Source organism: Gracilibacillus halophilus YIM-C55.5 (genome assembly GCF_000359605.1).
Taxonomy (GTDB): Bacteria; Bacillota; Bacilli; order Bacillales; family Amphibacillaceae; genus Gracilibacillus; species Gracilibacillus halophilus.
Window position 1 is genome coordinate 1 of sequence record NZ_APML01000004.1, and the last position, 57,671, is coordinate 57,671.

Sequence of the window (57,671 nt, forward strand, 5' to 3'; positions counted from 1 at the left end):
CCTCTTGCGGAAGAGGGTTAACCTAACTTATTACATTTTACCTTTTTTTCGCTTAAACTTCCATCATTTCTTGTTCTTTTTCTTTCGTTAACTGGTCAATTTTATCAATATGCGCATCTGTTTCTTTTTGGACATCATCTTGAAATGCACGAAGATCATCCTCGGTTAAATCTCCATTTTTTTCGTCTTTTTTCAATTGATCATTGGTTTCACGACGAATATTACGGATTTGAACTTTTGACTCTTCGGCATACTTTCCAATTAACTTTACAAGTTCTTTCCGTCTTTCTTCCGTTAAAGCCGGAATATTAATACGGATCACATTACCATCACTAGAAGGAGATAAACCTAAATCTGCTTTTTGAATGGCCTTTTCAATGTTTGAGATGGATGATTTGTCAAATGGTGTAATAACGAGCAAACGAGCTTCTGGTGCTGAAATCGTTGATAACTGATTTAATGGCGTCATGGCACCATAATATTCGACCGTTACATTATCTAATATCGCTGGATTTGCTCTTCCAGCTCGTACAGTGGAAAGGTTCTTTGAATAAGCTTTCACCGCTTGATCCATTTTTTCACGTGTTTCCTTCACTAATTGTTCTGACATTATTGGTTCCCCCTTATGATTGTTCCAATATTTTCACCTACAACAGCTTTTTTAATATTTCCTTCTTCAGAAATCGAGAATACCAGTAATGGGATATTATTGTCCATACATAAAGATGATGCAGTGGAATCCATTACACCTAATCCTTCATTTAGAATCTCCATATAAGATAATTGATCATACTTCGTTGCATATTTATCCACTTTCGGATCAGAAGTATAAACACCATCAACATTATTCTTAGCCATTAAGATGACATCTGCTTCGACTTCAGCCGCTCGAAGTGCAGCGGTTGTGTCTGTTGAAAAATAAGGATTTCCTGTTCCAGCGGCAAATATAACAACACGTTTTTTTTCTAAATGACGAATCGCCTTCCTTCGTATATAAGGCTCTGCCACTTGCCTCATTTCGATTGATGTTTGAACGCGCGTTGGTATGCCTTGATTTTCCATGCTATCCTGGAGAGCCAGTGAATTCATGACCGTAGCTAACATTCCCATATAATCAGCATTCGCACGATCCATGCCCATTTCACTGCCAACCTTTCCTCTCCATATATTGCCTCCACCAACAACGATCGCGACTTCAACACCTAGCTCAGCGATATCTTTCACTTGTCTAGCGACAGATTGGATAATCGATGGTTCGATCCCATAACCATCCTCACCACTTAACGCTTCACCACTTAATTTTAATACAATTCGTCTATAGTTAGCAGTTGTCATAATAACCTCCATCTATGTAAATATTATATAGAAAACAGAAGATTCGCAACCCTTAATAACAACTTTCTTCAATAAATGAATAAATTCTATTCAGTTACATACAGCATATGATGTACGAATCAATCGTTACGTCTTCTATAAATGAAATCGCATATGAAACATGATCTTTAAGAAAAGGGACACCAAGTGCCCCTTTACAAGTAAAGATTATTTCTTTGTTTGGTTCATCACTTCTTCAGCAAAGTTTTCTTCTTGCTTTTCAATTCCTTCGCCGACTTCATAACGTACAAATGACTTAACAGTTGCATCGTTATTTGCTACAACTTGCTTAACCTTTTGATCAGGGTCTTTTACAAAACTTTGCTCTAACAGACAGATTTCCTCAAAGTATTTATTTAATCGACCTTCCACCATTTTTTCGACAATATGTTCAGGCTTACCTTCATTAAGTGCTTGTGTTTTCAATACTTCTTTCTCTTGTGCTACGTCTTCTTCAGAAACAGCATCTCGAGATAGATAACGCGGATTAACTGCAGCCACGTGCATAGCAATATCTTTTGCGATATCTTCGTTTGTCGTACCTTCTAGTACGGTTAATACACCGATGCTTCCTCCCATATGTAAGTATGCACCGAAAGCATCTTGATCGGTTTTTTCAAATAATTCAAAACGACGCAAACTGATTTTTTCACCAATTTTTGCAATATTGTCGGTAATGAAAGCTTCAACCGTATCACCATCGCCATGCAATGGTTGTTTAAGCGCTTCTTCTACGGTTTCTGGTGCTTGTGACAAAATATGATTGGCTAAATCATCAAGCAATTCTTTAAATTGATCATTCTTTGTCACAAAGTCCGTTTCACAATTCACTTCTAACAATACCGCACGATTACCATCAACAGCTACATGACTAGCACCTTCAGCAGCCACACGATCTTGCTTCTTCGCAGCTTTTGAAATACCTTTCTCACGCAGATAGTTTACGGCTTGTTCCATGTCACCATCTGTTTCTTCTAATGCTTTCTTACAGTCCAACATACCTGCGCCTGTTTGTTCTCTTAATTCCTTAACCATTTTTGCATTAACTGCCATTACTATTCCTCCTTAAACAAATTCATTTTAGACATACAATGACCAGCGTTAAGAATAAGCATAGCGCTAAACCATTGTAAGGATAAAAAGGTGATAAAAGGCCTCCCTCTTATCACCTGCAACCTTTATTACTCTTCTACTGTTTCACCTTCAGTTTCTTCAGCTTCAGTAGTTTCGGCAGCTTCTTCTGCAGGCGCCTCTTCAGTAGTTTCACCTTGTTTTGCTTCTAAAACAGCATCAGCCATTTTGCCTGTAAGAAGTTTTACTGCACGAATCGCATCATCATTTGCTGGAATCACATAATCAATTTCGTCCGGATCGCAGTTTGTATCTACAATACCTACAATCGGAATGTTTAATTTATGCGCTTCTGCAACTGCAATACGTTCTTTTCTTGGATCAATGATAAATAATGCATCTGGTAATTTATTCATTTCTTTAATGCCACCCAAGAATTTTACTAAGCGTTCTTTTTCTTTTAATAGATCGACAACTTCTTTCTTCGGTAGTACTTCAAAAGTACCGTCTTCTTCCATTTGTTCAATATCTTTCAAACGATTGATACGTTTACGAATGGTTTCAAAGTTTGTCAGCGTACCGCCTAACCAACGTTGATTGACGAAATACATCCCAGAACGAATCGCTTCGTCGCGAACCGTGTCCTGCGCTTGTTTTTTCGTACCTACGAACAATATCGAACCGTCATTTTCTGCAATCTCTTTCACAAAGTTAAATGCTTCTTCAACCTTCTTCACGGTTTTTTGAAGGTCAATGATATAAATACCGTTACGCTCAGTGAAGATATATTTCTTCATCTTTGGATTCCAACGGCGTGTTTGATGTCCGAAATGGACACCTGCTTCTAATAGTTGTTTCATTGAAATAACTGCCATTTCTTTTCCTCCTAAATTGGTTTTTTTAGCCTCCGTTTGCATCATTAAGCATAAGGACTTAACCAAGCACCTCTTAGGCCTTCTGCAAACGTGTGTAATTCACACCGATAACAAATATATCATAACAGTTAATCACTATCAAGAAAAATTCGTTTCATTTTGATGAAATTTTAATAATAATTCGACTTCTGTTTTCCCCATATGTAATTTGCGAGCAATGTCATCCGCAGAAAGTCCTTTTCCATAGTAATGAAGTACTTGAGCAGTTTCTGAGGCTTCAACTGTATCCTCATGTTCACCATCGGTCTGAATCAAATGTTTCGAATCTGTGTATTGAGGGGCCGTATTTGTAGTGACATCTATTTCTGGTGTAGTTGTTTCTTTCGATTTTTCCTTTTCGATCGCGGTTTCAGGTGACGACGCTTCCTCTGCATGCGTATCAACCGATGTCATTTGTTGATTTTGTAGCTGCTTCATGAAATCATGGTTTTCTTCTTTTAATTCCATCAAATGAAAAGATAGCAATTCTTCCATTGACTTCACTTGGTCTTGTACGTTTTTCTCCAATTCTTCAAGCTTTGTTTGTTTGGATTTCCATTGTCGAAATAATACAAAGGTCAATCCATGTAATAAAAAACTAAATAATAATAATAATTCCACAATCATTATGAAAACAAACCCTTCTTACGTGCTAAAATCAAACCTTTTACCAAGATATGGATGTTTCGTTGCTTCTTGTTGTTGCTTCTGTTGGTGTTTGATGGTCGGTAAAGGAGCTGGTGTTTCTGATTCTTCTTGATCATTATTGGCTTTTTCATTCGCATCGGATTGATTCACTTGTTTACGTCTCTTGATTTCTTCGGACGCGATCGTTTGTGCCAATTGATTTTGCATAACTCGACCTTGTTGTTGCATAAGGTCTTGCATTTTTCCAGCATCTTGTGTTCTCGGTAAAGCAATTTGCATTTCTACCGATTTCCAACTCATATCCAGCACCCTTTCGTTTTAAGAAAGTGGACGAATGACAATTTCGTTTTCTTCCAAAAAAACATTGACACGTTGATGCTCTTGATTGACTACACGCTTATATTTTCCAAAAATCAATTCCGTATGATCATTCAATACACCTTTTACTTCTAGACTCATGCCATCGAGATTGCCTAACATGTACTGTAAATCTTCTAATTCTGTTTTTACATTTTCTAATTCTGACTCGGTTTGTTCCCACATGTTTCGTTGCTTTAATAACATAATTCGTTCTTTCGTTGGTAATTGTCCAACTTGTTCTTGTTTTTGTTGAAGCTGTTGACCTAGTACTTTTAACTTTTCTTTTTTATCAAGCAAATCATTTTTTTCATCTGCTAATGCTTGAGCTCTCTCTCTTAGCTTCTTGTTAATACCAAAAGCAAGCTCGGTTTTTGTATTTGCCTTATTCCCAACATGATTGACAACTATTTTTTTACCTGCTGAAATGGAACCACCTATGATATTACCATTTTCACAAAAAACATTCTCTTGTGCAACACATTGACTATGCATGATAGAATTCTGGATCACTAAATCTTTGCCTACATGGACATCAGCTTGATTAATATAACCACAATGCAAATTGGCGCCTGCATGGATTGTCGCTTTCTCCATTCCAGCAATGCCTTCTTTAATCGTAATATTTTCACCCGCTTCTAAATGAGCACCTTCAACCAAACCAAAGACGGTAATATCACCTTTGGCATGAATCGTATAACCAGTTGGGACATTGCCGTGTATGGTGATAGAACCAACAAAATCAAGGTTGCCTGTTTCTAACGACACGTCACCTTTCACTTCGTAAACAGGAAATACTTGCAATATTCGGTCACCATGAGATAACTGACCGGCTACCTCAGCATAATACGCATTTTCCGAAGACTCGAATTGAACATTTTTTCCTGCTCTACACTTCGCAGGCTTTCCTTTACTTGCCTTGATCACTTGATTGTAGACGTCAACACCATTCACACCTTCTGTTGGCGGAACTAATTCGGCAATCTTTTCGCCTTCTTCAACCGTTGGAATTCTCGCCACATCTCGGAAGCTTTTCTTCTCTTCAACTTCCAAAGAAGATTGTAGTGATTTTATTAATTTTAACTCTCCATCTTTCCCATTCTTCGGTAGCTCGCCCTTGGCAATCTCCACTTGCTTCTTCTCTTTTAACGTATGAAATATCGAGTCCCAAGAAGTGTTTAGCACTCTCTCTTCCATTTCTTTTTCCTTCATTAGTGTCCAGAAATCATCTTCTTGTACTTGATCAATAGCATCATAATCAACGACCGTTAATGTTGCCGATAAACGATCTTTGGCTACATGGACATCGATAATTTTATTGTCCTCACTCATATTTTCAAGCCCCTTTAAATGATTATTTCTTTTCTTGCATCATCAGCTGTCGTGTCTTATAGATGGCTTGTTTATGAATTTGCGAAATCCTTGAAGTTGTTAACTCAAGCACTTTTCCGATTTCGGTAAATGTCAATTCTTTATCGTAAAATAAGCTAAGAACCATTTGTTCATTTGTATTTAATTTTGAAATGGATGCTGATAGTTCACCATAATCTTCATGTTGAATCATTTTTTCTTCAGGGGTTAACGCATGATGATCAGGTATGAGATAGCCAATGCCCTCTCTTTGATCATCGTTTGTATCATTGCTTTTTTCTTCCATTGATAATAAATTAGCAAAAAAGCTATCTTTCACCGTTTCTTCCACTTCATCCTTCTCTATCCCTAATTGATGAGCAACTTCTTCTGAAGACACTTCTCTTTGCAACTGTTGTTCTAATTCTTCGGTCACTTTTTCAATTTTTTTCACTTTGTCGCGCGTCGATCGTGGCAGCCAATCCTCTTTTCTAAGTCCATCTAATATGGCCCCTTTTATGCGAAAGGAGGCATACGTGTCAAATTTCAAGTCCCGTTGATGGTCAAACTTTCGAATCGCATCATATAAACCATATAATCCTAGACTTTTGATGTCTTCTCTTTCTACACTTTTTGGGAGGTTAACGACGATACGTTGGACGTGATAATGGACAAGATACATATAGTTTTCAATTAAATCGTTCGCATTCATATCAGTCTGTTCATTGATCCAGTTATCCCAAACTTCGTCGTTTGATGTATAGTTTGACAACACTCAAAATCACTCCCTTAGGTTCAAAGCATTCCATTACATCTCAATCATGTCTCCACTTACGGTTTTCATCTCCAATATGCCTGTTTCGATATGAAAAAGAATCGTACGCCCTTTATCACCACCGACATCTTTAGCCGGATGGGAATTTGGTATTGTTGCAATTTAGCTATGACAGCCTCAACGTTACGATCACCTATTCTTAACATTTGATTACTCGAACGAAAGCTAAACATTTGGGCGCCACCTGCTAGTTTCGCTTCCAATGCTTTTTTTTCTGCCCCTTGTTTCAGTAATGTTTTGACCAATTGATCGATTGAGGTATCAGCGTACTTATAAAGATTCGTAGGTGGTTTACTACTTGCTGTTGAATCGGGAAGCATAATATGAGCAAGACCTGCTATTTTTCGTGCTAAGTCATAGACAACAACACCGACACATGACCCCAAACCTGCCGTCTTCAGTATGGCAGGTGATGTTGCCAACTGCATATCAGCTATCCCTACTTTCACGATTGATGTAGTCGTAAGCGTCATCTCTCTTAAACTCCTATCGCTTGAAAAATTTGCGAGAAAGATCCCGGATCAGGTAAAAGGAAGAAATGTCCTTTCGTTGCTCCCGCACTTGTTCCTTCCTCTTCAATGGTCGTATCAATCACAATCGCATAGTCACTTTCTTGTGAAACTTCGACTAACCCTTGCATTAAAATAGCTGCCGCCATATCAATCGTCACATTAGGAACAGATGGTTGCATAGTGATCGACGTAAAATCAGATAAAGCGGATAAATATGACCCCGACAATATATTTCCGACTTCTTGAATGGCAGATAAACCAAATTCATTAGACGCGTGATCATGTAATCGGAAGTTTGTATCTCCAATCACTTGCTGAGCCAAAGATTCTGCCTCATTTGGAGAAAGGACGAAAAACATACTCCCTGGTGCCTGCCCTTCAATTCGTAGGAACACACTAACAATTTCTTCTTCCGGTCCACCGACTTCTTCCATTAATTCATTAAACCCTACTACTTTAATTGCGGGAACTTTCATATCTATTTTTTTATTCACCATCGCAGATAGGGCAGTTGCAGCGTTACCTGCACCGATGTTTCCAATTTCTTTTAATATATCAAAGTGCTGATCTGTTAAATCTTCCATATTCACCATTAGCGATTTACCTTTCTTTTGTATACGCATTTTGATAGGATTCGATTGATAATACCTTGTCAAGCTGTAACAACATGATTAAACGGTTATTTATGTTTACGACGCCATCAATGTAATCAGCATCAACGGTTCCAATCACTTGTGGTGCAGGTTCTATTGAATCTTCAGGAATATCAATCACGTCATAAGCCGCATCGACGACGAAACCTACTTTGAAGTTCTCTCTGTGAATAATGATGATTCGTGTACTTTCAGTTGGTTCAATAGATTCCATGCCAAAACGTTTTCTTAAATCAATAATGGGGGTGACCACCCCGCGAAGGTTAATGACCCCTTGAACAAAGTCAGCTGCATTTGGTACGCGCGTAATATGCTGCATTCGTTCAATTCCGCCAACAACTTCAACAGGAATCGCATATTCTTCTTTATCTAGCTCGATCACAATTGATTTGATCTCTTGTCCTTCTGTCTCCATTTGTGTACCTCCTAATTAATCAATGTGTTGGTATCCACAATTAAGGCTACTTGCCCATCTCCTAAAATTGTTGCTCCAGATATCGCAAATACATCACCTAAATAGTCGCCTAATGTTTTCAGTACAATTTCCTGCTGCCCAACAAATGTATCTACAACTAAACCAGCCATCTTATCGCCTTTTCGAATAATGACGATGGAATAATATTCTTCATCTGCTTGTTCTTCTGTTGGCACGTTAAATACTTTTCTTAACGAGACCAGTGGCACGATCTTACCTCTAAAGTCAATCACTTCTTTATTATGAGCATTGAAAATTTCTGATTTACTAACAATGGCTGTCTCAATAATGGATGACAACGGCACGGCATATTTCTCTTTTTCTACTTCAACGAGCAACACTGAAATAATTGATAATGTTAATGGTAACTGAATCGCAAATAGAGAACCGTTTCCTTCTTCAGAATGGATCGTAATCGAACCACCTAACGATTCGATCGTACTCTTTACGACATCAAGTCCAACCCCACGTCCAGAAACATCAGAAATTTGATCGGCCGTAGAAAAACCAGGTTCCATAATCAATTGATGGACTTGGTTATCCGTTAATGATTGGGCTTGTTCGTCTGTGATGACACCATTTTTAATCGCTTTGTTCGCTACTTTTTCACGGTTCACCCCAGCACCATCATCTGAGATTTCAATGAAAACATGATTTCCACTATGATACGCTTTTAATAAAAGGTTTCCTTGTTCAGATTTCCCTAATTCTTTCCGCTTTTCTGGTTCCTCTACACCATGGTCAAGCGCATTACGGATCAAGTGTACTAATGGATCACCTATTTCATCGATGACTGTTCGATCAAGCTCTGTTTCAGCGCCTTCAATTTCTAGATTGATTTGTTTTCCTAAATCTTTAGATAACTGACGAACCATACGTGGGAACCGATTAAACACTTGTTCGATAGGTACCATTCGCATATTTAAAATAATATTTTGTAAATCACCTGAGATTCGTGTCATCCGTTCAACTGTCTCTTGTAATTCGTTATGGCGCAAATTAGCCGAGATTTGCTCAAGGCGTCCACGATCAATGACAAGTTCTTCAAATAAATTCATGAGCGCATCAAGACGGTCGATATTGACACGAATTGTTTTGCCTCCGACCTTCTGCTTTGGCTTTTCTGTCGATTGTTTCGTTTCGGGTTTTTGGTTTTCTTGTTGAGCAGATGCTTGTTCTTCTTCCGTATCTTTTGAAGAAGAAGGTTGTTCGTTAACTTCATCCGTTTGTTCTGCTTCGCTGTGTGCATCAAAAGGTTCGACGATCACATTTTCCACTTCTGAAACTTTATAAATTTTTTGTTGTACTGCTTCTGCTTCATCTTTAGTGACGAGTAGCACTTGGAACGTTTCTTCAAAATTTTCTTCTTCTAATTCTTGCACTTCTGGTTCAGATTTGATCACTTCGCCAACTTGTTCCAACACTTCAAACACCATATACACACGTGCTGCTTTTAATAAACAATTGTCATTTAGTTTCACTTCCACACGATAATTGTTGTACCCATTCTCTTGGGATTGATCTAAAACTGCTAGTTCAAACTGATCGAGTGATGAAAACTGTCCTGTAGAAGTAGTTTCATTTTTGGTAGCTTCACTCCCAGCTTGTTTTTGATCACTTGATTGTTCGCTAGTTGTGGGCACTTCTCCATGTTTTTCAACGTGTTGCAGCTGATGAACCAATTCTTTTACATCGCTGGCACCATCACCACCCTCAGCAATATCAAAAACCATACCTTCTAATTCATCTACTGCTTGAAAGATAATATCGATAATGTCTGAATTAATGACCAATTGATCATTTCTTGCGGCATCTAACACGTTTTCCATTTTATGCGTTAAATCTGATAACTCTTGATATCCCATCGTCGCAGCCATACCTTTTAACGTATGAGCAGCACGAAAGATTTCTCCAATCGTATCTTTATCAGTTGGTGTGTTCTCTAGATCCATTAACTGATCATTTAACGATTGAATGTGTTCTTTACTCTCCTCAATAAAAACTTCCAGATATTCGTTTTCCATCGACAATCACCTCTTTGTTTGAATTTTTTGTGACAGTGCTTCCCCTATTTCTGGTAAATGCAATACATAATCGATGAATCCTGTCTTTTCAGCTGCTTGAGGCATGCCATACACCACACAACTTTGTTCAGATTGAGACATTGCGATCGTTCTTGGATGATGTTTCTTCAAATCTAATAATCCACTCGCTCCATCACTTCCCATACCTGTTAAAATGACGCTAATGGGATGACATTTTTTTAGCTGGGCTACCGATCGAAACAAGACATCAACTGAAGGCTCATGACCATTGATCGGTTCTTTTTTCGTTACATGACAAATCAACTCAACCCCGTTCTGTGAAATCTCCATTTGCCTGCCACCCGGCGCAATATACGCCGTTCCTTTTTCGAGCTTTTCACCATTTTCTGCTTCCTTTACATGTATAGAAGACAATTTATTCAATCGGTCAGCTAATGATTTCGTAAAACCTGGTGGCATATGTTGAACAATAGTAATAGGTGCTGGAAAAGACTTTGGAAGTGATGTTAACACTTGCTGCAAAGCACGTGGACCACCTGTTGATGCACCTATGGTTACAATCGGTGTATCACTTTGGATCGGTTTAGCTGACATAATCGATGAATGATGATTTTGAGACGATTCTTGCTTTGACAAAACCGAAATATTGGCTTGAGCTGCTTCTGCAACAGTTGATTGGATGACTGATTCAATCGTATGGATATCTAGTGAGATTGAACCAGAGGGTTTGGTGATAAAATCTACCGCACCATATTCCATCGCTTCTACTGTCTTATCTGCCCCTTCCTTTGTTAAACTGGACAACATAACAACGGGGGTTGCTTTTCGCCCATGATCCGTTTCAAACACGTGATGCCATCCATAATTGGCATTTCTACATCTAACGTGACTACATCAGGTTGTAAGGAATGCGTTTTTTCTAGTGCATCTCGTCCATTTTTAGCGGTATCAACGACTTCCAACATATTTGAACGATTAATCATGTCAGAGATCATTTTCCTCATAAACGCAGAGTCATCAACGACTAGTACTTTATGTTTGTTCATAGATGTCTACCTTTCTTTCATAAAATGTCTCAATTTTGCTAGAAAACCTGATTGTTGCTCTTTTTTTGGTTGATCACCGATATAATGATTGACCATTCGATTCATCGCCTTCGATACTGGTGCTTTTGGATTATGTATGATAAATGGTTCTTGATGAATAACTGCCTCCATTACAGCTTGATCATCTGGTATCCAGCCTAGGGATTGTATGTCATAATTCAAAAATTGTTTCACCGCTTGTTCCATTCTACTTTCCATTTCTTGAGCTTGTTTGCGACTTTGCACACGATTTAATAGAAGATAAAATGGTAACGGTTGCTGCAAAAGAATGTGCTTCACCATGGCATAAGCATCTGTTAATGAAGTAGGCTCTGGCGTTGTCACCAACACACATTCATCGACTGCTAAAATAAAATGAATTGAATCCCTCGTCACACCTGCACCCATATCGAAAATAATGTAATCATAGTCATAGAACACTTCTTGTAATTGATCCAGAAAGAAGTCTAAACGATCCTGATTTAAGTAAAATATTTGATTTTGCCCCGTTCCGCCAGAAATATAGGATAAAGAATATGGTCCTGATTCTATAATACCATATATCGACAAATTTTTCTCTAACATTGTGACAATTGATTGATTTTGTGTCACACCTAATAAAACGTCAATATTACCCATGCCAACGTCTAAATCAAAAAGCAGGACTTTCTTACCTTTTTTCGCTAACGAGAGTGAGAAGTTTAACGCAATATTTGATTTTCCTACTCCTCCTTTGCCGCTAACGACCGCTAAAGTTTTCGCTTGTTGGTATCCTTGCAACTTCTTCATTTTCTGTCTTAAATTCGCTGCCTGGTCGCCCATGACTAATCACCTACTATCATTTCTACGGTGTGATCTATCGTAGCTTCTTCTATATCATCAGGGACATCTTGCCCGTTAGTTAAATAGGCAATACCAATACCATACGTTAAACAAAGATTCGCAAGGGCACCAAATGTAGAGGTTTCATCTTTTTTGGTAAAAATAATTTGTTTTAGAGGTACATTATCGAATTGCTGATAGATCTCTTCTAAATCTTGTGCTCTTGTTGTTAATGATAGGACTAAATATGTATCAACATCATGCGCTAAATCCATCTGTTGTGATAATTCCTCAACATATTTTTTATCTTTAAAATTACGACCAGCTGTATCGACAAGGACAATATCATAGTTTTGAAATTTTTGACGAGCTTTTTGATAATCGTTCAAATCATAAGCAATTTCAAGTGGGACATCTAAAATTTTCGAATACGTTTTTAATTGCTCTATGGCAGCTATACGATAGGTATCGGTCGTAATAAAAGCCACACTTTTCTTTTCATGTAACGAACAATAGGCTGCTAATTTTGCGATGGTTGTTGTTTTGCCTACACCTGTAGGTCCAACAAAATGTACAAACTGTTGTTCAAATAAGGAACCACCAAATGTCCCTGATTGACGCATTTCTTTTTTGAATTGATGTTTCACCGATTGCCATAGCTCTTCAGTATCTACTTGAATCGGATCATCAAATGAATTCGTGCTTTGAACCCCTTGAATCACACGGTCGATCACTTCAGGATGTACTTCTTTTTCAATCAAATGATCATAAATCAGTTGAAATGGGTATTCATACTTTTGTTGTTGTGCGGTATTTTGTTGTATCCAACGCTTCATATCTTTAATTTCTTTTAGAACCGCTTCTTGATCTTGGTTCGAAGTTGCATCGAATGATGACCGTTGTCGCTCCGCAGCTTTCGGTTGTTCTTCTCGAACCGGTGCTACTTTGTTTGCTGCGGGATCGATCGCCGCTAGCACTTCAATTTTTCGTTGCTTAAATAGGCCTAAAAAGCCACCATCTTGTATTTCCTTTGAATTGAGAATAACAGCGTCATTCCCTAATTCCTTTCGAACGACTTGCATCACTTCTGGCATATTTTTGCCTTTAAACTTTTTTACTTTCATGATACGTTCACCACCCCGATGCTTTGGATTTCCACTGTTGGTTCAATTTCGTTATATGATAACACAACGACTTGCGGGAAGTAACGATCCAATAATTGTCTGATATACATTCGTATTGTCGGTGAACATAATAAAATCGGTTGTTCTTCTTGTAGAGACATGTTTTCTACGTTTTCTGATACCGATTGGATGATTCGTTGTTGATTATCTGGATCCATCGCTAAATAACTACCATATTCCGTCTGTTGGACATGTTCAGCCACAAGTTTTTCAACGTCGCCTGATATCGTCACGACTTTGAGTTGATCTTTATTTTGCATAAGGTCATTCGTAATTTGAGAAGATAATGATTGACGAACATATTCTGTGAGTAAATCTGTATCTGTTGTCATTTTGGCAAAGTCGGCTAATGTTTCAAAAATAACAGGTAAATTTTTGATTGATACTTTTTCACGCAATAATTTCGCCAATACTTTCTGTACATCTCCAACAGCTAATGGTTCTGGTGTCACTTCTTCGACTAAAATAGGATAGTTTTCCTTTAGGTGGTCGATCAATTGTTGCGTTTCTTGTCTTCCAAGTAGTTCGTGCGCATGTTGTTTAATGATTTCGGTAATATGTGTCGAAACAACTGATGGTGGGTCGACAACAGTATAGCCTGACATTTCAGCGTCATCTTTTGCTTCTTCTGTAATCCATTTGGCTGGCAATCCAAACGCAGGTTCAGTCGTATGTACCCCATCTAAATCATCTTCTTCAATACCAGGACTCATCGCCAAATAATGATCTAATAACAATTCACCTTGAGCGACCTGGTTTCCTTTTACTTTTAAACGATATTCATTTGGATTGAGTTGAATATTATCTCGAATTCGTACAACCGGTATAACGACACCTAATTCAATGGCAAGTTGTCGACGAATCATAACAATCCGGTCTAATAAATCGCCCCCCTGATTGGAATCGGCTAGCGGAATTAAACCATAACCAAATTCAAACTCTATCGGGTCCATATTAATGAGACCAACCACATTCTCTGGTGCTTTCATATCTTCTGATTCTGATTCGTCCACTGCTTCTTCCGTAGGTTCTTCTTCAACGGTATTTCGTCTAGATAAGAAAAAGCCAGAACCGATCAAAATAAGAGCAATGATTGTCGTTAGTATTGGATTAATCGGGGTGAAACCGAGAAAGAAAACTGTACCACCGGCAACATACAACAGTGTCGGATAGCGTAATAATTGTTTGCTTACATCAGCGCTTAAATTGCCTTCAGAAGCGACTCTTGTCACAACAATCCCTGTAGCAGTTGATATAAGTAAAGCTGGAATTTGACTGACCAAACCATCTCCGACTGTTAAACGCATATATGTATTCATTGCTTCGGTAAAGCCCATTCCCCCTTGCGCCATACCGATGATTAAACCAAAAATAATATTAATCAGTACAATGACAATACCTGCAATGGCATCCCCTTTTACGAATTTACTTGCACCATCCATCGCACCATAAAAATCGGCTTCATCTTCAATCTTTTCTCTTCGTTCTTTGGCTTGTTGTTCATTAATCATACCCGCATTTAAATCGGCATCGATACTCATCTGTTTCCCTGGCATCGCATCAAGCGTAAAACGTGCAGATACTTCAGACACACGTTCACTCCCCTTGGTAATCACTAAAAACTGAATAATAACTAAAATAGCAAAAACAACAAAACCAACGAGTGGATTATCACCGATTACGAAAGTACCGAATGTTTGAACAACGCCACCAGCATCAGCTTCTGCTAAAATTGAACGTGTCGTTGATACATTCAATCCAAGTCGGAATAATGTCAATAAAAGTAACAAAGATGGAAAGACAGAAAATTGCAAAGCTTCCGTTGTATTCATGGAAACTAAAATTACAATTAACGCTAGAGATATATTTGTTAAGATGAGTATACTTAACAGCCACCCCGGTAACGGAATGACTAACATGACGATTATAGATATAACACCTAGCAATACGGAAAAATCTCTAGCTCTCATTTCTTACAACTCCTTTAATACGTAACAAACCCTTGATGTGTATCATTGGCATTTACACCTTTTTCTGCAAACGATAAACGTAAGCCAGTATTTCAGCAACCGCTTGATAAAATTCTTCACTAATGGCTTCACCAATCTCTACTTGATCATATAATGCTCTTGCTAAAGGGCGATCTTCCACCATGATCACTTGATAATTTTTTGCCACATCTTTAATTCGGACAGCGACATAATCTACACCTTTTGCAACAACATAAGGCGCCTCTGCCTGCGCCTCATCATATTTAATCGCAATCGCATAATGCGTTGGATTGGTAATGATGACGTCAGCTTCAGGAACTTCACTCATCATTCGTTGTGTCGCCATTTGTCTTTGCCGATCTTTCATTTTGGACTTAATTTGTGGGTCACCTTCAATGTTTTTATGTTCATCTTTTACATCATTTTTGGACATACGATTTTGCTTTTCAAAATCATACCGCTGATATGTATAATCGATAACAGAAATAATCAATAAAGCAATCGAAGCAGCAAATCCCATTTGCATCGTCATATCACTAAAAAATGCCAGCGATCCATCAATACCTTTGGTCGTTAAATCTAACATTTCTCCTCGATTCATCCATATAATGGCGAATGTGATCGCTCCTGTTAAAGAAATTTTTAGTAATGATTTCACCATTTCGACTAATGCTCTTGCTGAGAAGATTCGTTTCGCACCTTGTAGTGGATCAATCTTATTCAACTTCGGTTTTAGTGGATCACCTGAGAATAAAAAACCGAATTGTAATAGATTCGAACCGATACCCGCGACAATAGCAACAGCCATAATGGGAGAAATTGCTTTAGCGATTTGCCATGTATAATCAAAGAACATGTCATAAATATTTTGATTCGTTACGGGCTGATGAATATATTCGGTGAACGATTTACTATAAATAGACGTTAATGTATAACGTAAATATTCACCAATTACTAATAACATAACGAAAACAAAAAATAGTAAAATTGCTGTATTTACATCCTGACTTTTCGTTACTTGTCCTTTTTTACGTACATCTTGACGCTTTTTCGGGGTTGCTTTTTCTGTTTTTTCTCCAGCGAAAAATTGCAAATCAACTTGTAATCGCAACGTTAAGCACCTCCGAAAATACGTATTAATTCTTGCATCGTTTCAAGTGTAAAATGAAACAATTGCTTCACTGCCATAATATAAAAGGCAATAAACATAAATAAGACAACAAAAGTAACAAAAATCTTTAATGGTAAACCGACAACAAACACATTTAATTGTGGTACCGTACGAGCGATAATCCCTAAAGCGACGTCGACTAAGAACAGACATCCAACGATCGGGATAGCTAGCTGAAAGGCCATCATAAACATTTCACTGAAAGTAACAATAATGAATTCCACGTTTTCTAAATGAATCAATTCATCTAATGGTAATTCTTGAAAACTAAAAAACAACCCATTAATGAATAAATGATGTCCATCCACACTTAAAATAAATAACATCGCAATCGTATAAAAGTACTGTCCAATTAACGGACTCTGTGCCCCCGTCTGTGGATCGACTACGTTGGCTATAGCAAATCCCATTTGAAAATCTATAAATCCTCCAGCAATTTGGATGGCGGTTAAAATAATGTAAGCGATCAGTCCTAATAGTAATCCGATGACGACTTCTTTCATTATTAGAATGACAAATTCACCATTCAATCCTACTGTCGGTGTTTCGATGGAATAAAAGGTAATCCATGCTAAGAAAAATGCAATCCCTATTTTTAATTGATTGGGCATACTGCGATAGGAAAATATCGGAACCGTAGCAAAAAAAGATATTACTCTCGCAAGAATCAGAATAAATGCAGGGAAACTATTTATATTGATCCAATCGATCATAGGCTATCGCTCAAAACCGGTTAATATTTTGAAATACATTATTAGCAAACTCGACCATAGTCGTTAACATCCATGGTCCTAATACAGCAATCCCGATTAATACTGCTACGATTTTGGGAATAAATGCTAATGTCTGTTCTTGAATTTGTGTCGTTGCCTGAAAAATACTCACAAGCAAACCAACCGCTAGTGCCAGAATTAATACAGGTCCGACAACAAGTAATATCGTATAAATTCCTTGTTCTGCTAATGAAACAACAAATTCCCCACTCAACTGATTGGCTCCTTTCTACTACTTCAAGTCAGATCGGGAAAAACCCATCTAATAAAGAATGTGTAATTAAATACCAGCCATCGACTAACACAAACAACAAGATTTTAAACGGTAACGAAATCATCACCGGTGGTAACATCATCATACCCATGGACATTAAAACACTAGCAACAGCCATATCAATCACTAAAAACGGAACAAAGATCATAAAGCCCATCTGAAAAGCTGTTTTTAACTCACTAATAGCAAAAGCTGGTACGAGCGTTGTTAACGGAATCTCTTCCACCGTTTCTGGTTGTTCGATTTCCGCATAATTCATAAATAACGCTAAATCTTTTTGCCTAGTATGCTCAGACATAAATTCCTTTAGTGGTGTACTCGCATTTGTATAGGCTTCATCAAGTGAAATTTCTTCATTAAATAACGGTTGTAATGCCTCTTCGTTAATCTGACTGAACGTCGGCGCCATGACAAAGAATGTCATAAACAGGGCGAGTCCAATCAACACTTGGTTCGGTGGCATTTGTTGCGTTGCTAGCGACGTTCGAACAAAGGAAAGAACAATCAAAATTCTTGTAAAACATGTCATCAAAATGAGAATACTAGGAGCTAACGATAAAACAGTAAGCAACAATAATAGCCGTACCGATGTCGATACGTTCTCTGGATTTGCCCCAGAAAATACGTCTACTAAATCAGGCATTGCGATCATCTTTCTTCTGTTTTATCATCTCTCTAACTTGTTTTCTTCCTTTTTTCATTTGATTGAGCTCCTTTTGAAACAAACCATGAAAGTCTTTCCACGAGTTTGCCTTACTTGTATGTTGCTTCTTGTCCTCATGTTTGTCTCCCTTTAAGAAATCGATGGGGTTCACTGATGAAGGCTGTTCTTCTTGTAATTGTTCAATGGTTTCTTCATCCGTGATTTCCGTTAACATTTCAATACTATCGCCTACACCAATCACAAAATAACGTTCGCCTATACGAATGGTTTGTAACGTCTTATTGGATCCGACGGAAATGCCACCTAAATTCTCAAGTACACGACCACGATTCACAAATTGATTACGTTTTTTGATAAATTTGGAGATCAAAACAATCAATCCAATGACAACAGCTAAAGCAAACACCAACTTGATAAAACTTCCCATGAGGCTAGGCATACCGCTCGAACTGGTGTCTAAGGTTTGTTCTTGATCCGTTTCTGCTGGTTGTTCCTCTGTTTCTGTTGCGTCTTCTGAATCTTGTTCCTGATTGCCGTTGTTTAACATATCATCAACTGTTGGCGATTGTGCGAGAACCGATATTGGCAGTATTCCTATGGCAATCATACAGGTAAGAAGACATAAAACGATGCGCTTAATTGTCCTCACCTCATTAACCAATAACTTTTGAAATGGCCTCAATGACACGATCACCTTGGAATGGCTTCACAATAAAATCTTTTGCGCCTGCTTGAATCGCATCAATAACCATCGCTTGCTGTCCCATGGCAGAACACATAATCACTTTCGCATCACTATTGATTTCAAGTATTTCTTTCAGTGCTTCTAACCCATCTTTTTCTGGCATTGTAATATCCATCGTGACAAGGTCTGGTTCAGATTCTTTATACTTATCGACTGCTTCTACACCGTCTTGTGCTTCACCTACAACTTCATAACCATTTTTTGTTAAGATATCCTTAATCATCATTCTCATAAATGCTGCGTCATCCACGATTAATACACTTTTTCCCATTGTAAACATCTCCTTATGACCATTTTATTTTAGTTGTTTTAAGCGATCTTCTTTACTGACAATGTCTGTCACACGTACGCCAAAGTTTTCATCAATGACGACAACTTCACCTTTTGCGATTAATTTTTGATTCACTAATATATCAACAGGTTCACCAGCAAGCTTGTCTAATTCGACAATCGAACCCGAAGTAAGTTCTAAAATGTCTTTGACCGTTCGCTTCGTTCTTCCAAGTTCAACCGTTACTTGCAACGGAATATCCATTAATAAGTCTAAGTTTCGTTTCTCTTCTTGGGCGAGCTCAGTTTGATCAAAGTCGCTAAATGAAGCAGTTTGTACCGGCTCATTTGGCGGTGTCTGGCCACCAATTTGTTGCGGGCCACGTTGCTGTCTTTCTTGTTGTGGCTGTTGAGCGCTCGTATTTGGCGTCGATTGACTCATCTCTGAACTGGATTCCTTTGTTGCAGTTGTATTTGGTTCGTCTTCAGTCTGTTGCGTACTACCTGCAGATGTTTCCTCTTGACTATCAGGTGCGTTTAATAATTCATCGACTAACTTTTTCGCAAATGGAACAGGAATCAACTGCATAATTTTCGAATCGATTAATGTACCAATTTGTAATTGGAACGACACCTTCACTAAGACATCGTCATCAGGTATATGTTGATTATTGATATCTTCTGCGACATTAATGACTGAAATTTCAGGTGGAGATATATCCACTTTATTACCAAATACCGTTGACATGCTTGTCGCTGCCGTCCCCATCATTTGATTCATCGCTTCTTGCACAGCACTTAAGTGGATATCATTTAACTCTTCTGAATCAACCTCACCATTTCCGCCAAGCATTAAGTCAGCAATAATGGCTGCGTCTTTCGATTCGAGCATAAATAAATTCGATCCACTGATGCCCTCCGTATACTGAACATCAACACCGACATAAGGAACAGGAAATTCTTCCTCTAATTCTCCCTTGTCGATTGCAGAAATCACTGGGGTCGTAATTTCAACTTTTTGATTTAATAATGTTGATAAAGTAGTAGCAGAACTACCGAACGAAATATTCCCAATTTCACCAATTGCATCTTTCTCTAGTTCTGATAACGCATCATCGGAAGGTTGCTCCTGATCAGCAGAAGTATCCTCAGTGCTATCGTTCGTATCATCTGTGCCTTTTAATAGTGCATCTATTTCATCTTGTGATAACATGCCGTCATCCATCATTCGGATCCCCTCCCTGTATTTCGTCTATCACTTGTACAGCCAGCTTATGTTTCTTCTTACCAGGTTGCACATGAAATTTTGGATGATCATCCACATATAAAAGTAGTGGGTCATCAATAGGCTGATCGAGTAAAATCGTATCATTTTCGGATAAAAACATCAGCTCTTCTAACGTAATCTGGCTCTCACCTAATCGAGCTGATAAATCCATCTTGGCACCTTCGATATTTTTACTAATCGATTCATACTCTTCCGGTTTTCGTTCTTTCTTTTTATCATTTTGCATCCAATAATGTACCGATAACTTGGGGATGATTGGTTCTAATACCACATGTGGGATACAAATATTAATCATGCCTGTACTTTCACCAATGGTTGTATCCAAAGAAACAACAACGACAGTTTCATTCGGTGACACAAGCTGTAAAAACTGCGGGTTTACCTCAAAATCTTCAAGAATTGGGTCAATTTCAACGACTGAACTCCACGCCTCCTGGAGATTTTCAAGTGCATTTTCGAACAATTGTGACATTAATGTGGTTTCAATCTCGGTTAAGTTATCCACTTTATTTACGCTTGTCCCTTTACCACCAAGCATTCGATCCAACATTGCATAAGATATGTTCGGATTGAATTCAAAGATCATCCGTCCATCGAGTGGTTCTACACTATATACATTTAAAATCGTTTTGGATGGTATGGAACGGATAAATTCTTCATATGGTATTTGATCAACAGATGCGACGGAAATATGTACATATGTGCGTAACTGTGCCGAGAAATAAGTTGACAAAAGCCGCGCAAAATTGTCATGAATTCTTGAGATACTGCGAATCTGATCTTTTGAAAAGCGTAGTGCTCGTTTAAAGTCGTATACACGAACTTTCTTATCATTTTCTTCTTCTTTCAATTCATTTGCATCCATTTCACCAGATGAAATGGCAGATAATAATGCATCAATTTCATTTTGTGATAAGACTTCGTCTGCCATAGTCCCACCTCCTTATGCGGAGAAGCTATCATTGAATCACTTTACTTGTGATGAGAACATCCGTAATCGAACCTTCTGTCATTTTTTGATTCATCACCGATTGCATATGTTCTTCCAAATTGGTTAAATTTTCTTTAAAATCTTTTGTTGTTAAAGATACTGATTCTTTAATAAATTCGTTTTTCACTTGAAATTCGCGTTTTTCAATCTCGGCTTTTGCTGCTTTACTATTCGTTACAAATTGAAATTGTATGAGAACAAAACTCCCATCTTCTAAATCGGTACGCATTTCACTCGTCGTATACGAATAATCTACCATTTCATCAATCGTCATTGCTTCGCTTTCGGAAGAATTATTCAGTACAAAATAAAGCGCAACTGCCCCGCCGATCGTAATCACAACTAATGCTGTAACTAAAATTTTCATTAATTTAGGATTCATCGTCATCACCTATTTCTCTACTAAGTTGGTAGATCCCAATTGACTGATAATAGTTTGTCACTAAACGCTCGACTTCTTCTTCTGATTCTTTTACAAATAGTTTTTTTTGATTGACAAGCGTAATCGTCGTATCTGGAAACGACTCCACCCGCTCAATATACACAGCATTGACCGTTAATGTGTCATTATTTAACTTGGTTAATTGAATCATAGTAGGTAGAGACGAGGGAAAAAACCCTCATCCCTTAACCTCCTTTATCGTTTGAGATTAACTAATTCTTGCAAGATTTCGTCTGATGTTGTAATGATACGAGTGTTCGCTTGGAAACCACGCTGTGCAGTAATCATGGATGTAAATTCTTCAGATAAATCCACATTCGACATTTCTAACGCACCAGAAACAATGGAAGCTGTTCCTTCATTTTCAGGAGCAAATAACGTAGTAATATCCTGATCATCAAAGCCGTCATCTCCATCAACATCTACTTCACCTGTTACTTGTTCCATTTGTCCCGCATTGACTGAGTCCTGGAACATGTTTGAACCTACTTTGTTAAGTCCACCACTATTGGAAAATTTCGAAAGCATAATTTGTCCCGCTTGCATGGTTTCTCCATTTTGAACATAATTCACTGTGCCATTACCTTGTATGCTAAAACTTTCCGCATTGTCTGGAATCTGAATACGACCATAAATATTATCCGTCACACCATCTGATCCAGACTCAAAATCACCTGTTCCATCAACTGCTGATGGATCATCAACCCTATTTCCACTACCATCGGTTTCTGCTGCAACATCTGTTTTACCAATAAGGTATTGTCCATTGGCATTGACAATATAACCTTCATCATCTAAATACATATTACCAGCTCTGGAATATTCAATATTCGTATCCTCTAGGTCTAAGCCTGAAGTAGCATCAAAGTCCTCACCGGTATTTCCGTCAGTATCTGTTAAACCTGTCCCAAATACAAACATACCATCGCCTTCTAGTTGAAGGTCAAGTGGGCGCTCTGTCGTTTGGCGGTTCCCTTGGGTATGAAGATTATCAATTGATCCTGTTTGTGAACCCGTTCCCACTTGTTGTGGATTAATACCGCCGCGTTGATCCGTTGGCGCACTTGCTCCGTTGATCGATTGACTCATCATGTCTTGAAAGGTTGTTCGTCCTTTTTTGAAACCAGCTGTATTCACATTGGCAATATTGTTTCCTACCACATCAAGTTTCGTTTGGAAGCCTTTCATTCCTGAAATACCTGCATACATTGAACGTAACATGCTTTATACTCATCCTTTCTTACAATCTGCTACTTCTGTCATTCCGTAGCGGTTTGCCTCCCGTATGGGTCCAGCAAATTAAATTAAGATTGTACCATTAATATTTGTAAAAATTTTATCTTGCACTTCCGATCGATTCATCGCTGTGACGACTGTATTGCTTTTCGTATTCACAATAAAAGCCGCTTGATCGGTTAATACGAGGGAGTCTTTCACGCCTTTTTGCCTTGCCTCATCTAACTTCGTCTGTATTTGTGACCATTGTTCGTCACTCACTTCAATTTGTCTCTGTTCCATCCTCTGTTTTGCATGTTTACTTAGCTGAACGCCTTCTGCCTGTTTTAATAGCTGTGAGAAATCGGTGTGATTCGTTTTCGCTCGCGATGAATTGGATTTGGGCAGAACCGTCGGATGAAACGCATGAATTCGATTATCCATTGCTACCATCCTGAGTAGAAGACTGCTGTTCAGATGTATCCTGTTCGATTTTCAACACCTCATCGGTGAAAATATCGGTATCATTGGCTAACTCTAATACGCCATAACCATCTTTTTGGGACACAGCTTCTACTTTACTAGTCAATGTTTCTTTTGGTTCAATAATTTCACCAGTCTCTTCATCAAATTTGTAATAGGAAACTTCTTTCCCGATTAAATGGCTATTTTGAATGACTGGGGACACGGATTGATTCTTTACTAATTGATCGATTGATTCTGACATATTCATCATTTGTTCCATCTGCGAGAATGTCGTCATTTGGGAAATAAATTCTTTGTCTTTCATCGGATCTAATGGGTTTTGATTTTGTAATTGGGTCATGAGAATCTTTAGAAAATCTTCTTTTCCCAAATTGCTCGATGGTTCTCTCGTTTGTGATTGATTCGATAGATATAAGGATGAATCAATAGTTGGCATTTGTATCACCTACACTTTCTGATCCATTAATAAATCAAAAAAGGATGTTTCTTCTTGTTGCTCATCATCATTTTCATTTTCTTCCCAGTCTTCCTGTTCTTGACTTTGCGTATCGGAATCGGATGGGTTGTTATCATCCGCTAATTTTTGCTGACTCGAAAAGGTTGTCGTCATATCTTGTTTCTCTACAACAACTTGATGTGGAGAGAACATATGGCGTAACTGTGCCATGTTTCCTTCGAGCATTTCTTTGGCTGCTTGTGATGAAACAATCATTTTTACAGCCATTTCGCCGTTAATTTGAGTGAAACGGACCGTCATATTCCCTAAATTTTCGGGTTGCATACGGATCGAAAGTTGATTTGAACCGTTCGCCGTTTTCATGAATTGACTCGACTTTAATATTTGTTGAAATTGATCGAGCATTTGCTTTTGATTTACTTCTTGTGTTTGATTCGTTTGCTGTACATGCATGACGTATTGTTGCACTTTTGACGTTGGCTGTTGATTCATCATCAACGTACTGTCTGATCGCGTTTGTGTCATTTCCTGTTTGAGCGACACATCTTGATTGTCTAAAGCATGCTGCAACCATCGACTCAAGTCTTGCTGAGTCACTTTTGTTGGACTTTGATACTGGTTACTGACGGAAGCTCTGCTTTGATAGTTTTCTAATAATTTCTGCCAGACGGCCTTCGACTGTTGATTGGGAATCGACTGCATGACACTTGCTAGCGCCTGTCCATCTGACTTTGCCAGTTGTGTCCATTGTTGTAATACATTTAATAGCTGCTTCATGTCTTTACTTGAGCCATTTGATTGCAGCTTCTGAAGCAATGATTTTACTTGATTCCAAAGTGACTGTGCTTCTTCCTTTACATTGCTCGTGTCACTGCTAGATGACGTCGATGATGACTGCAGTATTTGTAGCCAACTTTGATCGAATGGCTGAAATAGCTGATTCAAATCTAATTTTTCATTTTCACCAATTGACGTAAGTTCACTCAACAGCTGATTTTTTTCTTGATCAGACAGTTGATTTTGAGCAGCTTGAGATAACTTCCCAATAATGGTTTGCAACTCATCTGTCGTCATGTTTTGCAACTCGCTTTGTACATTTTGTGTATTTTCACTCATGCTTTCGACGATCAATTGCAATTCTTTCTCATTTAATGAAATGCCCATCTCATTAAATAATTGTGTCATACGATCTTTAGATACTTCTGGCGACAATGCTTGACTAAAATTTTTAAGTATTGATTGAACATCCTCATGAGAGGCCTGTTGCAAAAATTTGCGTATACTCGCTTGATTCTGCTGATTCATCGTTTGTAGTAGACTCTGACCTTCTGATGAAGCATTTGTACCTAACAACATTTGTCGAAAGCTCGTATTACCTTTTGTGTTTTCTTGACTCGTTGTCGTTTGTTGCATGATGTTAGCCGCTACATTTGCCGGTTGTACGAACATCATTTTCACCCCCTTTCAAATGATAAAAAGAGTTTATTCTTGATTGAGTAATTGATCTGCAAATGTCGCTGCGGTTTCTGACTCCATTGCAGCCAAAATCTCTCCACGAACTTCAGAACCCATGGATTGTAGTGTGGCCAATGCTAATTGATTTTCCATGTTTTCAATAATCGGAGCAGCTGTTTCAGGATCCATTGCTTCAAACGATGTGACATACTCTTCAACAGATTCTGTGCTAGGACCTGATTCTTCACTGTTTTCAGCTTCCATCTCTGATAGTTGTGTCGACAATTCTTCGACTTCACTTTGCAATTGTTCAATCTGGCTATCTTTTTCAGCAATTTGAGATTCTAAATTGCTAATTTGATTATTCTTTTCTTCGATGGTTGAATCTTTCTCCTCTAATTCTGATTGTTGCGATGCTTCTTCATCAGTTGTGATTTTCTCTGAAATAAATGGTACTTGATTGAGCACATCTTTTGATTTACTGACAACGTCGATACCCATGAATTGTAAAACGACAAAAGTCAAGACTAGCGCAAAAATTAATGGAACGATGATGACAATAATCCATTGAAATATTCCTGGTTTTTTTTCTGAATTGCTAGCCATTTCTTCACCTACCCTTGCTCTTCAAATACTGTTGCAAAGAAATATCATCCATCAGTTTCATGTCAGATTTTTTATCAAGTTCATATTGACGCGATCGTTTACGGTCAATGAGCTTTTCCATTTTCTTTTCTTCAATATGCTGTTCTGTCAATTTCTCTTGAGCTTGTCTCATGTTATCTCTCGCTCGATTGACTCGTTGTTGCAATTCCATAATCGTTGGTGTTAAATGTTGCAAATAATTATGATAAGAATGAATGGTTTGTATCGACTGTTGGTTAGACAAACATTCATTATATTTGGCTTCCATTACTTCTTTCTTTCTTAATAAATCCACCAGTTGATTGGCCAACGTCTCGAATTCATCTACTTTTTGCTGATAAACAAATTGCGCTTGTTGTTTATCCTGATTTCTGATCATTTTCATTTTTTCGAGGCTTTGTACGTCAGCCATTAGGAAGCACTCCTTTGAATGACTTGAAATAATTGTTCTAAAGCTGTCGCTCGATCGACATGTTCATTCATGCCTTGTTGTAAAAATTGATCGATTTTGGGCTTTAATTGTATGGCCTCATCCACTTGCTGATTAGAACCTCGTTTATAAGCGCCAATTTGAATTAATTCTTCATTATCCTCATAAATTGATAAGATCGATCGAATCTTTTGTAGATGTTGTAACGTTTGTTGATCAACAATTTCAGGCATGACACGACTGACAGATTTCAAAATATTAATTGCTGGATATTGTCCTTTTTCTGCTAATTTCCGATCAAGGACAAAATGCCCATCCAAAATTCCTCGAACAGTGTCTGAAATTGGTTCGTTTAAATCATCACCATCGACTAATACTGTATAAAACGCTGTGATGGACCCTTTTTTACTGGCACCAGTACGTTCAAGTAATGAAGGTAAGATAGAAAATACCGATGGCGTGTAACCTTTCGTCGTTGGTGGTTCGCCAACTGCTAGGCCAATTTCCCGTTGCGCCATGGCGACACGCGTTATCGAATCCATCATTAAATTCACTTGATAGCCTAAGTCACGAAAGTACTCACTGATGGCTGTAGCGGTATAAGCACCTTTAATTCGCATTAATGCTGATTGATCAGATGTGGCGACAACAACAATTGATTTTTTTAACCCTTCTTCACCAAGGTCACGTTCAATAAATTCTTTGACTTCTCTCCCTCGCTCACCAATCAGTGCGATCACATTTATATCTGCTTCACTATTTCGAGCAATCATACCCATTAATGTACTTTTACCAACACCGCTACCAGCAAAAACCCCAATTCTTTGCCCTTTACCAACTGTAAGCATCGTATCAATCGCTTTGACACCAATAGGTATGGCCTCAGAAATTCTCGGACGTTCGAGCGGATTGGGAGGCTCTTGCTCAGTCGGATATTCGACAAGTCCTTTTGGCATGATCGATCCATCTAACATATCACCGGTAGAATTAATCACTTTGCCAATAAGCGAACGACCGACCGATACTTTCAATGCGTGTTTTGTTGCTTCAACTAAACATCCAGCTGCAATATCATTCACTGTCGTATATGGCATCAGCAAAACTTTCTCTTGTTCGAAACCAATCACCTCAGCCATGATACGATGTTGATCATTTGTATGTATGTAACAAACTTCTCCGACTCGAGCTTCTGGACCCTTTGCTTCAATCAACAAGCCGATGACTCGATCGACTTTTCCATATCGTTTATATGGATCGATATTATGTATTTCATCCAGTAGTACTTGTTTGTTCACGAGTCATCTCCTCCACAACTTGAGCTAATCGATAGCGTATTTCTTCTAACTGCGTGTCAACCGATGCATCGATTTTGCCGTAAGGAGTTTCAATGATTACTTGTCCTTCTTGCAACTGTTCATCTGGATAAATCGATAATTCGGCACGTTGATGAAGAATATGCATCAGCTCTTCTTTGTTATCGAGTACCTTTTGGTAGTGTGCAGGCACACAATAGATTTCTACACTTGTTTGGTTCATCACTTGATTAATGGCGCGACGTACCATGTTAGTATACAGCTCATGATCTTCGCTTAAAGAATGATAAACAATCTTTTCGGCTACTTCCAATGCAATTTCAAGGATAGATGATTCACTCTTTTGAATAATATCTTCATAATCTTGATTTGCTTGACGAACAACGTCACGTCCTTGTTGGATGAATGCTTCATATTGTTTGACACTATCATTTTTTCCTTGTTCGAAGCCTTGTTGATAACCTTCTTGTTGCGCTTTTTCTTGATCAGCTTGTCGTTCTTCTTCCCATTGTTGTTTCATTTGATCAATTTCTTCGTTTGCAGCTTTTTTCTGTTCTTCGATTTGTTGTTTGACATCTCGTAACTGCTGTTTCGCTTCTTTTATTTGATCTTGAATATCTTGAAAATCTTCTTGACTTTGATTTGGTTCCTTTTCGATATTCAACGTTTGAATAGGTTTAATCGCTATTTTTCGAGTGGAAGCGTTAGACAATAATATCATCTCCTCCACCTCGAGCAATCACAATTTCACCAATTTCTTCTAACCTTCTGATTGTAGAAACGATACGTGATTGTGCTTCTTCTACATCACGTAGACGAACAGGTCCCATAAATTCCATCTCATCTTTGAAGGTGTCAGCCATTCTAGTTGACATGTTATTAAATACGATTTCTTGTACTTCTTCACTCGCTACTTTTAATGCCATCTGTAGATCCTCATTTTCCACTTCTCGAATCACACGCTGAATCGCTCGGTTATCAAGAGCCACAATATCTTCAAATACAAACATACGTTTTCTAATTTCTTCAGCGAGTTCAGGATCATCAATTTCTAATGTATCCAAAATGGTCCGTTCTGTACTGCGGTCCACATCATTTAATACTTCGACAACAGACTGAATGCCACCCGTTTGTGTATAATCTTGCGTAACCGTCGTAGACAATTTACGCTCCAAAATTTGTTCCACTTCAGCGATGATTTCTGGTGATGTAGAATCCATAACAGCAATTCGCTTGGCAATGTCTGCTTGTAATTCTTGTGGCAATTCAGAAAGAATCTGTGCTGACTGTTCTGAATCCAAGTATGATAGAACAAGTGCGATCGTTTGTGGATGCTCATTTTGAATAAAATTAATAATTTGAGATGGATCAGCTTTTCTAGCGAAATCAAACGGCTTTACTTGTAATGATGAGGTCAGCCGGTTGAGGATATCACCAGCTTTATTCTCACCTAATGCTTTCTCTAGGACTGTTTTTGCATAGCTAATTCCGCCTTGAGAAATATAGTCTTGCGCCATGGCAATTTCATGGAATTGTTCTAAAATTTCATCTCTTTGATCATTCTCCACTTTTTTTACAGAGGAAATTTCTAACGTTAACTTTTCGATTTCTTCTGGCGTAAGGTGTTTGTACACCTGTGCTGATACATCTGGTCCTAAAGAGATTAATAAGATTGCTGCTTTCTGTTTTCCTGTCAGCTGTTGTCTCTTTTTTGCCATTTATTAACCTCCTTTAGTCCTCAGCTAGCCAACTACGTAATAATTTGGCAAATTCTTCTGGTTTATCTTGTGCGTATTGTTCTAATTGTTTTCGGCGCATAGCTTCATCAGAAGTGTCATTTTGTGTAATAGGTGGTACTTCCTCTTCTTCTTCGGTACGAACAGCTGTCGTTTGCACTTCTTCTACCGTGTCATCTTTTCTTCTTCTTCGTAACATAAATAATAAGGCGATGATAATCACAAGGAGTGATCCACCAACAATATATGCCCACATCGGAATAACTGGTGTGACACCGGTATTGGTTGGCATTTCATTGCCATTAAACGGTTGAAATACAATTGAAGTTTTATCCGCTGGGTTGACTTCACCATAGCTTCCATCAATCGATGTGCTAATAACTGAATCGAGTATAGAAGCAATGCTATCCTCAACATTTTGTTGCTCTTGTTGGGTCAACTCTTCGACTGTACCATCTTCTGCTTCTCTCGTATTATCGACTGCTACTTGAATGCCTAAGTCACGAACTTTATATGGGCTTTCGACAATTTCTCGCTTGATTCGGTCAAACTCATTATTCACGGATTCCTTCACCATTTCGTAATCGCCATTCTGATTTTCTTCGCCTGCTGGATAGTTCGGAACTTCTCCTTCACCGGTACCGGCTTCTCCTTCTATCGGTGGGTTCCCCGTATAGGATTCTGTGATGGTTTCCACACTAACTGGCAAAGTATCATTTTCTTCATTCACTGGCTCAACACGGTTTTCGACTCTTGTTTCTTGTGTAAAGTCAACATCGGCTGTCGCTGAAACCGCTACTTTATTACGACCAATCATCATACCTAACATTCGCTGAATGCGTTGTTCAACATCTTGTTCTATCTCATCTTTGATTTGTTGATGTTCGTTATATGTATTTCCATTCGAATTTGCCATATTATTTTGATTATTTTGGTCAAAATACTCAAAATTTTGATTCATAATGGCGATATTATCAGTAGATAGATTTGGAACTGATTTTGCCACTAAATTATAAAGAGAACTTATTTGATTTGGCTGAAACTGATATCCTGGTTGTGTTTGCAGTACAACTGATGCCGATGATGGCTGCTCTTGATCACTCACAAACACAGGATCTTCTGGTTGATTAATCATGACTTCCGCACTTTCAATCCCGTCAATCGACGCGATAAGATTAGAAAGTTCGGTTTGCATCGCATCAAGTTTCATGACATCAAACTCGTTATCCGTTGTCCCCCAAGAGCTATTTTCTGCAAAGAATGAATAATCAATATTACCACTATCCGGTATGCCTTGAGCGGCTAAATCGACGAGTAATTGATCGGCTGATTCATCGGGTACTTGAATGGATGTTCCCGCTGACCCTATTTCGTAGGGCACTCCTCGTGCATCAAGTTCTTCTTTGACTTGGCCAATTTCTTGCACTGATAGATCACTATACAACGGAACCATATTTGAAGAATTGGCCATAACGCCGATAACAATCATCAAAGCGATAATAAAACCAATGCCACCAAATAACCCAATCTTTTTTCCTTTACCCATCGACTTGTAATATTCAGTTATTTTATCCTTGTATATCTTTAGTTTTTCCTTCATTTTTTGCCCCCAAAAACTCCATACTTACCATTCCATTATACTTGCATACGCATGACTTCGTTGTAAGCATCAACGACTTTCTTTTGAATTTCTACACCTGTTTGTAGCGTAATACTCGCTTTCTGTGCTGTTACCATGACATCATGTAAATTATCAATGTCACCTTTTGCCAAAGCTTCTGTTTTTTGATTGGATGCTTGCTGTGCTTGATTCACTTGATCAATCGCATTTTTCAATGAGTTGGCAAACGATTGTTGTGCTTCGCCAACGGTTATATCCTGCTGTTTTTGTTGGGTCGGATTCGTATTTGCCATTTGTGTAATAGAATCAATATTCATTTATGTATGCCTCCAGTTCACTATTTATCTGCCAATCTCTAAAGCTTTCATGAGCATGGATTTAGAAGCGTTCATTGCTGTGACATTGGCTTCATATGACCTTGTCGCACTCATCATATCGACTCTTTCTTTTAACGGATCGACATTCGGCATCTCGACATAGCCATTCTCATCAGCATCTGGATGATTGGGATTATATACTTGTTTAAACGGCTCATCATCTTCTTCGATACTTGTGACTCTCACACCACTACCAGAACTCTCACCTCTAGCCGTTTCCCGCTGCAAAATGGAGGAAAAGCCTTCATCTTTCGGTTGAAAGACTGTCATCTTGCGACGGTATGGTTCGTATTCACCATCTTCGTTGATTGTCGCTCTCGTTGTATTTGCATTCGCAATATTTGATGATATGGTGTCCATTCGTAACCGTTGAGCGGTCAGACCACTTGCGCTCGTATTCATTGCTCCAAATATTGACATCGATTAGTTTCCTCCTCTAATGACAGATTGTAAACTATTAAATTTACCATTTATTCGATTGGTCAGTGCTTGATAATAAATTTGATTTTTCGCTAATTCAGACATTTCTTTATCTATATCGACATTATTCCCGTTATGGTTGTATTGTGTCGACTGATCTGTCGTTACCCGAAACGAGTTTTCATTTGATTGACCAAATGCTAAATGACGTGGATTCGTTTGCTTTGATTGAAAGGATGTATTCATTTCATTGTTTAACACGTCTTGAAACTGTACTTGCTTTGCTTTGTAATTCGGTGTATCAACATTCGAAATATTATTTGAGATCGTACGATTTTTTAAACTTGCATAATCCATAGACTGCTCTAACGTCTGAATCGTATTTCCGAAAAAAGACATCTTTACTCCTCCATTTTTGGATAAACCGTCATAAAATCATATCTTATATCGAACATTGTAAAATAAATAGCGCTAGATGTCTATGACTTATCATCATATTCTGACTAAAGTATGTGATGATTTTCCTTATAATGAGCCTTTTTTCCCATTTTCGTTTGTTCCATTTTGTCTATAAATGTCGAATTAAAAATAAATAAAAAAATCTATTACCTTTCGGAAGGTAATAGATTTTTTTATTTCATGATTCTTTTTTTAATTCAAACAAAAATTTATCATTTAGTACCTTAATGTAAGTACCTTTCATTCCTAATGAACGTGACTCAATGACGCCAGCACTTTCAAGCTTTCTTAGGGCATTGACAATCACTGAGCGCGTAATACCTACTCTGTCAGCAATTTTACTAGCTACTAATAATCCTTCTTGTCCATCCAGTTCTTCAAAAATGTGTTCAATGGCCTCTAATTCACTATATGACAGAGAATTGATGGCCATTTGAACAACAGCTTTACTACGTGCTTCTGATTCAATTTCTTCGGTTTTCTCATGTAAAATTTCGATGCCAACAACTGTAGCACCATATTCAGCCAATACTAGATCATCATGTTCAAAGTTCGTTTCAAGCCTGCTTAATATCAACGTGCCTAAACGTTCACCACCGCCAATAATAGGGACAATAGTTGTTAATCCATTTTTAAATAATTCACGATTTTCTACCGGAAACGCTGTATATTCACTATCGATATCAATATTGGTTGTGGTTTCCGTTATATGAAATAAATGATCCGTATATTCTTCAGGAAATTGACGTTCATGAAGCATATGCTTCATACGTTCATTTTCAATCTGTTGATTAATCGAAAAGCCCAACAGCTTCCCTTTCCGACTCACAATAAATACATTAGCCTCGATCACTTGTTGTAAAGTTTGCGCCATTTCTAAGAAGTCTACTGATTTATTCGTCGTTTGTAACAACGCATTAATCGATCGTGTTTTTTCTAATAATTCCACACTATCACCGCCTATCTATAAAATGTATTGACTTAAGTCTTGATTGGTTGCGATTTCTTTTAACTTCTCATCAACATATGCTTCGGTAATTTCGATATTCCCCATACCAATATCAGATGCTTCAAACGACAGCTCTTCTAACAATTTCTCTAAAATCGTATGGAGTCTTCTAGCTCCTATATTATCCATTTCTTGATTCACTTCATGAGCAATATGAGCTAAACGGCGCACAGCTTCTTCTGTAAAGCTAATCGTAATGCCTTCCGTTTCTAGTAACGCTTGGTACTGTCTTAATAGTGCATTCGATGGTTCTCGTAAAATTCGTTCAAAATCAGCTACCGTTAATTTATCAAATTCTACTCGAATAGGAAAACGCCCTTGTAATTCGGGAATGAGATCTGAAGGTTTCGCCATATGAAAAGCACCAGATGCGATAAACAGAATATGATCCGTTTTTACTGAACCATATTTCGTCATCACGGTTGATCCTTCAACGATTGGCAAAATATCTCGCTGCACACCTTCACGAGAAACATTGGCCGACTGCTCTTGTTTCGCCGCTACTTTATCCATTTCATCAATAAATATGATCCCTGTTTGCTCGACTCTTTCGATTGCTTTTTGATTGACTTCATCTTGATCAATTAACTTTTGCGCTTCTTGTTGTGTTAGAATTTTCCTCGCTTCACGTACAGGGAGCTTTCTCTGCTTTTTTTTCTTAGGCATAAACTGACTCAACATATCTTGAAAGTTTGCCCCCATTTGTTCCATACCAGAACCTTGAAACATATCAGACATTGAAGAAGACTGCTCTTCCACTTCGATGGAGATCACTTTATCTTCAAGCTCTCCTAGTTCTAAAAGACGTTTCGTTTGCTCTCTACGCTGTTTCTTATTCTGCTGGTCCTCATCGGTCTCTGTTTCATCATGATCAGCCGTTTGATTTTGCATAAACATTTCAAATGGATTTTTCATCGACGATTGCTTATTTTTCGTTTTGTCTGGCACCATAATTTTCACCATTCGCTGATTGGCCTGTTCTTCTGCCTTGTCACGGACTTTCTCCATTTCTTCTTCCTTTACCATTCTTGCCGAGGTTTCAACAAGATCACGAACCATCGATTCAACATCACGACCTACATAACCCACCTCGGTAAATTTTGTCGCTTCTACTTTTACAAAAGGGGCGCCCACAAGATTTGCCATTCTCCTTGCGACTTCTGTTTTCCCTACCCCAGTTGGACCGATCATGAGAATGTTTTTCGGTACAATTTCATTTCGCATCTCTTCCGGTAATTGCATTCTTCGATAACGGTTCCTGAGTGCAACAGCTACTGACTTTTTCGCTTCTTTTTGTCCAATGATATATTCATCTAACTTGGCAACGATTTGTTTTGGGGTAAAATCCATTGACATTTCACGACCTCCTTCTATTCATCAAGCACTTCTAGTACATGTTCTTGATTGGTAAACACGCAAATATCACCAGCTATCTCTAACGACGCTTTTGCAATTTCTTTGGCAGACAGCTGTGGTGCATGTGCTTTCAACGCTCTTCCTGCACTCAAAGCATAATTTCCACCCGAACCGATGGCCAAAATCCCATCATCTGGTTCGATGACTTCACCTGTACCGGATACTAATAATAACGAATCTTTATTGACGACAATTAACATCGCTTCTAGTTTCCGTAATTGTTTATCACTACGCCATTCTTTGGCTAGCTCAACTGCCGACCGAGACAAATTGCCATCATACGTTTCAAGGTTGGCTTCGAATTTTTCATATAGCGTAAATGCATCCGCAACTGAACCAGCAAAACCGGCTAACACTTTACCGTGATATAACTTGCGAACTTTTTTAGCCGAATGCTTCATAACCACTTGATTGCCTAAAGTGACTTGTCCGTCACCGCACATAGCAGCACTTCCATTATGTTTAATTGCAAAGATCGTTGTTGCATGAAATTGCTCCATTTCGATACACTCCTTTGTATACGTTATTGTTTGGCTCTTGGGTGTGCTGATTGATAAACATGATGCAATCGTTCTTTTGACACATGTGTATAAATTTGTGTTGTCGATATATTTTTATGACCTAATAATTCTTGAACGGTACGTAAATCAGCGCCATTATCTAATAAATGAGTGGCAAATGAATGGCGTAGTTTATGTGGGTGAATTTTTAATGTCAACGCCGCATCTTTTACTACTTTTTCTAACACGTAACGCACGCCTCGATCCGTCAAGGGAGTTCCTCTTGCATTTAAGAACACAATATCAGTATGTTGCTTCGCTTTTTTCATTAATGTGGAGCGTCCATCCTCGATATACTGATGCAGTGCATCTTTTGCCAGACGCCCAAATGGGATATACCGCTCCTTATTCCCTTTTCCCATCACACGAACGGTTTGTAATGAAAAATCAATATCTGTTATATGTAGATGTACACATTCACTCACACGCATCCCTGTTGCATACACGATTTCAATCAACGCTTGATTTCGCTGTCCAATGGCAGTACTTCGATCATGGACTTCAAATAACTTCTCTAATTCTTCCGCATAAAAAAATTCCGGAATCGGATGTAGGGCTTTCGGCAAATGAATACTCGTAAAAGGATTATCACTCACTACATTCTCTCTCACTAAGAAATGATAAAAACTTCTTAAGCTCGATATATGCCGAGCAACCGATCGACGTGACAATCCTTTTTCATACAGTGTCGTTAAATAGTTACGAACATTCGTGTGTTGAATATGAATGTCATGAAGTTGTTCAGCTGTTAAAAACTGAAAAAAGTCATCGATATCTTTATAGTAAGCATGAATGGTATGTGAGGATGCTTGTTTTTCAACTTGTAAATATCCCTTAAAAGATATCCAATATGTTGTAAAAACGCTCAATGATCTCACCTCGTTTGGCGATAAAATCTTATCACAGTTTCCTATAAAAGACAATTCATTTCGCTAAATTGTCAAAATATTCGGAATACTATACATTTTCCCAATAGCAAGGATTCCTAAACAACTACAAAGGTATCATATCATTTCAGTATGTATTCCTAAAAGAAAAAAGAGTTTGCTATCGTAATCATAGCAAACTCTACATTAGCGTTATCCTTGAGGCTCTTCTTTATAATCGCATTCGATACATTGTACTTGAACCGATTTCTTCTTCTTTTTCTCTACTAAGATCGATTCACACTTTGGACAGTTACGAGCTACTGGTTTATCCCATGAAATAAATTCACAATTTGGATAGTTGTCACACCCATAAAAGGTTCGACGTTTTTTCGTTTTACGCTCAACAATGTTACCATCTTTACATCGCGGGCATTTTACACCGATCTCTTTTAAAATGGGCTTTGTATTCCGACAATCAGGGAAATTGGAGCATGCTAAAAATTTACCATAGCGTCCCATTTTATAAACCATTTCGTGACCGCATTTCTCACAATTAATGCCAGCTGGTTCATCGCGGATTTCCACTTTTTCCATTTCTTCTTCCGCTTTTTTAAGACGCTGTTCAAACCCTTGATAGAAAGAGTCAATGACTTGGAGCCACTGTGATTTTCCTTCTTCAATTGCGTCCAAATCATCCTCCATATTGACCGTAAATGTGACGTCGATAATTTCTGGGAAAAACTCTTCTAATAAACCAATAACAATTTCACCCAATTCCGTCGGCACAAATCGACGATTATCTAATGTCACGTACCCTCGGCGTTGAATCGTATCCAATGTCGGGGCATACGTAGAAGGTCTACCAATTCCTTTCTCTTCTAATGTACGTACGAGCCTTGCCTCTGTATACCGTGGCGGTGGCTGTGTAAAGTGTTGATTCGGTTCCATCTTTTGCGCTTTAACATACGTACCTTCTTCTAAATCTGGTAACCATTTGTTTTCATTCTTCTTCTGATCGTCACTGCTTTCAATATAAACTTTCATAAACCCTTTAAATTTAATTTTTGATCCTGATGCACGAAATTCAACACCTTGGTTGGTTAAGTGTGCAGTGATCGTATCCATAATCGCTGGGGCCATTTGACTGGCAATGAAACGTTCCCAAATTAATTTATATAACCGGTACTGATCACGTGATAATACGGATTTTAATGATTGTGGTGAGCGATGAGCACCAGTTGGTCGAATGGCTTCGTGTGCATCTTGTGCTCCCTCTTGCGTCTTTTGACTTTTTTGCTTTCCGATATATTCCTTACCATATTGTGATTCAATATAGTCTTTCGCTTGATTCTTGGCAGTATTTGAAATGCGGGTAGAATCTGTACGCATATATGTGATGAGCCCGGTAATGCCACCTTCTTTTTTCCCTAAATCAATACCTTCATATAGTTGTTGCGCAACCATCATCGTTTTTCGAGCCCGAAAATTCAATTTTCTTGCCGCTTCTTGTTGGAGAGATGATGTGGTAAATGCAGGAGATGGGTTTCGTTTCCGTTCAGTTTTTTTATTTTTTCGACTAAAAATTGATTCCCATCCAAGCGATCTAACACATGATCAACATCCTCACGATTGTTAAGTGGTTGTTTTTTACCATCATAACCATAAAATGACCCTTCGAACGTTGATTGATCTTTTTCAAATATTGATTCAATACTCCAATATTCTTCTGGTTTAAATTGTTTAATCTCATTTTCACGGTCAATAATCATTTTCACTGCTACGGATTGAACACGTCCTGCGCTCAATCCTTTTTTAACTTTCTTCCATAATAATGGGCTAATATTATAACCAACTAATCGATCGAGGATTCTTCTAGCTTGCTGTGAATCAACGAGATTCATATCAATCGTTCGAGGATGCTTAAATGATTCTTTCACTGCATCTTTGGTAATTTCATTGAATACAACACGGCATTCGGACTGAACATCAATGCCTAAACTATACGCTAAATGCCAAGCAATCGCTTCACCTTCACGGTCAGGGTCAGCCGCAAGAAACACTTTATCTGCCTTTTTCGCAGCTGTCTTTAATTCCTTTAAAACTGGTCCTTTTCCTCGAATGGTAATATATTTGGGCTGATAATTTTGCTCGACATCTACCCCGGTTTGACTTTTCGGTAGATCACGAACATGCCCCATCGAAGCTTTTACTTTATATTTCTTTCCTAAATATCTTTCAATTGTTTTCGCCTTTGCTGGCGATTCCACGATAACGAGATATTCTGCCATAAACTCTCATACCCTCCCAAGAGGCATTCATTTCACTATATTTTTTATTTTATTCATTCATGTTACGATAATCTTCCTCATTATTAAATACTTTCCTATCATTTGTCAAACATATCAAAATATTTTTTTGAGAATCATTGGATGGTACCAAATTATTTCGATTCTTTCTCCCAAAGAGATCGATGGTGCTCCCAATCCTCTAGAATATCTTGGGATTGAAAGACCAGCTTGGCACCGTCTTGAATTAATTGATGACATCCTTCACTCGTTTCATGTAAAACAGATCCTGGGACGGCATAAACTTCTCGACCTTGTTCTAATGCTTGATCAACCGTAATTAAACTTCCACTACGACGCTTCGCTTCTACCACAACTGTCGCAAAACTAAGTCCACTAATAATTCGATTCCGTTCAGGAAAATGATATTTCTTAGGTGGGGTTTCTGGAGGGTATTCTGAAATGATGAGATGGTGCTGTTTTAATTGATCGAATAATGCTTGATGTTTTTTCGGATAAATATGTGAAAAACCACAGCCTAATACGGCAATCGTTGATGTCTGATATTCGATCGCCAATTGATGAGCTAATCCATCAATGCCGAGTGCCATTCCGCTAATGATTGTCCAATTTTTCAAAAGAATAGGTCGTAATAAATAACGCATCACCGTTTCCGCTTGATTCGATGGATATCGTGTACCAATGACACTTATGTTTGGCATTTGAGAAAGTAACTGTTTATGACCAAGAAGATAAAGGACTAGGGGTGGATCTGGAATGGTACGTAATGCCTGAGGAAAATCGGGGTCATAGATGGTGAGAATGTGATCGTTGTTTCTTTCATGAACAATCTTTTTCTTGATGTCAACGCGTTGCAATTGTTGCGCGATGAAATGGGCTCGTTCCTTATCGATATGAAATGTTTCCTTCCATTGTGTTGACGTCCACTGATAGATCGAAGAGAGAGATGCATCCTCATTAAGCACTTTTCGAAGCAAAGGGCGAGTCATTCCCTTTATGCGATGTAAATGCATCAATCGCCAATTTTGTTGTTCAAGCATATCTTCACTCCTTGATTATAAAGAAACAGAAGAAGCTGAGACCATCCATCGAAACCGTCGTCGTTACATGTTTGCGTTTAGTCTCAGCCTCTCTTGTCGTTACTTAGTTTATTTTAGCTTTTTCATATAAACCATTTTCTTTTAACACATTAATCATCGTTTCACCCATGACAGCCGGGGTTTCTGCTACTTGAATCCCACAGCTATTCATCGTTTGAATTTTTTCATCAGCTGTGCCTTTACCACCGGAAATAATCGCACCAGCATGCCCCATACGTTTTCCTGGTGGTGCTGTTGCGCCACCGATAAATCCAACGACTGGTTTGGTCATATTCTCTTTCACCCATTCGGCAGCTTCTTCTTCAGCTGTTCCACCAATTTCACCAATCATCATGACGGCCTCTGTTTCCTCGTCTTCATTAAATGCTTTTAATACGTCAATAAAATCGGTCCCATTTACAGGGTCACCGCCAATGCCAACTGCAGTCGATTGACCAAATCCATTTTCTGATAATTGGTGCACAGCTTCATAAGTTAACGTACCAGAACGGGAAACAACACCGATATGTCCTTTTTTGTGAATGTAGCCTGGCATAATACCAATTTTACATTCATCTGGCGTAATCACACCGGGGCAATTTGGTCCAACTAAGCGTGTCTTCTTCCCTTCCATATATCGTTTTACTTTTACCATGTCCATAACGGGAATGTGTTCTGTAATACAAATGACGAGATCCATTTCCGCATCAACTGCTTCAATAATCGCATCAGCTGCAAATGGAGCAGGTACATAAATGACCGAAGCGTTGGCACCAGTCTGTTGAACCGCTTCCTCAACCGTATTAAAAACAGGAACGCCTTCTGCTTCCGTTCCACCTTTTTTTGGTGTGACTCCTGCTACAATATTCGTCCCATAATCCAGCATTTGTTTTGTATGAAAAAGCGCTGTTGAACCAGTAATCCCTTGAACAAGCACTTTTGTATTTTTATCAATAAATACGCTCATGACTTGATCCTCCTTTTTATAGCTTTAAGCGATAATTCTTCTTATTGCACGAATGAAACGATTTTCTCTGCACCATCTGCCATTGATTCCGCTGGTGTAATATTCAAACCAGAATCAGCAAGAATCTCTTTGCCACGTTTAACATTCGTTCCCTCTAAACGAACAACAAGAGGTATATCTAATCCAACTTCTTTCGTTGCAGCAACTACCCCTTCTGCAATGACATCGCATTTCATAATGCCACCAAATATATTTACAAATATACCTTTTACATTTTCATCCGATAGAATAATTTTAAAGGCTGCGGTCACTTTCTCCGTTGATGCACCACCACCAACGTCTAAAAAGTTTGCTGGTTCGCCATGATAATATTTAATAATATCCATGGTGGACATCGCCAGTCCTGCCCCATTCACCATACAACCTATATTTCCATCTAATGCCACATAACTTAGATCATATTTCGATGCTTCAATTTCCTTGTCATCTTCTTCATCAAGATCACGGTAATTCATAATATCTTTCTGACGGAATAAAGCATTATCATCAAAGTTTAATTTAGCATCCAACGCTAAAACTTCGCCATCACCAGTTGTGACAAGTGGATTGATTTCAGCAACTGAACAATCTTTGTCAACAAAGACTTGATATAAGCCCATCATAAATTTAACCGCTTTCGATAAATATTCATCCGGGATATTAATATGAAATGCAAGTCGACGTGCTTGATATGGTAAAAGTCCAGTGACTGGATCAATTTCTTCTTTAAAAATTTTCTCTGGTGTTTTTGCAGCCACTTCCTCTATCTCTGTCCCGCCTTCTTCTGAGGCCATCATCGTAATACGAGATGTCTGTCGATCCATGACTAAACCAATATAGTATTCTTGCTTTATGTCACAGCCTTCTTCAATAAGTAATCGCTTAACTTCTTTGCCTTCAGGACCTGTTTGGTGTGTAACGAGCGTTTTGCCTAAAATTTCATCCGCATATGTACGAACTTCATCATGATTTTTGGCAACCTTTACACCACCTGCTTTTCCTCTACCACCAGCATGGATTTGTGCTTTGACAACGGCTACATCTGTCTGAAGCTCGTCGGCCTTCTCAAGCGCTTCATCGACCGAATAAGCTACTTTCCCATTCGGAACAGCAACACCGTATTCGCGTAAAATCTCTTTACTCTGATACTCGTGAATATTCATCTTTCATCCTCCCATCAATTAATCACTGCAACTATATTGTATAAAAAACTACTGTTCATTGTCCACAAAAGACTATAAACATATGAAAATCGTATCATTTAACTACCATTTTGTATTATGATTCATGTGATGTCGTCGAATGGTCTTTTTTTACGGATTGATCGACTTGATAGATATAGGCAAATACTTCGGCAACAACTTGATATAATTCTTCGGGGATTGTCTCATTGATATTTAATTCAGACAAAATGGATACCAAAGATGGATCTTCATGGATCGGCACATTACTTTGTTTCGCTTCTTCGATAATCGATTCAGCCATGTATCCTTTTCCTGCTGCTGTTACTTTTGGTGCTTGATCATATGATTGATCATAATGTAAGGCAGCTGCTTTTTTTCGATAAAATTGATCGTTCGTCATACGCGAAAGTCAATCCTTTCCTGAGTGTATTGGTTCATAGGTGATGGTTGTGACGTCGTAAAAGTATGCTCTGACCCGGTCATTTCCTTCCAATGAACAGAAGAAAGTTGATAACCTAATAGCTCCAATTTATTGCGAAGCAACGGTTCAAAGCTCGATAATAAAGCTTTTGTTTCTTTTTGATCATTATAGACGGTTAGACGTATCATTCGTTTTTGAATCGACACAGCCATCATCGTTTCTCCCATTCTCTCTAAATCTAAATGAAATAAAATGCGACAAAAATCCGGATCAATTTCACTACCACCTGTTTCTTTCGGCTTTCCTTCTAGCTGCAATTGAATATCTTTTGCTAAGCCAAACCGTTCAGCAGGAATTTGTAGCGCTACTTGTGACAAATTTACGTCTTGATTGGCCATATGCAGCTGCATGCCAGTTAATGACTGCAACAAACGTGTTGCTCTTTCACTCACTGCCCCTTCTTGACCTTGCTGATTGAGTAACATCAACATTTGTTTGATTGAAAAATTTTGATCTTTATTTTGTTGCATCATTTGCGCTTCATCTTGAATACCACTTGTTTGCACAAATTGCTTCATCAAATGAACAAATTCGTCTTTCACAGGTAATGATTCTGTTACTCTCATACGACTCAAATGTAACAACAATTCTCTCGCTAATTGTTGATCCCCTTGTGGTAATTGTTGCGTTTGTACGCGATTCAATAGATGTTCCACCGATTGCGTTTGTTGAATCGATGGTTGTCCGCTTTGCCTCCAGCTTTGTAACGAAAGTGATTCACTTGATGTGAGAGCGGGTTGAATTTTTGCATACAATCCTTGTGATTCCATCATCGACTTTACATTCGTGACAATCGATTGAGATGGATTGTCACTGATTTGTGAGAGTTGTTGTGTGACTCGTTGTAATACTTGATGATCTGATGGCTGTAATGATACTTGCGTCTGTAAAGCCGATTGCAAGCGAGATTGAATGGCAGATAATGATAGATTTGCCTGGTTTACATTGTGACTCGTCGCGCTTAATGATTGATTGATTTGCTGTTGGAAATGATTCAATGTCATATCGCTTGGCAACCCACCCATACGTTGCAACAAGGAAAATATCGCTTGTCCTTGCTGTTGTATCATTGTTTGCAATGGTTGAGATATTTGATTTGTTGACTGCTGATTTGTGAAAAATTGCAATTGTCGTTGCAAGCTTTGTCGCATATCCCCTGTACTGTCCGATGAAGATTGAATCATGTTTTGTAGCGAAGACATCTGCTCTGTTATACTGCTCGTTTGATATTGTTGCAAGCTTTGAAACACTTGATCGGTTAATGGCAAGCGGCGATTGATCATGGATAATAATAATTGTTGAGAGGATGAGTCATTACCAAACGTAGCGAGTAATGAAGCAATTTGCTGACCACTCTCCCTCGTAAACGGTACACCTTGAGTGAGCATTTGTTGAAAAAAGGCTTTTGTCTGACGATTAGTGGACACCCCTAATTGTTGCAATAGACGATCTAGGCCTTGTTCACTTTGCTGTGGTGCATCAGTAATTTTCCGTAAACGGATCACATCGCCAACTGAGGACACTTGAAATAAATATTGTTTCCTTGCCGTTAAAGCCGTTTCTAATTGCGCCACTACTTGTTTACCGCCCAATTGAATAGCTGCTTTTTGATTCGGATACAATTCTAATATATTGCCCATGAGCATTTGTCCAGGACGTAATGGTTGTGTTTGACCTGATTTTTGAACCGATGAGCTTAACATACTACGAAATGCATTCATTTCCACCATATTTGAGCCTCCTTCTCATAAGACGGGGCATACATCCTTACGCGTTTTTCTTTCGCAAAAAAGATTGGCGATGATAGGACGAAATCCCATATTGTTCAATCGCATCCATATGTTCTTTCGTTCCATACCCGCTGTTTTTAGCAAATTGATATTGCGGAACTTTCGCGTGCAATTCTTCCATATATGTATCTCTTGTCACCTTAGCTACTATACTAGCTGCTGCGATTGAAATGCTTTTTTGATCACCTTTAACGATTGCTTCACTCGGACATGGTAAGCCTTCTAATTCCATGGCATCCGTAAGAATGTACGTTGGCTGTACTGGCAATTGTAGGATGGCTGTTTTCATCGCCTTCTTCGTTGCTTGATAAATATTGATGGTATCTATTTCAGTAGGAGACACAAAACTAACTTGATAATCGATAGCTGATGAAACAATATATTGATAAAATTGTTCTCTTTTGGCTTTACTCAGTTGTTTAGAGTCATTGATCGATGGCAAATAGAATGTTTCCGGCAAAACAACAGCAGCAGCTACTACCGGCCCAGCTAAAGGACCTCTTCCTACTTCATCAACGCCAACCACATATTGCTTACCTGAGCGCCATAGTTCCATTTCCATTGTTCGCATAGCATGAAAACGTTCGATCATTTGTTGTTCTTTCTGTTCTTTTTTCAAATACTGCTGATATAATCGCTGAACGCCTTTGCGATGATCATTCTTTAACAAGTCTTTTTCATCTTCTGTTAAGGAATGAGTTTCAACATAGGCTTTTAGTTCTTGAATACTCCCATCCACATTCACGATGCATCCCTCATTTTATATATTATCGGATATTTTTATAGAAAATAAAGTGGTTGAGACCAAGGTAGTACAAACTCAAATAAAACCCGAACTTTATCTTATTACATCATGATAAAATTCGGGTATACCGACGGCTCTATTCATTGTTTGGCTGTTGAGTCGTTCCATAATGTACGTCATCATTCTTCTTCAATTTGATAGTCGGGTTGTTCTAAACTAATTGAACCCAACTTACCTGTCCGCAGATCTTGTAATATAATATCGGCAACTTTTTCTTCGTTTACATTTCCTCCAGCTTCTAAACATCCCCGTTTCGTTCCTATATGTTGAAATAATGAATCGACGTCAATTGATGGATCATTTAGTTGATAGCGTTCGGACAATTGGTTCGGATAATGGTCTTTCATATATTGAAGAATAAATGCCGCAACGTCTTCGGTCGGTAACAGTTGGTCTTTAATCGTACCTATTGCAGCTAATCGATACCCCACAATTTCTTCCTCAAACTTCGGCCATAAAATGCCAGGTGTATCAAGCAATTCGAATTCTTTTTTTACCTTAATCCATGCTTGTTTTTTGGTGATACCTGGTCGGTCGCCTGTACTCGCAATTTTTTTATGCGCCAATCGATTAATAAACGTTGATTTCCCTACATTAGGGATACCGATAATCATTGCTCGGGCAGGTCGTGGTCTCAATCCTTTTCGCTTCCATTTTTCCAAAGATTTATTTGCTAATGTTTTAGCTGCTTGAATCACGTGTTGAATATCTTGCTTTTGATTCACATCTACCGTGATCGCATTGTGTTGATCGTTCGTTAACTGCTCTAGCCATTGTTCGGTGACTGCTTCATCGGCAAGGTCTTTTTTCATTAACACAATCAATTTATCTTTATTTTGTAACGTGTGTTGTAGCATCGGGTTTTGTGAAGCAAGCGGAGCCCTAGCATCCACTAATTCGATCACAAAATCGACGACTTTTAATTTTTCCTCAACTTCACGTTTTGCTTTGGCCATATGTCCAGGAAACCATTGAATCGTCATGCTTCCACCTCACTCATTGCTGATTATTCTATCCACTGCCAACTATTGATGGGCCAATAAGTAAATAATGCTTGACCTACCACTTGCTCGATAGGGATTAGTCCTAAACGTCTACTATCGGTCGAATCTGGTCGGTTATCACCTAACACAAACACATATCCTTCTGGAATCGTTTCATAATTCCCTGGGACATCTTCTGCTAAGGTAAAGTCCGTTGTGTATGATTCCTCTTCTGCTAAATGTTGTTTCGCTTCTGCTAAAAAAGGCTCTTCCACAAATTCATCATTTACATACAACTTATCATTTCGATACGCAATCGTCTCACCAGGAAGGCCAATGACTCGTTTGATATAGTCACGTGTTGAAGTTGCATGAAATACAATGACATCAAATCGCTGAATATCAGTAAAATGCTTACTGACCTTTTCGACGATTAAACGATCACTGTTTTGCAACGTTGGTTCCATGGATGGTCCCTCGACAACTATCGGCATAACAATAAATATTCGCAATAATAAAAAAACTGCAACGGTAATGATGATCGTTCGTATCCATTCCTTCCAATCAACTTTTTTGCTAGACATGTAGGAATCCCCTTCTCACATTTGCTGGTCATTTCTATGTAGTAGAAAAAGGAGCCTGACAATGCAAGCTCCTTTCACGATTCCAATCATAATTAACGAAGTTCTTTAATACGTGCTGCTTTTCCAACAAGATTACGTAGATAATAAAGCTTCGCACGACGAACACGACCACGACGGGCAACTTCAATTTTATCAATTCGTGGTGAATGAACAGGGAATGTACGTTCAATCCCTATACCATAAGATACTTTACGTACTGTAAAAGTTTCACTAATACCGCCATTTTGACGCTTAATGACAATACCTTGGAATACCTGAATACGTTCACGGTTTCCCTCAACAACTTTCACGTGAACTTTTACCGTATCACCTGCACGGAAATCTGGTAAGTCCGTACGTAACTGATCTTTTGTTACTTCTTCAATAATGTTTTGCATCTTTTACACCCCTTCCAAACTAATGCTCTTGCCTAACCTTAGACAGCGGAACATCGTTTTTCAAACTTAAGTATCGACTTAAGCACAGCTATGAATATAACATATTATATTCATGAGATCAACTAAAACTTCAAATGATTCCACTCTTCCATCCACTTTTTCTCTTCTTCAGACAATTCAATCTCTTCCAACAGATCCCTGCGTCGAAAAAACGTTCGTTTCAATGATTCTTTGCGACGCCACTTTTCAATTAATGCATGATTTCCAGACAATAATTCCTCTGGTACCGTTAGCCCTCGAAAATTTGCCGGCCGCGTATAATGCGGGTGTTCTAGTAGTCCTGAAGAAAATGAGTCTTGTTTCGCTGACTGATCATTACCGAGCGCGCCAGGAAGCAACCGAACGACACTGTCAATGACCGTCATAGCACCGATTTCACCACTGGTTAACACATAATCACCTATCGAGATTTCGTCAGTCACCAAATGGTTGCGAATCCGCTCATCATAACCTTCATAATGACCACAAATAAAAATTAAATGGTCTTCTTGCGCCAATTCTTCCGCTTTTTGTTGGTGATAAGATTCACCTTGTGGACACATTAAAATCACGCGTGGCGGATGATCGGTGCTTTGTTTTACAGCATCTACTGCATCAAAAATCGGTTGTGGCTTTAATACCATTCCCGCGCCACCACCGTATGGATAGTCATCAACTTTATGATGTTTGTCATCTGTATAATCACGGAAGTTCACATAACGATAATCGAAAACATTTGCTTCATAAGCGCGTTTCATCATTGATGATTGAAACACACCATCAAACATCTCTGGAAATAAAGTTAATATATCAATATGCATTAGTCAAAAAGTCCTTCCATTGGTTCGATCCAAATCAATTGTTGTGTAACATCAATTTTTTTTACGATGTCTGCAATATATGGGATATAATATTCATTCTCTTGATCTGTGACAACCCAAACGTCATTCGCTCCAGGTGAAAGAATTTCTTTAATTTCTCCTACGTAATTGTTATCAAGCGTGTAGACAGAACAACCAATAATCTGATAGTAATAAAACTCATTTTCTGCTAAAGAAGGCAATTCATCTTTATTCACCTTAATCATTGCCCCTTTAAATGGTTCAACTTCATTAATCGTTCGAAATTCTTTAAATTGTAAAAGATCGAATTGTTTATGTAAACGATGATGAGCGACTGTAACTGGAACATATTCTGATTGTTTTTCTTCACCGAGCCAAAGTTTTGCTCCTGGTTCAAACCGTTCATCGAAATCCGTAATCCGAATGACTTTGACTTCACCTTTTATTCCATGTGTATTCGTGATTTTACCGACATTAAGGAATTCTTCACTCATTTGATGATCACCTTACTCTGTAATGTTGACAACAATCCCGTCCCGTATAACAATCGAGGCATTCTTTTGCATTTCTTCCCAATTCATACCTTCTTCGACTTCTACGATTGCATCGATTTCACCATCGTGAATCTGATTTCCGATCGGTAAGAGATCAAGTTGTTCTAATTTATATTTATACCAATTTATATGGTCTTTTCGGCTATCGATTTCTTTTTTAAATCTCGCAGCAATATCTTCTTTTTTCTGGACAGTTTGTTGTTGCTCAAGCTTTTTCTGTTCAAAGACGAGCTGTTCACATTCTTGTTCGTACTGAAAGATCTTCCATTCATAATCTTTTTTTAACTTCTCTTTACTATTCTCTGTCACTTCTTGCTTAATCGCAACTTTACGGATGACTTTCATTGATCTCATCCTTTCTCATCTTTTACGATATTTGAATGGACTCCATTAAAGAATAGCAAATTTTTAATCAAAGATAAAGCTGTGTCATCACTCAGAAAAGAAGAGGGAGGTATTCCCCTCCCTCTGTTACATAATATCAAGATAGATTTTTTTATCAGATTTCATACCAGCAGCGTAGACTACTGTACGAATCGACTTGGCAATACGTCCATTTTTTCCGATCACTTTACCGACATCATCTTCATGTACTTGCAGATGATAAACAATCTTATTCATCTCTTCCTTTTCTGATATCTTGATTGCTTCCGGATGATCGACTAATGGTTCTATCATTGTTTCAATTAAGGCTTTCATGTGATCACACTACTTTTATTGATTTTTAGATTCGTGAAATTTCTTCATGATGCCTTCTGTTGAGAATAGGTTACGTACCGTATCGCTTGGCTTTGCACCTTTTTGCATCCAATCAAGTGCTTTGTCTTCATCTAATTTGACTTCAACCGGGTTAACCACCGGGTTATATGTGCCAATTTGTTCAATAATACGTCCATCACGTGGTGAACGAGAATCAGCAACAACTATACGATAGAAAGGATTTCTTTTTGAACCCATTCTTCTTAGGCGAATTTTTACTGCCATATGTTACACCTCCATTTAATCTCTCATACAAAATAGAATTGTAACAGAAGAAAAAATGTCTGTAAAGGATTTTTACCTTACACACTAAATTTTTTTAAAACTCTACATAAATGGGAAGTTCATGCCTTTCATCTTCTTCCCTTTCTTTCCTTTTTTCCCTTGTTGCATATTGGACATTTGTTTCATCATTTTTTTCATTTCTTCAAATTGTTTTAGTAGTCGGTTGACTTCAGAAACCGTTCGACCTGAACCTTTCGCAATCCTTTTGCGGCGACCCGCATTTATAATACTAGGATCTTGTCTTTCTTGGGCTGTCATTGATTGAATAATCGCTTCGACATGGGTTAATTGTTTCTCGTCAAAATTAGCATTTTTTAAGCCTTTCATTTTATTCGCACCAGGAATCATGCCAATTAAGTCTTCCAATGATCCATATTTCGCACTTGGCCCATCTGTTCAAGGAAATCATCAAATGTAAACGAAGCTGAACGCATCTTTTGTTCTAATTCTTTCGCACGTTTTTCATCCACATTTTCTTCTGCTTTTTCAATTAAGGAAAGGACATCACCCATTCCTAAAATACGTGAAGCCATCCGCTCTGGGTGAAACACTTCCAGTTCGTCAAGCTTTTCACCCATACCCGCAAATTTGATCGGTTTTTCGGTGACCGCTTTAATCGATAATGCCGCGCCACCGCGTGTATCTCCATCGAGCTTCGTTAGAATCACACCGCTAATATCTAACTGGTCGTTAAAGCTTTCTGCCACGTTCACAGCGTCTTGACCTGTCATTGAATCCACAACTAAAAACGTCTCATCGGGTTGGACATTTTCTTTAATTTGTGAGAGTTCATTCATTAAATCCTCATCAACATGCAGGCGCCCTGCCGTATCGACGATCACATAATCTAAGTGCTCTTCTTTCGCCTTTTCCATTGCACGATTCGCAATATCAACAGGATTTGCTTGTGTTCCTTCTTGGTGAACTGGAATGTCTAATTGTTTTCCTAGCGTTTCCAATTGGTCAACCGCAGCTGGTCGGTACACATCTGCTGCAACTAATAAAGGATTACGGTTATATTTCTTACGTAGAAGGTTCGCTAGTTTCCCGGTCGTGGTGGTTTTTCCTGCACCTTGAAGTCCAACCATCATGATGACAGTTGGTGGTTTATCAGCTACAGCAATTTTACTTTCATCTTCTCCCATAAGAGAGGTAAGTTCTTCCTTCACGACTTTAATCACTTGCTGACCAGGAGTAAGACTTTCCATCACTTCTTGCCCTACTGCGCGTTCTTTCACTTTCTTAATAAAGTCTTTTACTACTTTGAAGTTCACATCGGCCTCTAACAGCGCGAGTCGAACTTCTCTCGTCATTTCTTTCACATCTTGCTCAGTGACTTTTCCTTTACCTTTTATTTTTTGTATCGTATTTTGTAGGCGGTCGGCTAAGCCTTCAAATGCCATGATACTCGCCTCCTATTCTAATTCTTTTAATCGTTCCACAATGGTACGAATGGATGGATTCGGTTGTTCTTGTAATTCTATCTCTAAATCTTGAATTAACTTCTGCCGTTCCAAAAAATTTTGGTACAACATTAATTTATCCTCATACTCTTCTAACATTTCTTCCGTACGTCGTATATTATCATAAATCGCTTGTCGTGAAACCTGTTTTGTTTCAGAAATTTCTCCTAGCGAAAAATCTTCAATAAAATACATTTCCATATAACTTCGCTGTTTAGGCGTTAGTAATGACTGATAGAAATCATATAGAAAATTTATTCTCGTCGTTTTCTCTAACATTTCAGACACCTCGCCTACATCTTCCTACGATAACCGTAGCCTACTTCGAATCTTTTATTCTTCATCCATCATATCAGCAAACAGTCCATAAACAAATGCTTGCGGGTCAAACGTTTGTAAATCTTCCACTCGTTCACCAAGACCAACATATTTCACAGGAATGCCTAGTTCATTTCGAATGGCTAAAACGATCCCGCCTTTAGCTGTACCGTCTAACTTTGTTAAAGCAATACCACTGACATCTGTTGCATCGGCAAATGTTTTTGCCTGACTTAATGCATTTTGACCTGTTGTTGCATCTAATACGAGCAATACTTCATGCGGTCCATTTGGCACTTCACGTTCAATGACACGTTTCACTTTCGATAGTTCATTCATCAAATTCACCTTATTTTGCAAGCGTCCTGCGGTGTCGCATAATAATACATCCGCTTTTCTTGAACGAGCAGCTTGAATTCCGTCATATATGACTGCAGAAGGGTCACTACCTTCACTATGTTTAATCGTATCGACACCCACACGATTGCCCCATTCATTCAATTGTTCAATCGCACCAGCGCGAAACGTATCACCTGCAGCTAACAATACTTTCTTCCCATCTTCCTGTAATTGATGAGCGAGTTTCCCAATCGTTGTCGTTTTACCGACACCATTCACGCCAACAAACAAGACAACTGTAACGTCGTCTTCTTGCAGATTTAGTTCTGCAACTTCTTCATCTTCCTCACCATGATAAATCTCAACCAGTTTTTCTGAAATCACTTGTTTGACTTCATTCGTATCTTTAATATTTCTTCGTTTCACTTCCATTTTCAATTCATCGATTAAGTCCATCACCGTCGATACACCGACGTCAGCTGCGATTAAAATTTCTTCTAAATCCTCGAAAAAGTCTTCATCTACGCTTCGATACCGGGCCACTAAGTCATTCACACGTTCAGAAAACGATTTGCGCGTTTTTTGAAGACCTTCTTTATATTTTGTTGATACGTTCTCATCAGACGGATTGGATTGAAATTTTTCTTTCAACTTCTTAAAAAAACTCATACTCGTTTCCTCCTTGACATGTTACGCTTCCAAGAGCTCTTTCGTTTCTTCCAATTTCACGGATACAAGTCGCGATACACCAGATTCTTGCATAGTCACACCATATAATACGTCAGCTTCTTCCATTGTACCTTTACGATGTGTAATGACAATAAATTGTGTTTGCTTGCTGAAGTACTTTAAATATTGACTAAATCGAGTGACATTCGCTTCATCTAAAGCAGCTTCGACTTCATCTAGGACACAAAATGGAACAGGGCGGACTCGTAATATAGAAAACAATAATGCAATCGCTGTAAGTGCACGTTCCCCACCTGATAATAAGCCGAGTTGTTGCAATTTCTTTCCAGGAGGTTGCGCAATAATATCAACACCTGTTTCTAATAATTGATGAGGATCGGTTAATCGTAATTCAGCTTGTCCACCACCAAACAATTGCTGGAAAACATCTTTAAACTCCAGTTGGATTTGTGAAAATGTCTCATCAAATCGCTTTTCCATTTCGGCATCCATTTCTGCAATGACTTGATACAGCGTCCGTTTGGCATCAACCAAGTCTTGCTGTTGTTTAGATAAGAAATCGAAACGTTCTTTAATCCTATCATATTCATCGATCGCACCTAAATTAATCGTACCAAGTTCATCAATCGTCTTTTTAATTAATTTTACTGTTTCTCTAGTTTCATCAACATTTTCTGGCTTCGAAAATTCAACTCGAGCTTTTTCATAGGTCATTTGATATTCTGTTTCTAATGCACTTAATCGATTCTCTAGTTCAATGTCTAATCTGTTGACTTGTATTTCTAATTGTTGAATCACTTCATTTGCATGTTGTAATTGTTGAGTTAACTGCTTCTGCGTTTCTTCTAATTTTGTCATTTTGTCCGTCAGACTTGCTCGTGATGTTCGATATTCTTTAATTTTTTGCAGTTGACTCTCTTTTTCTTCCTTTTTCTTTTCGATTTGTTGATTAATTTCTTCCTCTGTTTGCTCTTCATTCTTCATTTGGATAAGCTGATCTAATTGTGTCTGTGCATTTTGATGTGCTTCTTCAATTTCAGTTAGATTTTCGGTCACTGTTTTCACTTTATCTTCTTGGTTCGATAGTTGTGTATTCAATTCAGCTTGTTTTACTTGAAGCTGTTGGCGTTCTTCTTTTAATTTTGTCGCCTTTTCTTCATAATTTTCATGTTCTTTTGTTAGTGATTGAATTTGTTGGTCAATTTGTTCTAATTGTTCATGAAGTAATGTCAGTGACTCATCGATTTCTTCTTGCTGCTCTAACAATAACTTTTTATCTTGTTCTTGTTGTAACTTATCTTGATCATAAATGGATAACTGTTCATTTAAATGATCAAGTGAAAGTTGTGTTTCTTTTAATTGATCTGCTTTGGATTGATAGGATTCTTCTAACTCTTTATGTTTATGATGAACATTTTGTTGATCTGTTTCCAGTTGATCTATCGTTTCATTTTGTTGCTGCAACTGGCGTTCATAATCTGCAATTCTTCGTTCATAATCGGAAAGCTTTCCTCAATCGATTGCAATTCCCGGTCTCTTGTAAATAATGATTGATTACTTTTCTTCTTGGCACCACCTGACATCGATCCCCCCGGGTTAACGACATCGCCGTCTAGCGTTACAATTCGGTATTTTCGTTGAACCACTTGAGCGAGCTGGTTGGCATCTTTTAACGAACGAGCCACAATCACATTGCCAAGAATCGATCGAAAGACATTTTCATACATCGCATCATATGATACTAGATCTGCTGCAATACCAATAAAAGCTTCATTTTCCGCCAATTTTTGTTGGAAACCATGCGGAACAGAGCGTGGATTCATCGATGATATCGGTAAAAAAGTGGCCCGTCCTTTATGATTGGTTTTTAGCCAATTGATCGCATTTCGAGCAGACTGATCATCATCAACGACAATGTGTTGCGCTTGAGCACCTAATGCTGTTTCTAAAGCTTCGATATGCTCATCTTGTATCGTTAATAACTCTGGAATCGCACCATGAATTCCATGTAACTGATGTTGCTCTCTGGCTTTTAACACTTCTTTGACACCCGTATAAAACCCTTGAAACTCTTCTTTTAACTCTTGCAACAATTCTTTTTTCGATTTCAAATTTTCCATCACTTGATAACCTTTATACAATTTCTGTTGCATGTCTTGATAAAGTTGTTTTTCAGCTGATACATTTTGTTCGATTTGTTGAAGTGATGTTGCATATTTTTGGCAATCTTCCGATAATTGAGCGACTTCTTTTTCTAAGGTTTGAACCTTTTGCTCACGCTCTTGTCTTTCTTGGAGTAACCCTTCCCATTTTGATGATTGCCACGACCGCTTACCTTCCATACGCTCGAGTTGTTGCTCGATCGAACCTTTCTCATTTCTTTTCGCTGCCTGTTGATTTAACAGTTCAATATAGTCACTTTTTAAGGATTCAATATTTTCTTCAATATCTGAAATCCCTTGTTCCATTTGTTGATCGATCGCTTTCATCGCTTGTTGATTTTCTTTTCGTTCCTTTTGATATCGTTGTAACGTTTGTCGTTCTTGCTCTAACGCTTGTTTCGTCTTTTCATATTTGTCTTTTTGTGTTTGCAATTCTTGGGTTAATTTTTCTTTGTTTTCTTGAAAATGTTGCAAACGTTCATGATAGATTTTTTTATTTCCTTCACGCGTTTCTAATTCCTGGGTAACAACTAATAAGGATTCCTGCAAAGAAGTAATCGCATCATCTATTTGCCGTACTTGATCCTTCTCATACTCGAGTTCTTCAACCTTCGTATCGATATTGAATTGTACATTTTCAGCTTCTTTCTTTTTGGCTGCTAATGTTTCAGAAGCTTTTTGCCATTCATGATGAAAGTCTTCAATTTCCTTAACGAATAAACCCACTTCGTGTTGTGTAAGCCGGTCTTTCTGCGCCAAATATTCTTTAGCCACAGAGGCTTGTTCTTCTAAAGGATCAAGTTGACCTTCTATTTCATAAATAATATCTTCTACACGATTTAAATTTTCTTGCGTCTCTGCTAGTTTATATTCAGATTGTTTCTTACGGTTTTTATATTTTAAAACACCAGCTGCCTCTTCAAATATAACCCGACGTTCTTCTGATTTCGAACTTAGAATTTCTTCTACTTTTCCTTGGCTAATAATAGAAAATGCTTCTCTACCTAAACCGGAATCCATAAATAAATCGGTTATATCTTTTAAACGACATGTTTGTTTATTCATAAGAAATTCACTTTCGCCCGAACGATACACTCGTCTCGTTACACTTACCTCATCATATTCAACAGGTAATTGCTGATCACTGTTATCCAACGTCAGTGTTACTTCAGCTACATTCAACGGTTTTCGAGTATCGCTTCCTTGAAATATGATGTCTTCCATTTTCGCACCGCGCAAAGATTTAGCTGATTGTTCACCAAGTACCCAGCGAATCGCATCGGTTATATTACTCTTTCCACTGCCATTGGGCCCTACCACCGCTGTAACACCAGGTACAAAATCAACTTTCACGCGCTCGGCAAATGATTTAAAACCTACCGTATCTAACTGTTTCAAATACATACAAAAAACCCCTATTAACCTTTCAGCCTCATTCATTATGGATGATAATTGTTTATGTAAAAAGGTATAATAAATTATGCTATACATGTTTTCATTTCAACTTATTTATTTTATCATAAAAGATAGTACGATGAGAAGCTAGAATGGAGTTCATTAAAAAAGCAGGAGTGAAAAACTTATGAGTCTAGAAGAAAGCAGTCAAGAGAATTTAGCGTTTATCATCAAAGATATGGGAAAGATTTTACAAGTCGTCAACACATCCTTAATGGAGCCAGACGATTATGATCTTGCCCATTATGATGAACTAAAATCGCTCTATGATTTGTTACAAAAGAAACAACAATTGACAGTTGCAGAAACACAAGCGTTTATCGCCGAATTACGACAATACCGCAAAAACTAATCGACTGCCATTGAAAAGGTGTGTAACGTGGCTACATGAAATAGGCAATCCATACATCAGCGGGAAATAAGCGTATCTGAAATACCTTAGTTCCCCGCTATGTTTCGTTCTCATTGCCTTACCTTCATAAAATTTTTCATCGTTTAGTTAGGGTTATGGAGACAGAGCATCAAGAGCTTGCTTTGCGGCACGTTGCTCTGCTTCTTTTTTTGTTTTTCCGATTCCTTGGCCAGCTGTTTTGCCATTGATGGTAACAACAGCTCGAAATTCCCTGTCGTGTGCAGGACCTTTTTCATCAGCAATTGCATATTCAGCGACTTTATTTTTGTACTGTTGAATCGTTTCTTGCAATTGACTTTTATAATCCATCGTATGCGAAAAAGCACCGGTTGTTATTTTAGGATACACATAGGCTTTGAGAAAAGCGACCACTTGGTCAAATCCTTGATCCAGATATAATGCCCCAATAAACGCTTCAAAGACGTCAGCAAGTAATGCCGGGCGGTCTCTACCACCAGTCATTTCTTCTCCCTTCCCTAATAGGACATACTCACGAAACTGTAAAGCATCCGCAAAGTTTACTAAAGCAGGTTCGCAAACAATCGATGCACGTAATTTCGTTAAGTCCCCTTCTTCCATACTTTCGTATTCACGATATAAGTATTGAGAAACACCTAATTCTAGCACTGCATCTCCTAAAAACTCTAGCCGTTCATTATCCATAAACTTACTTTTCCGATGCTCATTCACATACGATGAATGGGTAAACGCTTGACGCAACAATTGTTCATCATGAAAATAAATATTTAATTTTTCTTGCAATTGATTAAAATCTGACATCTGATCACCCACCATCAAAACATTTACATCTTTTGTATTAATGTTAGTCCTATTATAGCATGACAAGTTGAAATAAGGGAAGCCATTCCTTGACTTCCCTCTCTTAAAATCGCCATTATTGATTACTGTTTATGTAATCGACAGCATCTCCTACTGTACCGATTTTTTCAGCATCTTCATCAGCGATTTCCATATCAAATTCATCTTCTAATTCCATTACAAGTTCAACGACATCTAATGAATCAGCCTCGAGGTCATCTTTAAAAGAAGCCTCCATAGTCACTTTATCTTCATCCACGTCTAAACGATCAACTACAATCTTCTTCACACGCTCGAATGTGTCTGCCATCTTCCGTCACCCCCTTTCAAAGGATGATATTCACGTTTTTATTTACATTATGACATCACCATGCCACCGTCCACTTGAATGGTTTGGCCGGTGATATATTTTGATTGATTTGAGGCTAAGAATACAGCTGTGTTTGCTACATCTTCTGCCTCACCTAAGGTTTTTAA

The 57,671-nt window shown here is 38.2% G+C and carries 64 protein-coding genes and 3 pseudogenes (1 of these 67 running past the window's edge); 1 reads left to right on the forward strand and 66 read right to left on the reverse strand.

The window, feature by feature from the left end; translation table 11 throughout:
* Positions 1-52: 52 nt before the first annotated feature.
* From frr to smc, 63 genes and pseudogenes are all read right to left on the reverse strand, one after another.
* Positions 53-610 (reverse strand): ribosome recycling factor, encoded by a 558-nt coding sequence (gene frr / locus J416_RS00580; RefSeq protein WP_003462799.1) that lies wholly within the window; start codon positions 608-610, stop codon positions 53-55.
* Complete coding sequence (gene pyrH / locus J416_RS00585; RefSeq protein WP_003462801.1) at positions 610-1,335, reverse strand: UMP kinase; 726 nt, start codon at positions 1,333-1,335, stop codon at positions 610-612. The genes frr and pyrH overlap by 1 nt, the downstream gene beginning before the upstream one ends.
* 207 nt (positions 1,336-1,542) lie before the next feature.
* Positions 1,543-2,427 (reverse strand): translation elongation factor Ts, encoded by an 885-nt coding sequence (tsf, locus tag J416_RS00590; protein WP_003462802.1) that lies wholly within the window; start codon positions 2,425-2,427, stop codon positions 1,543-1,545.
* Positions 2,428-2,555: 128 nt separating this feature from the next.
* Positions 2,556-3,320 carry a 30S ribosomal protein S2 gene (rpsB, locus tag J416_RS00595; RefSeq protein WP_003462814.1) on the reverse strand — a complete coding sequence of 255 codons (765 nt, stop codon included), beginning with the start codon at positions 3,318-3,320 and terminating at the stop codon, positions 2,556-2,558.
* A 138-nt stretch (positions 3,321-3,458) separates the two neighbouring features.
* Complete coding sequence (locus J416_RS00600; protein WP_003462817.1) at positions 3,459-3,986, reverse strand: DUF6115 domain-containing protein; 528 nt, start codon at positions 3,984-3,986, stop codon at positions 3,459-3,461.
* Positions 3,987-4,004: 18 nt separating this feature from the next.
* Entirely contained in the window at positions 4,005-4,307 is a 303-nt protein-coding gene (locus J416_RS00605; RefSeq protein WP_003462820.1) for a hypothetical protein, read from the reverse strand.
* 18 nt (positions 4,308-4,325) lie between these two features.
* Positions 4,326-5,696 (reverse strand): DUF342 domain-containing protein, encoded by a 1,371-nt coding sequence (locus tag J416_RS00610; RefSeq protein ID WP_003462822.1) that lies wholly within the window; start codon positions 5,694-5,696, stop codon positions 4,326-4,328.
* A gap of 22 nt (positions 5,697-5,718) precedes the next feature.
* Entirely contained in the window at positions 5,719-6,489 is a 771-nt protein-coding gene (locus tag J416_RS00615) for a FliA/WhiG family RNA polymerase sigma factor (RefSeq protein WP_003462824.1), read from the reverse strand.
* A 65-nt stretch (positions 6,490-6,554) separates the two neighbouring features.
* On the reverse strand, positions 6,555-7,022 hold the full coding sequence (locus tag J416_RS00620) for a chemotaxis protein CheD (RefSeq protein ID WP_003462825.1): 468 nt from the start codon (positions 7,020-7,022) through the stop codon (positions 6,555-6,557).
* A 5-nt stretch (positions 7,023-7,027) separates the two neighbouring features.
* Complete coding sequence (locus J416_RS00625; protein ID WP_003462827.1) at positions 7,028-7,654, reverse strand: chemotaxis protein CheC; 627 nt, start codon at positions 7,652-7,654, stop codon at positions 7,028-7,030.
* A 7-nt stretch (positions 7,655-7,661) separates the two neighbouring features.
* On the reverse strand, positions 7,662-8,129 hold the full coding sequence (locus tag J416_RS00630) for a chemotaxis protein CheW (RefSeq protein WP_003462828.1): 468 nt from the start codon (positions 8,127-8,129) through the stop codon (positions 7,662-7,664).
* A gap of 11 nt (positions 8,130-8,140) precedes the next feature.
* Entirely contained in the window at positions 8,141-10,213 is a 2,073-nt protein-coding gene (locus tag J416_RS00635) for a chemotaxis protein CheA (protein WP_003462830.1), read from the reverse strand.
* A gap of 6 nt (positions 10,214-10,219) precedes the next feature.
* Positions 10,220-11,083, reverse strand: a complete 864-nt coding sequence (locus J416_RS00640; RefSeq protein WP_338029432.1) for a protein-glutamate methylesterase/protein-glutamine glutaminase — start codon at positions 11,081-11,083, stop codon at positions 10,220-10,222.
* Positions 11,026-11,280: a response regulator gene (locus J416_RS16505; RefSeq protein ID WP_003462845.1), complete on the reverse strand. Its 255-nt coding sequence runs from the start codon at positions 11,278-11,280 to the stop codon at positions 11,026-11,028. The genes J416_RS00640 and J416_RS16505 overlap by 58 nt, the downstream gene beginning before the upstream one ends.
* 6 nt (positions 11,281-11,286) lie before the next feature.
* Complete coding sequence (locus J416_RS00645; RefSeq protein WP_003462846.1) at positions 11,287-12,141, reverse strand: MinD/ParA family protein; 855 nt, start codon at positions 12,139-12,141, stop codon at positions 11,287-11,289.
* A 2-nt stretch (positions 12,142-12,143) separates the two neighbouring features.
* Positions 12,144-13,265: a flagellar biosynthesis GTPase FlhF gene (flhF, locus tag J416_RS00650; RefSeq protein WP_003462848.1), complete on the reverse strand. Its 1,122-nt coding sequence runs from the start codon at positions 13,263-13,265 to the stop codon at positions 12,144-12,146.
* Positions 13,262-15,295, reverse strand: a complete 2,034-nt coding sequence (gene flhA / locus J416_RS00655) for a flagellar biosynthesis protein FlhA (protein WP_003462850.1) — start codon at positions 15,293-15,295, stop codon at positions 13,262-13,264. The genes flhF and flhA overlap by 4 nt, the downstream gene beginning before the upstream one ends.
* 52 nt (positions 15,296-15,347) lie before the next feature.
* Positions 15,348-16,427: a flagellar biosynthesis protein FlhB gene (gene flhB / locus J416_RS00660; RefSeq protein ID WP_003462852.1), complete on the reverse strand. Its 1,080-nt coding sequence runs from the start codon at positions 16,425-16,427 to the stop codon at positions 15,348-15,350.
* 2 nt (positions 16,428-16,429) lie between these two features.
* Complete coding sequence (fliR, locus tag J416_RS00665; RefSeq protein ID WP_003462854.1) at positions 16,430-17,200, reverse strand: flagellar biosynthetic protein FliR; 771 nt, start codon at positions 17,198-17,200, stop codon at positions 16,430-16,432.
* A gap of 10 nt (positions 17,201-17,210) precedes the next feature.
* Positions 17,211-17,474 carry a flagellar biosynthesis protein FliQ gene (gene fliQ / locus J416_RS00670; RefSeq protein WP_003462856.1) on the reverse strand — a complete coding sequence of 88 codons (264 nt, stop codon included), beginning with the start codon at positions 17,472-17,474 and terminating at the stop codon, positions 17,211-17,213.
* A 28-nt stretch (positions 17,475-17,502) separates the two neighbouring features.
* Positions 17,503-18,177, reverse strand: coding sequence for a flagellar type III secretion system pore protein FliP (gene fliP / locus J416_RS00675; RefSeq protein WP_003462859.1), 675 nt, complete (start codon positions 18,175-18,177; stop codon positions 17,503-17,505).
* Positions 18,170-18,880, reverse strand: a complete 711-nt coding sequence (locus tag J416_RS00680; RefSeq protein WP_003462868.1) for a flagellar biosynthetic protein FliO — start codon at positions 18,878-18,880, stop codon at positions 18,170-18,172. Before J416_RS00680 ends, fliP begins: the two co-directional genes overlap by 8 nt.
* Positions 18,852-19,214: a response regulator gene (locus tag J416_RS00685; RefSeq protein WP_003462869.1), complete on the reverse strand. Its 363-nt coding sequence runs from the start codon at positions 19,212-19,214 to the stop codon at positions 18,852-18,854. Before J416_RS00685 ends, J416_RS00680 begins: the two co-directional genes overlap by 29 nt.
* A gap of 24 nt (positions 19,215-19,238) precedes the next feature.
* A complete protein-coding gene (gene fliY, locus J416_RS00690; RefSeq protein ID WP_003462871.1) occupies positions 19,239-20,441 on the reverse strand; it encodes a flagellar motor switch phosphatase FliY in 1,203 nt (400 codons plus the stop codon).
* A complete protein-coding gene (gene fliM / locus J416_RS00695) occupies positions 20,431-21,432 on the reverse strand; it encodes a flagellar motor switch protein FliM (RefSeq protein ID WP_003462874.1) in 1,002 nt (333 codons plus the stop codon). The genes fliY and fliM overlap by 11 nt, the downstream gene beginning before the upstream one ends.
* Before the next feature lie 28 nt (positions 21,433-21,460).
* The gene (locus J416_RS00700; protein WP_003462877.1) at positions 21,461-21,874 is read right to left on the reverse strand and encodes a flagellar basal body-associated FliL family protein; all 414 of its coding nucleotides are present in this window, start codon (positions 21,872-21,874) and stop codon (positions 21,461-21,463) included.
* Positions 21,864-22,085 carry a flagellar FlbD family protein gene (locus tag J416_RS00705; protein WP_003462880.1) on the reverse strand — a complete coding sequence of 74 codons (222 nt, stop codon included), beginning with the start codon at positions 22,083-22,085 and terminating at the stop codon, positions 21,864-21,866. The genes J416_RS00700 and J416_RS00705 overlap by 11 nt, the downstream gene beginning before the upstream one ends.
* Positions 22,086-22,129: 44 nt before the next feature.
* The gene (locus J416_RS00710) at positions 22,130-23,155 is read right to left on the reverse strand and encodes a flagellar hook-basal body complex protein (protein WP_003462883.1); all 1,026 of its coding nucleotides are present in this window, start codon (positions 23,153-23,155) and stop codon (positions 22,130-22,132) included.
* 78 nt (positions 23,156-23,233) lie between these two features.
* Positions 23,234-23,593, reverse strand: a complete 360-nt coding sequence (locus J416_RS00715) for a TIGR02530 family flagellar biosynthesis protein (RefSeq protein WP_003462887.1) — start codon at positions 23,591-23,593, stop codon at positions 23,234-23,236.
* Entirely contained in the window at positions 23,586-24,071 is a 486-nt protein-coding gene (gene flgD / locus J416_RS00720) for a flagellar hook assembly protein FlgD (RefSeq protein ID WP_003462890.1), read from the reverse strand. The genes J416_RS00715 and flgD overlap by 8 nt, the downstream gene beginning before the upstream one ends.
* Before the next feature lie 9 nt (positions 24,072-24,080).
* Positions 24,081-25,541: a flagellar hook-length control protein FliK gene (locus J416_RS00725; protein WP_003462892.1), complete on the reverse strand. Its 1,461-nt coding sequence runs from the start codon at positions 25,539-25,541 to the stop codon at positions 24,081-24,083.
* Positions 25,542-25,574: 33 nt separating this feature from the next.
* On the reverse strand, positions 25,575-26,153 hold the full coding sequence (locus J416_RS00730) for a MotE family protein (protein ID WP_003462896.1): 579 nt from the start codon (positions 26,151-26,153) through the stop codon (positions 25,575-25,577).
* Between the two features lie 4 nt (positions 26,154-26,157).
* Complete coding sequence (gene fliJ, locus J416_RS00735) at positions 26,158-26,604, reverse strand: flagellar export protein FliJ (RefSeq protein WP_003462899.1); 447 nt, start codon at positions 26,602-26,604, stop codon at positions 26,158-26,160.
* On the reverse strand, positions 26,604-27,917 hold the full coding sequence (gene fliI, locus J416_RS00740) for a flagellar protein export ATPase FliI (protein ID WP_003462902.1): 1,314 nt from the start codon (positions 27,915-27,917) through the stop codon (positions 26,604-26,606). Before fliI ends, fliJ begins: the two co-directional genes overlap by 1 nt.
* Positions 27,892-28,647, reverse strand: a complete 756-nt coding sequence (gene fliH / locus J416_RS00745; protein ID WP_169331754.1) for a flagellar assembly protein FliH — start codon at positions 28,645-28,647, stop codon at positions 27,892-27,894. The genes fliI and fliH overlap by 26 nt, the downstream gene beginning before the upstream one ends.
* Positions 28,640-29,653, reverse strand: a complete 1,014-nt coding sequence (gene fliG, locus J416_RS00750; protein ID WP_003462909.1) for a flagellar motor switch protein FliG — start codon at positions 29,651-29,653, stop codon at positions 28,640-28,642. Before fliG ends, fliH begins: the two co-directional genes overlap by 8 nt.
* A gap of 13 nt (positions 29,654-29,666) precedes the next feature.
* Positions 29,667-31,271 carry a flagellar basal-body MS-ring/collar protein FliF gene (fliF, locus tag J416_RS00755; protein WP_003462912.1) on the reverse strand — a complete coding sequence of 535 codons (1,605 nt, stop codon included), beginning with the start codon at positions 31,269-31,271 and terminating at the stop codon, positions 29,667-29,669.
* Positions 31,272-31,306: 35 nt separating this feature from the next.
* Positions 31,307-31,609, reverse strand: a complete 303-nt coding sequence (gene fliE, locus J416_RS00760) for a flagellar hook-basal body complex protein FliE (protein ID WP_003462913.1) — start codon at positions 31,607-31,609, stop codon at positions 31,307-31,309.
* A 24-nt stretch (positions 31,610-31,633) separates the two neighbouring features.
* A complete protein-coding gene (gene flgC, locus J416_RS00765) occupies positions 31,634-32,089 on the reverse strand; it encodes a flagellar basal body rod protein FlgC (protein ID WP_003462915.1) in 456 nt (151 codons plus the stop codon).
* Between the two features lie 3 nt (positions 32,090-32,092).
* A complete protein-coding gene (gene flgB, locus J416_RS00770; RefSeq protein ID WP_003462921.1) occupies positions 32,093-32,488 on the reverse strand; it encodes a flagellar basal body rod protein FlgB in 396 nt (131 codons plus the stop codon).
* Positions 32,489-32,726: 238 nt separating this feature from the next.
* Positions 32,727-33,497, reverse strand: coding sequence for a GTP-sensing pleiotropic transcriptional regulator CodY (gene codY, locus J416_RS00775; RefSeq protein WP_003462922.1), 771 nt, complete (start codon positions 33,495-33,497; stop codon positions 32,727-32,729).
* 15 nt (positions 33,498-33,512) lie between these two features.
* Positions 33,513-34,913, reverse strand: coding sequence for an ATP-dependent protease ATPase subunit HslU (gene hslU / locus J416_RS00780; RefSeq protein WP_003462923.1), 1,401 nt, complete (start codon positions 34,911-34,913; stop codon positions 33,513-33,515).
* A 14-nt stretch (positions 34,914-34,927) separates the two neighbouring features.
* Positions 34,928-35,473, reverse strand: a complete 546-nt coding sequence (gene hslV, locus J416_RS00785) for an ATP-dependent protease subunit HslV (protein ID WP_003462924.1) — start codon at positions 35,471-35,473, stop codon at positions 34,928-34,930.
* A 23-nt stretch (positions 35,474-35,496) separates the two neighbouring features.
* Positions 35,497-36,402, reverse strand: a complete 906-nt coding sequence (xerC, locus tag J416_RS00790; RefSeq protein WP_003462925.1) for a tyrosine recombinase XerC — start codon at positions 36,400-36,402, stop codon at positions 35,497-35,499.
* A gap of 210 nt (positions 36,403-36,612) precedes the next feature.
* A pseudogene (gene topA / locus J416_RS00795) lies at positions 36,613-38,690 on the reverse strand (type I DNA topoisomerase).
* Between the two features lie 152 nt (positions 38,691-38,842).
* Positions 38,843-39,748, reverse strand: a complete 906-nt coding sequence (dprA, locus tag J416_RS00800) for a DNA-processing protein DprA (protein WP_003462928.1) — start codon at positions 39,746-39,748, stop codon at positions 38,843-38,845.
* Positions 39,749-39,851: 103 nt separating this feature from the next.
* Positions 39,852-40,754 (reverse strand): succinate--CoA ligase subunit alpha, encoded by a 903-nt coding sequence (gene sucD / locus J416_RS00805; protein WP_003462929.1) that lies wholly within the window; start codon positions 40,752-40,754, stop codon positions 39,852-39,854.
* 41 nt (positions 40,755-40,795) lie between these two features.
* Positions 40,796-41,956 (reverse strand): ADP-forming succinate--CoA ligase subunit beta, encoded by a 1,161-nt coding sequence (sucC, locus tag J416_RS00810; RefSeq protein WP_003462930.1) that lies wholly within the window; start codon positions 41,954-41,956, stop codon positions 40,796-40,798.
* Positions 41,957-42,071: 115 nt separating this feature from the next.
* The gene (locus J416_RS00815) at positions 42,072-42,377 is read right to left on the reverse strand and encodes an EscU/YscU/HrcU family type III secretion system export apparatus switch protein (protein ID WP_003462931.1); all 306 of its coding nucleotides are present in this window, start codon (positions 42,375-42,377) and stop codon (positions 42,072-42,074) included.
* Positions 42,374-44,188 (reverse strand): hypothetical protein, encoded by a 1,815-nt coding sequence (locus J416_RS00820; protein WP_003462932.1) that lies wholly within the window; start codon positions 44,186-44,188, stop codon positions 42,374-42,376. Before J416_RS00820 ends, J416_RS00815 begins: the two co-directional genes overlap by 4 nt.
* A 37-nt stretch (positions 44,189-44,225) precedes the next feature.
* The gene (locus J416_RS00825) at positions 44,226-44,993 is read right to left on the reverse strand and encodes a ribonuclease HII (RefSeq protein WP_003462933.1); all 768 of its coding nucleotides are present in this window, start codon (positions 44,991-44,993) and stop codon (positions 44,226-44,228) included.
* Positions 44,994-45,172: 179 nt separating this feature from the next.
* Positions 45,173-46,036, reverse strand: coding sequence for a ribosome biogenesis GTPase YlqF (ylqF, locus tag J416_RS00830; RefSeq protein WP_003462934.1), 864 nt, complete (start codon positions 46,034-46,036; stop codon positions 45,173-45,175).
* A gap of 23 nt (positions 46,037-46,059) precedes the next feature.
* Positions 46,060-46,620 (reverse strand): signal peptidase I, encoded by a 561-nt coding sequence (gene lepB, locus J416_RS00835; protein WP_003462935.1) that lies wholly within the window; start codon positions 46,618-46,620, stop codon positions 46,060-46,062.
* A 92-nt stretch (positions 46,621-46,712) separates the two neighbouring features.
* A complete protein-coding gene (gene rplS, locus J416_RS00840) occupies positions 46,713-47,057 on the reverse strand; it encodes a 50S ribosomal protein L19 (RefSeq protein WP_003462936.1) in 345 nt (114 codons plus the stop codon).
* A gap of 122 nt (positions 47,058-47,179) precedes the next feature.
* Entirely contained in the window at positions 47,180-47,917 is a 738-nt protein-coding gene (trmD, locus tag J416_RS00845) for a tRNA (guanosine(37)-N1)-methyltransferase TrmD (protein ID WP_003462938.1), read from the reverse strand.
* Positions 47,917-48,432 (reverse strand): ribosome maturation factor RimM, encoded by a 516-nt coding sequence (gene rimM, locus J416_RS00850; protein ID WP_003462940.1) that lies wholly within the window; start codon positions 48,430-48,432, stop codon positions 47,917-47,919. Before rimM ends, trmD begins: the two co-directional genes overlap by 1 nt.
* Before the next feature lie 12 nt (positions 48,433-48,444).
* Positions 48,445-48,837, reverse strand: a complete 393-nt coding sequence (locus J416_RS00855) for a YlqD family protein (RefSeq protein ID WP_003462941.1) — start codon at positions 48,835-48,837, stop codon at positions 48,445-48,447.
* A 126-nt stretch (positions 48,838-48,963) separates the two neighbouring features.
* Positions 48,964-49,191: a KH domain-containing protein gene (locus tag J416_RS00860; RefSeq protein ID WP_003462942.1), complete on the reverse strand. Its 228-nt coding sequence runs from the start codon at positions 49,189-49,191 to the stop codon at positions 48,964-48,966.
* Between the two features lie 15 nt (positions 49,192-49,206).
* Positions 49,207-49,476, reverse strand: coding sequence for a 30S ribosomal protein S16 (rpsP, locus tag J416_RS00865; RefSeq protein WP_003462943.1), 270 nt, complete (start codon positions 49,474-49,476; stop codon positions 49,207-49,209).
* A 102-nt stretch (positions 49,477-49,578) separates the two neighbouring features.
* Positions 49,579-50,939, reverse strand: a pseudogene (gene ffh / locus J416_RS00870) (signal recognition particle protein).
* Between the two features lie 12 nt (positions 50,940-50,951).
* Positions 50,952-51,278, reverse strand: a complete 327-nt coding sequence (locus J416_RS00875; protein WP_003462963.1) for a putative DNA-binding protein — start codon at positions 51,276-51,278, stop codon at positions 50,952-50,954.
* A gap of 54 nt (positions 51,279-51,332) precedes the next feature.
* A complete protein-coding gene (gene ftsY / locus J416_RS00880; RefSeq protein ID WP_003462975.1) occupies positions 51,333-52,325 on the reverse strand; it encodes a signal recognition particle-docking protein FtsY in 993 nt (330 codons plus the stop codon).
* A 21-nt stretch (positions 52,326-52,346) separates the two neighbouring features.
* A pseudogene (gene smc / locus J416_RS16630) lies at positions 52,347-55,912 on the reverse strand (chromosome segregation protein SMC).
* A gap of 178 nt (positions 55,913-56,090) precedes the next feature.
* Here smc and J416_RS00890 point away from each other — a divergent pair.
* Positions 56,091-56,315 (forward strand): DUF1128 domain-containing protein, encoded by a 225-nt coding sequence (locus J416_RS00890; protein WP_003462976.1) that lies wholly within the window; start codon positions 56,091-56,093, stop codon positions 56,313-56,315.
* Between the two features lie 153 nt (positions 56,316-56,468).
* Here the strand turns inward: J416_RS00890 and rnc are convergent, their stop codons facing one another.
* The 3 genes from rnc to fabG all read right to left on the reverse strand — a co-directional run.
* Positions 56,469-57,155, reverse strand: coding sequence for a ribonuclease III (rnc, locus tag J416_RS00895; protein WP_003462983.1), 687 nt, complete (start codon positions 57,153-57,155; stop codon positions 56,469-56,471).
* Between the two features lie 115 nt (positions 57,156-57,270).
* Complete coding sequence (gene acpP / locus J416_RS00900) at positions 57,271-57,504, reverse strand: acyl carrier protein (RefSeq protein WP_003462992.1); 234 nt, start codon at positions 57,502-57,504, stop codon at positions 57,271-57,273.
* A 47-nt stretch (positions 57,505-57,551) separates the two neighbouring features.
* Positions 57,552-57,671, reverse strand: partial view of a 3-oxoacyl-[acyl-carrier-protein] reductase gene (gene fabG / locus J416_RS00905; RefSeq protein ID WP_003462994.1) — the final stretch only. The gene runs 624 nt beyond the window's last position; only the last 120 of its 744 coding nucleotides appear in the window; its start codon lies off the right edge, out of view; its stop codon occupies positions 57,552-57,554.

Excerpts from the sequence above, each read along its gene's own strand:
- frr (WP_003462799.1), bottom strand. The coding sequence starts at position 610 with ATGTCAGAACAATTAGTGAAGGAAACACGTGAAAAAATGGATCAAGCG.
- pyrH (WP_003462801.1), bottom strand. The coding sequence starts at position 1,335 with ATGACAACTGCTAACTATAGACGAATTGTATTAAAATTAAGTGGTGAA.
- tsf (WP_003462802.1), bottom strand. The coding sequence starts at position 2,427 with ATGGCAGTTAATGCAAAAATGGTTAAGGAATTAAGAGAACAAACAGGC.
- rpsB (WP_003462814.1), bottom strand. The coding sequence starts at position 3,320 with ATGGCAGTTATTTCAATGAAACAACTATTAGAAGCAGGTGTCCATTTC.
- J416_RS00600 (WP_003462817.1), bottom strand. The coding sequence starts at position 3,986 with ATGATTGTGGAATTATTATTATTATTTAGTTTTTTATTACATGGATTG.
- J416_RS00605 (WP_003462820.1), bottom strand. The coding sequence starts at position 4,307 with ATGAGTTGGAAATCGGTAGAAATGCAAATTGCTTTACCGAGAACACAA.
- J416_RS00610 (WP_003462822.1), bottom strand. The coding sequence starts at position 5,696 with ATGAGTGAGGACAATAAAATTATCGATGTCCATGTAGCCAAAGATCGT.
- J416_RS00620 (WP_003462825.1), bottom strand. The coding sequence starts at position 7,022 with ATGACGCTTACGACTACATCAATCGTGAAAGTAGGGATAGCTGATATG.
- J416_RS00625 (WP_003462827.1), bottom strand. The coding sequence starts at position 7,654 with ATGGTGAATATGGAAGATTTAACAGATCAGCACTTTGATATATTAAAA.
- J416_RS00630 (WP_003462828.1), bottom strand. The coding sequence starts at position 8,129 with ATGGAGACAGAAGGACAAGAGATCAAATCAATTGTGATCGAGCTAGAT.
- J416_RS00635 (WP_003462830.1), bottom strand. The coding sequence starts at position 10,213 with ATGGAAAACGAATATCTGGAAGTTTTTATTGAGGAGAGTAAAGAACAC.
- J416_RS16505 (WP_003462845.1), bottom strand. The coding sequence starts at position 11,280 with ATGAACAAACATAAAGTACTAGTCGTTGATGACTCTGCGTTTATGAGG.
- J416_RS00645 (WP_003462846.1), bottom strand. The coding sequence starts at position 12,141 with ATGGGCGACCAGGCAGCGAATTTAAGACAGAAAATGAAGAAGTTGCAA.
- flhF (WP_003462848.1), bottom strand. The coding sequence starts at position 13,265 with ATGAAAGTAAAAAAGTTTAAAGGCAAAAATATGCCAGAAGTGATGCAA.
- flhA (WP_003462850.1), bottom strand. The coding sequence starts at position 15,295 with ATGAGAGCTAGAGATTTTTCCGTATTGCTAGGTGTTATATCTATAATC.
- fliR (WP_003462854.1), bottom strand. The coding sequence starts at position 17,200 with ATGATCGATTGGATCAATATAAATAGTTTCCCTGCATTTATTCTGATT.
- fliP (WP_003462859.1), bottom strand. The coding sequence starts at position 18,177 with ATGCCTGATTTAGTAGACGTATTTTCTGGGGCAAATCCAGAGAACGTA.
- J416_RS00685 (WP_003462869.1), bottom strand. The coding sequence starts at position 19,214 with ATGGGAAAAAGTGTATTAATCGTGGATGACGCAGCATTTATGAGAATG.
- fliY (WP_003462871.1), bottom strand. The coding sequence starts at position 20,441 with ATGATGGATGACGGCATGTTATCACAAGATGAAATAGATGCACTATTA.
- fliM (WP_003462874.1), bottom strand. The coding sequence starts at position 21,432 with ATGGCAGACGAAGTCTTATCACAAAATGAAATTGATGCATTATTATCT.
- J416_RS00700 (WP_003462877.1), bottom strand. The coding sequence starts at position 21,874 with ATGAATCCTAAATTAATGAAAATTTTAGTTACAGCATTAGTTGTGATT.
- J416_RS00705 (WP_003462880.1), bottom strand. The coding sequence starts at position 22,085 with ATGATTCAATTAACCAAGTTAAATAATGACACATTAACGGTCAATGCT.
- J416_RS00710 (WP_003462883.1), bottom strand. The coding sequence starts at position 23,155 with ATGTTACGTTCAATGTATGCAGGTATTTCAGGAATGAAAGGCTTCCAA.
- J416_RS00715 (WP_003462887.1), bottom strand. The coding sequence starts at position 23,593 with ATGGATAATCGAATTCATGCGTTTCATCCGACGGTTCTGCCCAAATCC.
- flgD (WP_003462890.1), bottom strand. The coding sequence starts at position 24,071 with ATGCCAACTATTGATTCATCCTTATATCTATCGAATCAATCACAAACG.
- J416_RS00725 (WP_003462892.1), bottom strand. The coding sequence starts at position 25,541 with ATGTTCGTACAACCGGCAAATGTAGCGGCTAACATCATGCAACAAACG.
- J416_RS00730 (WP_003462896.1), bottom strand. The coding sequence starts at position 26,153 with ATGGCTAGCAATTCAGAAAAAAAACCAGGAATATTTCAATGGATTATT.
- fliJ (WP_003462899.1), bottom strand. The coding sequence starts at position 26,604 with ATGGCTGACGTACAAAGCCTCGAAAAAATGAAAATGATCAGAAATCAG.
- fliG (WP_003462909.1), bottom strand. The coding sequence starts at position 29,653 with ATGGCAAAAAAGAGACAACAGCTGACAGGAAAACAGAAAGCAGCAATC.
- fliF (WP_003462912.1), bottom strand. The coding sequence starts at position 31,271 with ATGAAGGAAAAACTAAAGATATACAAGGATAAAATAACTGAATATTAC.
- fliE (WP_003462913.1), bottom strand. The coding sequence starts at position 31,609 with ATGAATATTGATTCTATTACACAAATGGCAAATACGAATCCGACCCAA.
- flgC (WP_003462915.1), bottom strand. The coding sequence starts at position 32,089 with ATGTCAATATTTGGAGCAATGAATACGAGCGCAAGTGGTCTGACCGCT.
- flgB (WP_003462921.1), bottom strand. The coding sequence starts at position 32,488 with ATGTCTTTTTTCGGAAATACGATTCAGACGTTAGAGCAGTCTATGGAT.
- hslU (WP_003462923.1), bottom strand. The coding sequence starts at position 34,913 with ATGTCAATGGATTTTACCCCAAAACAAATCGTTGCCAAGTTAGATGAA.
- hslV (WP_003462924.1), bottom strand. The coding sequence starts at position 35,473 with ATGGAGCAATTTCATGCAACAACGATCTTTGCAATTAAACATAATGGA.
- dprA (WP_003462928.1), bottom strand. The coding sequence starts at position 39,748 with ATGCTTGAACAACAAAATTGGCGATTGATGCATTTACATCGCATAAAG.
- sucD (WP_003462929.1), bottom strand. The coding sequence starts at position 40,754 with ATGAGCGTATTTATTGATAAAAATACAAAAGTGCTTGTTCAAGGGATT.
- sucC (WP_003462930.1), bottom strand. The coding sequence starts at position 41,956 with ATGAATATTCACGAGTATCAGAGTAAAGAGATTTTACGCGAATACGGT.
- J416_RS00815 (WP_003462931.1), bottom strand. The coding sequence starts at position 42,377 with ATGACGAACGATCAATTTTATCGAAAAAAAGCAGCTGCCTTACATTAT.
- J416_RS00820 (WP_003462932.1), bottom strand. The coding sequence starts at position 44,188 with ATGGTGGAAATGAATGCATTTCGTAGTATGTTAAGCTCATCGGTTCAA.
- ylqF (WP_003462934.1), bottom strand. The coding sequence starts at position 46,036 with ATGACGATTCAATGGTTTCCTGGACATATGGCCAAAGCAAAACGTGAA.
- lepB (WP_003462935.1), bottom strand. The coding sequence starts at position 46,620 with ATGTCTAGCAAAAAAGTTGATTGGAAGGAATGGATACGAACGATCATC.
- rplS (WP_003462936.1), bottom strand. The coding sequence starts at position 47,057 with ATGCAAAACATTATTGAAGAAGTAACAAAAGATCAGTTACGTACGGAC.
- trmD (WP_003462938.1), bottom strand. The coding sequence starts at position 47,917 with ATGCATATTGATATATTAACTTTATTTCCAGAGATGTTTGATGGTGTG.
- rimM (WP_003462940.1), bottom strand. The coding sequence starts at position 48,432 with ATGAGTGAAGAATTCCTTAATGTCGGTAAAATCACGAATACACATGGA.
- J416_RS00855 (WP_003462941.1), bottom strand. The coding sequence starts at position 48,837 with ATGAAAGTCATCCGTAAAGTTGCGATTAAGCAAGAAGTGACAGAGAAT.
- J416_RS00860 (WP_003462942.1), bottom strand. The coding sequence starts at position 49,191 with ATGAAAGCCTTAATTGAAACAATGATAGAACCATTAGTCGATCATCCG.
- rpsP (WP_003462943.1), bottom strand. The coding sequence starts at position 49,476 with ATGGCAGTAAAAATTCGCCTAAGAAGAATGGGTTCAAAAAGAAATCCT.
- J416_RS00875 (WP_003462963.1), bottom strand. The coding sequence starts at position 51,278 with ATGTTAGAGAAAACGACGAGAATAAATTTTCTATATGATTTCTATCAG.
- ftsY (WP_003462975.1), bottom strand. The coding sequence starts at position 52,325 with ATGAGTTTTTTTAAGAAGTTGAAAGAAAAATTTCAATCCAATCCGTCT.
- J416_RS00890 (WP_003462976.1), top strand. The coding sequence starts at position 56,091 with ATGAGTCTAGAAGAAAGCAGTCAAGAGAATTTAGCGTTTATCATCAAA.
- rnc (WP_003462983.1), bottom strand. The coding sequence starts at position 57,155 with ATGTCAGATTTTAATCAATTGCAAGAAAAATTAAATATTTATTTTCAT.
- acpP (WP_003462992.1), bottom strand. The coding sequence starts at position 57,504 with ATGGCAGACACATTCGAGCGTGTGAAGAAGATTGTAGTTGATCGTTTA.